Annotated in this window: 57 protein-coding genes and 5 tRNA genes (1 of these 62 cut by a window edge); 44 read left to right on the top strand and 18 right to left on the bottom strand. The window is 53.1% G+C overall.

Annotated elements, in window-relative coordinates:
• Window positions 1-910, bottom strand: partial view of an alkaline phosphatase isozyme conversion aminopeptidase gene (gene iap, locus D9734_RS11900; RefSeq protein ID WP_130207664.1) — the 5' portion only. The gene continues 128 nt to the left of window position 1, outside the view; only the first 910 of its 1,038 coding nucleotides appear in the window; the start codon lies at window positions 908-910; its stop codon lies beyond the left edge, outside the window.
• 250 nt (window positions 911-1,160) lie between these two features.
• On the opposite strand from iap, the gene cysD reads away from it, so the two are divergent.
• From cysD to rpoS, 12 genes are all read left to right on the top strand, one after another.
• A complete protein-coding gene (gene cysD / locus D9734_RS11895) occupies window positions 1,161-2,069 on the top strand; it encodes a sulfate adenylyltransferase subunit CysD (protein ID WP_000372392.1) in 909 nt (302 codons plus the stop codon).
• Window position 2,070: 1 nt separating this feature from the next.
• On the top strand, window positions 2,071-3,498 hold the full coding sequence (gene cysN / locus D9734_RS11890) for a sulfate adenylyltransferase subunit CysN (RefSeq protein ID WP_130207663.1): 1,428 nt from the start codon (window positions 2,071-2,073) through the stop codon (window positions 3,496-3,498).
• On the top strand, window positions 3,498-4,103 hold the full coding sequence (gene cysC, locus D9734_RS11885; RefSeq protein WP_130208047.1) for an adenylyl-sulfate kinase: 606 nt from the start codon (window positions 3,498-3,500) through the stop codon (window positions 4,101-4,103). Before cysN ends, cysC begins: the two co-directional genes overlap by 1 nt.
• Before the next feature lie 49 nt (window positions 4,104-4,152).
• On the top strand, window positions 4,153-4,476 hold the full coding sequence (locus tag D9734_RS11880; RefSeq protein ID WP_130207662.1) for a DUF3561 family protein: 324 nt from the start codon (window positions 4,153-4,155) through the stop codon (window positions 4,474-4,476).
• Window positions 4,477-4,669: 193 nt separating this feature from the next.
• Window positions 4,670-4,981, top strand: coding sequence for a cell division protein FtsB (ftsB, locus tag D9734_RS11875; protein WP_000517476.1), 312 nt, complete (start codon window positions 4,670-4,672; stop codon window positions 4,979-4,981).
• Window positions 4,982-4,999: 18 nt separating this feature from the next.
• The gene (ispD, locus tag D9734_RS11870; RefSeq protein WP_130207661.1) at window positions 5,000-5,710 is read left to right on the top strand and encodes a 2-C-methyl-D-erythritol 4-phosphate cytidylyltransferase; all 711 of its coding nucleotides are present in this window, start codon (window positions 5,000-5,002) and stop codon (window positions 5,708-5,710) included.
• Window positions 5,710-6,189: a 2-C-methyl-D-erythritol 2,4-cyclodiphosphate synthase gene (ispF, locus tag D9734_RS11865; protein ID WP_001219242.1), complete on the top strand. Its 480-nt coding sequence runs from the start codon at window positions 5,710-5,712 to the stop codon at window positions 6,187-6,189. Before ispD ends, ispF begins: the two co-directional genes overlap by 1 nt.
• Complete coding sequence (truD, locus tag D9734_RS11860) at window positions 6,186-7,235, top strand: tRNA pseudouridine(13) synthase TruD (protein ID WP_130207660.1); 1,050 nt, start codon at window positions 6,186-6,188, stop codon at window positions 7,233-7,235. Before ispF ends, truD begins: the two co-directional genes overlap by 4 nt.
• On the top strand, window positions 7,216-7,977 hold the full coding sequence (gene surE, locus D9734_RS11855; RefSeq protein WP_001516955.1) for a 5'/3'-nucleotidase SurE: 762 nt from the start codon (window positions 7,216-7,218) through the stop codon (window positions 7,975-7,977). Before truD ends, surE begins: the two co-directional genes overlap by 20 nt.
• A complete protein-coding gene (gene pcm, locus D9734_RS11850; protein ID WP_000254703.1) occupies window positions 7,971-8,597 on the top strand; it encodes a protein-L-isoaspartate O-methyltransferase in 627 nt (208 codons plus the stop codon). The genes surE and pcm overlap by 7 nt, the downstream gene beginning before the upstream one ends.
• A 193-nt stretch (window positions 8,598-8,790) precedes the next feature.
• A complete protein-coding gene (gene nlpD / locus D9734_RS11845) occupies window positions 8,791-9,879 on the top strand; it encodes a murein hydrolase activator NlpD (RefSeq protein WP_240780284.1) in 1,089 nt (362 codons plus the stop codon).
• A gap of 62 nt (window positions 9,880-9,941) precedes the next feature.
• Window positions 9,942-10,934 (top strand): RNA polymerase sigma factor RpoS, encoded by a 993-nt coding sequence (gene rpoS, locus D9734_RS11840; RefSeq protein WP_000081550.1) that lies wholly within the window; start codon window positions 9,942-9,944, stop codon window positions 10,932-10,934.
• A gap of 99 nt (window positions 10,935-11,033) precedes the next feature.
• Here the strand turns inward: rpoS and D9734_RS11835 are convergent, their stop codons facing one another.
• On the bottom strand, window positions 11,034-11,441 hold the full coding sequence (locus D9734_RS11835) for a MarR family transcriptional regulator (protein ID WP_130207658.1): 408 nt from the start codon (window positions 11,439-11,441) through the stop codon (window positions 11,034-11,036).
• A gap of 146 nt (window positions 11,442-11,587) precedes the next feature.
• On the opposite strand from D9734_RS11835, the gene D9734_RS11830 reads away from it, so the two are divergent.
• Genes D9734_RS11830 through D9734_RS11820 form a run of 3 tightly spaced genes read left to right on the top strand, consistent with a single transcriptional unit; the run spans window position 11,588 to window position 13,855 of the window.
• A complete protein-coding gene (locus D9734_RS11830) occupies window positions 11,588-12,181 on the top strand; it encodes a non-oxidative hydroxyarylic acid decarboxylases subunit B (protein WP_130207656.1) in 594 nt (197 codons plus the stop codon).
• Window positions 12,181-13,608 (top strand): non-oxidative hydroxyarylic acid decarboxylases subunit C, encoded by a 1,428-nt coding sequence (locus D9734_RS11825; protein WP_130207654.1) that lies wholly within the window; start codon window positions 12,181-12,183, stop codon window positions 13,606-13,608. The genes D9734_RS11830 and D9734_RS11825 overlap by 1 nt, the downstream gene beginning before the upstream one ends.
• Before the next feature lie 10 nt (window positions 13,609-13,618).
• On the top strand, window positions 13,619-13,855 hold the full coding sequence (locus tag D9734_RS11820) for a non-oxidative hydroxyarylic acid decarboxylases subunit D (protein ID WP_130207652.1): 237 nt from the start codon (window positions 13,619-13,621) through the stop codon (window positions 13,853-13,855).
• A 40-nt stretch (window positions 13,856-13,895) separates the two neighbouring features.
• Here D9734_RS11820 and pphB read toward each other — a convergent pair whose 3' ends face one another.
• On the bottom strand, window positions 13,896-14,552 hold the full coding sequence (gene pphB / locus D9734_RS11815) for a protein-serine/threonine phosphatase (protein ID WP_130207650.1): 657 nt from the start codon (window positions 14,550-14,552) through the stop codon (window positions 13,896-13,898).
• Between the two features lie 105 nt (window positions 14,553-14,657).
• A complete protein-coding gene (mutS, locus tag D9734_RS11810; RefSeq protein WP_130207648.1) occupies window positions 14,658-17,219 on the bottom strand; it encodes a DNA mismatch repair protein MutS in 2,562 nt (853 codons plus the stop codon).
• Between the two features lie 286 nt (window positions 17,220-17,505).
• On the opposite strand from mutS, the gene D9734_RS11800 reads away from it, so the two are divergent.
• Window positions 17,506-17,850, top strand: a complete 345-nt coding sequence (locus D9734_RS11800; RefSeq protein ID WP_130207644.1) for a nitrous oxide-stimulated promoter family protein — start codon at window positions 17,506-17,508, stop codon at window positions 17,848-17,850.
• A 40-nt stretch (window positions 17,851-17,890) separates the two neighbouring features.
• Here the strand turns inward: D9734_RS11800 and D9734_RS11795 are convergent, their stop codons facing one another.
• The 7 genes from D9734_RS11795 to hypA form a co-directional block, all read right to left on the bottom strand.
• Window positions 17,891-18,319: a TOBE domain-containing protein gene (locus D9734_RS11795; RefSeq protein ID WP_130207642.1), complete on the bottom strand. Its 429-nt coding sequence runs from the start codon at window positions 18,317-18,319 to the stop codon at window positions 17,891-17,893.
• A 44-nt stretch (window positions 18,320-18,363) separates the two neighbouring features.
• Window positions 18,364-20,442, bottom strand: coding sequence for a formate hydrogenlyase transcriptional activator FlhA (gene flhA / locus D9734_RS11790; RefSeq protein WP_130207640.1), 2,079 nt, complete (start codon window positions 20,440-20,442; stop codon window positions 18,364-18,366).
• 71 nt (window positions 20,443-20,513) lie between these two features.
• On the bottom strand, window positions 20,514-21,524 hold the full coding sequence (gene hypE, locus D9734_RS11785; RefSeq protein WP_130207638.1) for a hydrogenase maturation carbamoyl dehydratase HypE: 1,011 nt from the start codon (window positions 21,522-21,524) through the stop codon (window positions 20,514-20,516).
• Entirely contained in the window at window positions 21,521-22,642 is a 1,122-nt protein-coding gene (hypD, locus tag D9734_RS11780; RefSeq protein ID WP_130207636.1) for a hydrogenase formation protein HypD, read from the bottom strand. Before hypD ends, hypE begins: the two co-directional genes overlap by 4 nt.
• Entirely contained in the window at window positions 22,642-22,914 is a 273-nt protein-coding gene (gene hypC / locus D9734_RS11775) for a hydrogenase 3 maturation protein HypC (RefSeq protein WP_000334874.1), read from the bottom strand. Before hypC ends, hypD begins: the two co-directional genes overlap by 1 nt.
• Entirely contained in the window at window positions 22,905-23,777 is an 873-nt protein-coding gene (hypB, locus tag D9734_RS11770) for a hydrogenase nickel incorporation protein HypB (protein ID WP_064528082.1), read from the bottom strand. The genes hypC and hypB overlap by 10 nt, the downstream gene beginning before the upstream one ends.
• Window positions 23,778-23,780: 3 nt before the next feature.
• The gene (gene hypA, locus D9734_RS11765; protein WP_130207634.1) at window positions 23,781-24,131 is read right to left on the bottom strand and encodes a hydrogenase maturation nickel metallochaperone HypA; all 351 of its coding nucleotides are present in this window, start codon (window positions 24,129-24,131) and stop codon (window positions 23,781-23,783) included.
• Window positions 24,132-24,342: 211 nt separating this feature from the next.
• Here hypA and hycA point away from each other — a divergent pair, with 211 nt between their 5' ends.
• The 9 genes from hycA to hycI all read left to right on the top strand — a co-directional run bounded on the left by hycA (window position 24,343) and on the right by hycI (window position 32,205).
• Entirely contained in the window at window positions 24,343-24,804 is a 462-nt protein-coding gene (gene hycA, locus D9734_RS11760) for a formate hydrogenlyase regulator HycA (protein ID WP_130207632.1), read from the top strand.
• A 124-nt stretch (window positions 24,805-24,928) separates the two neighbouring features.
• Entirely contained in the window at window positions 24,929-25,540 is a 612-nt protein-coding gene (gene hycB, locus D9734_RS11755; protein ID WP_001079186.1) for a formate hydrogenlyase subunit HycB, read from the top strand.
• A complete protein-coding gene (gene hycC / locus D9734_RS11750; protein WP_130207630.1) occupies window positions 25,537-27,363 on the top strand; it encodes a formate hydrogenlyase subunit 3 in 1,827 nt (608 codons plus the stop codon). The genes hycB and hycC overlap by 4 nt, the downstream gene beginning before the upstream one ends.
• Before the next feature lie 2 nt (window positions 27,364-27,365).
• Window positions 27,366-28,289, top strand: a complete 924-nt coding sequence (gene hycD, locus D9734_RS11745) for a formate hydrogenlyase subunit HycD (RefSeq protein ID WP_130207628.1) — start codon at window positions 27,366-27,368, stop codon at window positions 28,287-28,289.
• Between the two features lie 17 nt (window positions 28,290-28,306).
• Window positions 28,307-30,016, top strand: coding sequence for a formate hydrogenlyase subunit HycE (hycE, locus tag D9734_RS11740; protein WP_001288134.1), 1,710 nt, complete (start codon window positions 28,307-28,309; stop codon window positions 30,014-30,016).
• Window positions 30,017-30,025: 9 nt separating this feature from the next.
• Window positions 30,026-30,568, top strand: a complete 543-nt coding sequence (gene hycF / locus D9734_RS11735) for a formate hydrogenlyase subunit HycF (protein WP_000493785.1) — start codon at window positions 30,026-30,028, stop codon at window positions 30,566-30,568.
• Complete coding sequence (gene hycG, locus D9734_RS11730) at window positions 30,568-31,335, top strand: formate hydrogenlyase subunit HycG (RefSeq protein WP_000067390.1); 768 nt, start codon at window positions 30,568-30,570, stop codon at window positions 31,333-31,335. Before hycF ends, hycG begins: the two co-directional genes overlap by 1 nt.
• Window positions 31,332-31,742: a formate hydrogenlyase assembly protein HycH gene (gene hycH / locus D9734_RS11725; protein WP_001291918.1), complete on the top strand. Its 411-nt coding sequence runs from the start codon at window positions 31,332-31,334 to the stop codon at window positions 31,740-31,742. Before hycG ends, hycH begins: the two co-directional genes overlap by 4 nt.
• Entirely contained in the window at window positions 31,735-32,205 is a 471-nt protein-coding gene (hycI, locus tag D9734_RS11720; protein WP_130207626.1) for a hydrogenase maturation peptidase HycI, read from the top strand. Before hycH ends, hycI begins: the two co-directional genes overlap by 8 nt.
• A 157-nt stretch (window positions 32,206-32,362) precedes the next feature.
• Here the strand turns inward: hycI and ascB are convergent, their stop codons facing one another.
• Window positions 32,363-33,787, bottom strand: a complete 1,425-nt coding sequence (gene ascB, locus D9734_RS11715) for a 6-phospho-beta-glucosidase AscB (RefSeq protein WP_130207624.1) — start codon at window positions 33,785-33,787, stop codon at window positions 32,363-32,365.
• 8 nt (window positions 33,788-33,795) lie between these two features.
• On the bottom strand, window positions 33,796-35,253 hold the full coding sequence (gene ascF / locus D9734_RS11710; protein WP_057688061.1) for a PTS cellobiose/arbutin/salicin transporter subunit IIBC: 1,458 nt from the start codon (window positions 35,251-35,253) through the stop codon (window positions 33,796-33,798).
• 259 nt (window positions 35,254-35,512) lie between these two features.
• Here ascF and ascG point away from each other — a divergent pair, with 259 nt between their 5' ends.
• The 3 genes from ascG to hypF all read left to right on the top strand — a co-directional run bounded on the left by ascG (window position 35,513) and on the right by hypF (window position 39,604).
• Entirely contained in the window at window positions 35,513-36,523 is a 1,011-nt protein-coding gene (gene ascG / locus D9734_RS11705) for a DNA-binding transcriptional regulator AscG (protein WP_165383281.1), read from the top strand.
• A 148-nt stretch (window positions 36,524-36,671) separates the two neighbouring features.
• On the top strand, window positions 36,672-37,199 hold the full coding sequence (hydN, locus tag D9734_RS11700) for an electron transport protein HydN (RefSeq protein ID WP_001078777.1): 528 nt from the start codon (window positions 36,672-36,674) through the stop codon (window positions 37,197-37,199).
• Window positions 37,200-37,351: 152 nt separating this feature from the next.
• Window positions 37,352-39,604 carry a carbamoyltransferase HypF gene (gene hypF, locus D9734_RS11695; RefSeq protein WP_130207620.1) on the top strand — a complete coding sequence of 751 codons (2,253 nt, stop codon included), beginning with the start codon at window positions 37,352-37,354 and terminating at the stop codon, window positions 39,602-39,604.
• A gap of 97 nt (window positions 39,605-39,701) precedes the next feature.
• Here hypF and norW read toward each other — a convergent pair whose 3' ends face one another.
• Together norW and norV are read right to left on the bottom strand one after the other, a co-directional pair.
• Window positions 39,702-40,835 (bottom strand): NADH:flavorubredoxin reductase NorW, encoded by a 1,134-nt coding sequence (gene norW / locus D9734_RS11690; protein ID WP_130207618.1) that lies wholly within the window; start codon window positions 40,833-40,835, stop codon window positions 39,702-39,704.
• Window positions 40,832-42,271 (bottom strand): anaerobic nitric oxide reductase flavorubredoxin, encoded by a 1,440-nt coding sequence (gene norV / locus D9734_RS11685; RefSeq protein ID WP_000029630.1) that lies wholly within the window; start codon window positions 42,269-42,271, stop codon window positions 40,832-40,834. Before norV ends, norW begins: the two co-directional genes overlap by 4 nt.
• A 186-nt stretch (window positions 42,272-42,457) precedes the next feature.
• Between norV and norR the strand changes: the two genes are divergently transcribed.
• A complete protein-coding gene (gene norR, locus D9734_RS11680; protein WP_130207616.1) occupies window positions 42,458-43,972 on the top strand; it encodes a nitric oxide reductase transcriptional regulator NorR in 1,515 nt (504 codons plus the stop codon).
• Here the strand turns inward: norR and gutQ are convergent.
• Window positions 43,969-44,934: an arabinose-5-phosphate isomerase GutQ gene (gene gutQ / locus D9734_RS11675; protein ID WP_001287417.1), complete on the bottom strand. Its 966-nt coding sequence runs from the start codon at window positions 44,932-44,934 to the stop codon at window positions 43,969-43,971. The genes norR and gutQ overlap by 4 nt on opposite strands.
• A gap of 253 nt (window positions 44,935-45,187) precedes the next feature.
• Between gutQ and mltB the strand changes: the two genes are divergently transcribed.
• Window positions 45,188-46,273, top strand: coding sequence for a lytic murein transglycosylase B (gene mltB / locus D9734_RS11670; protein WP_130207614.1), 1,086 nt, complete (start codon window positions 45,188-45,190; stop codon window positions 46,271-46,273).
• A 38-nt stretch (window positions 46,274-46,311) separates the two neighbouring features.
• Here mltB and D9734_RS11665 read toward each other — a convergent pair whose 3' ends face one another.
• A complete protein-coding gene (locus tag D9734_RS11665) occupies window positions 46,312-46,551 on the bottom strand; it encodes a hypothetical protein (protein WP_130207612.1) in 240 nt (79 codons plus the stop codon).
• Window positions 46,552-46,731: 180 nt separating this feature from the next.
• Between D9734_RS11665 and pncC the strand changes: the two genes are divergently transcribed.
• From pncC to luxS, 14 genes are all read left to right on the top strand, one after another.
• Entirely contained in the window at window positions 46,732-47,229 is a 498-nt protein-coding gene (gene pncC / locus D9734_RS11660) for a nicotinamide-nucleotide amidase (RefSeq protein ID WP_130207610.1), read from the top strand.
• Between the two features lie 79 nt (window positions 47,230-47,308).
• On the top strand, window positions 47,309-48,370 hold the full coding sequence (gene recA, locus D9734_RS11655; protein WP_000963153.1) for a recombinase RecA: 1,062 nt from the start codon (window positions 47,309-47,311) through the stop codon (window positions 48,368-48,370).
• A gap of 238 nt (window positions 48,371-48,608) precedes the next feature.
• Complete coding sequence (gene recX / locus D9734_RS11650) at window positions 48,609-49,109, top strand: recombination regulator RecX (protein ID WP_130207608.1); 501 nt, start codon at window positions 48,609-48,611, stop codon at window positions 49,107-49,109.
• 127 nt (window positions 49,110-49,236) lie between these two features.
• Window positions 49,237-51,867, top strand: a complete 2,631-nt coding sequence (gene alaS / locus D9734_RS11645) for an alanine--tRNA ligase (RefSeq protein WP_000047170.1) — start codon at window positions 49,237-49,239, stop codon at window positions 51,865-51,867.
• Window positions 51,868-52,101: 234 nt separating this feature from the next.
• Window positions 52,102-52,287, top strand: coding sequence for a carbon storage regulator CsrA (gene csrA / locus D9734_RS11640; protein WP_000906486.1), 186 nt, complete (start codon window positions 52,102-52,104; stop codon window positions 52,285-52,287).
• Between the two features lie 314 nt (window positions 52,288-52,601).
• A tRNA-Ser gene (locus tag D9734_RS11635) sits at window positions 52,602-52,694 on the top strand.
• 3 nt (window positions 52,695-52,697) lie between these two features.
• A tRNA-Arg gene (locus D9734_RS11630) sits at window positions 52,698-52,774 on the top strand.
• A 64-nt stretch (window positions 52,775-52,838) separates the two neighbouring features.
• Window positions 52,839-52,915 (top strand) — tRNA-Arg (locus D9734_RS11625).
• Window positions 52,916-52,977: 62 nt separating this feature from the next.
• A tRNA-Arg gene (locus D9734_RS11620) sits at window positions 52,978-53,054 on the top strand.
• A 197-nt stretch (window positions 53,055-53,251) separates the two neighbouring features.
• A tRNA-Arg gene (locus D9734_RS11615) sits at window positions 53,252-53,328 on the top strand.
• Window positions 53,329-53,475: 147 nt separating this feature from the next.
• Window positions 53,476-54,042, top strand: coding sequence for a fructose-1-phosphate/6-phosphogluconate phosphatase (yqaB, locus tag D9734_RS11610; protein ID WP_000273309.1), 567 nt, complete (start codon window positions 53,476-53,478; stop codon window positions 54,040-54,042).
• On the top strand, window positions 54,039-54,467 hold the full coding sequence (locus tag D9734_RS11605; protein ID WP_064529936.1) for a YqaA family protein: 429 nt from the start codon (window positions 54,039-54,041) through the stop codon (window positions 54,465-54,467). The genes yqaB and D9734_RS11605 overlap by 4 nt, the downstream gene beginning before the upstream one ends.
• A 72-nt stretch (window positions 54,468-54,539) precedes the next feature.
• A complete protein-coding gene (gene gshA / locus D9734_RS11600) occupies window positions 54,540-56,096 on the top strand; it encodes a glutamate--cysteine ligase (RefSeq protein ID WP_130207606.1) in 1,557 nt (518 codons plus the stop codon).
• A 149-nt stretch (window positions 56,097-56,245) separates the two neighbouring features.
• Complete coding sequence (gene luxS / locus D9734_RS11595; RefSeq protein ID WP_001130211.1) at window positions 56,246-56,761, top strand: S-ribosylhomocysteine lyase; 516 nt, start codon at window positions 56,246-56,248, stop codon at window positions 56,759-56,761.
• 121 nt (window positions 56,762-56,882) lie between these two features.
• Here luxS and D9734_RS11590 read toward each other — a convergent pair.
• Window positions 56,883-57,070: autotransporter outer membrane beta-barrel domain-containing protein (locus D9734_RS11590; RefSeq protein ID WP_130207604.1), on the bottom strand; the 188-nt coding region annotated here is incomplete at its 5' end.

Raw genomic sequence — 57,070 nt, 5'->3', positions numbered from 1 at the left:
AGCTATTTCCCGCAGGGAATGCGGCTGTTTTTGCTCGTTGCTGATAACCATCCTTATTCCCAAGATTCCAGTTTGTCGCTTCCACCGAAAGTACAGCAATGCCCGCTTTGTCGAATATTTCTGCGTCATTACAACACCCAGTGCCTTTCGGATAGTTTTTATTCAAACCTGGATTTGTGGTGGCGGCAATTCCATGACTGCGGGCAATTGCCAGCGCCCGGTCGCGCGTTAATTTCCTTACTGCTTCAGGTGTTTTTACGCCACTGTTGAAATACAGCTTATCGCCAACAATCAGATTATCGAGGTTAATCACCAATAAAGTATTTTTCTTTTCGGTATCACTCATGCGCTTGAGTAAATTCTCAGCACCTAATTTCCCTTCCTCTTCACCACTGGTGGCAATAAAACGAATCCCATACTCAGTCGGAATATCTTTCAGGCGTTCAGCCAGCTCCAGCATGACACCTAAACCTGCGGCATTATCATCCATTCCTTGTAACGTCAGCCCGCCGAGATTGGCATCTGCATCTGCGTCGCTCTGCGGGGCATAGGTATCCAGATGCGCCATAATGATGATCTGCTGCGGCGCTTTGCCTTCATGAGCGGCAATCACCGTACTTCCCGTCACGTTGTGCCAGTTTTTGCGGTTATCGCGTGCGGTATAAATATATCGGCTATTAAATGTTCGAATATCACTGCGGTAACCCATTTGCTGAAACTGTTGCCGAATATAATCGGCAGATAACATTTCTGCGGGTGTTCCGGTCATTCGTCCCGGAAAGAAAGTGGCAATATGTCGCGCCTGTGTATTGGCAAAATCACCAAGTTTAGGTGATGAGGCGTAAACGGGGAGAATAAAGCATACGCCGAGCGCCAGGGCAGCGGTACGGTGGCGCAATGCGGAAAACATAGTGAGTCCTTAAATACCATGCAAAATTTTTACCGCCATAGTATGAAACTGCCGCTGCGCTAAAACAATTTCAAATCTTCCTAAACGCCCGAAATTCGGTAGCTTAAGCACTTTTTGATATTTGCTTTGCCAAAGCGTTATTCCGTTAAGGAACTACTCATTCCAATTGGTAATTTCATTCGTTCTCCTGCGCTCCCTATAGTCGAAACATCTGATGGCAAGAAAATAGCGGTATTGCAAAGGAACGGTTATGGATCAAAAACGACTTACCCACCTACGACAGCTGGAGGCGGAAAGCATCCACATTATTCGCGAGGTGGCGGCAGAATTCTCAAATCCGGTGATGCTCTACTCCATCGGCAAAGATTCCAGCGTCATGCTGCATCTGGCGCGCAAGGCGTTTTATCCTGGTACGCTGCCGTTCCCACTGCTGCATGTCGATACCGGCTGGAAATTCCGCGAGATGTATGAGTTCCGCGATCGTACGGCGAAAGCTTACGGCTGCGAGTTGCTGGTACATAAAAACCCGGAAGGCGTGGCGATGGGGATTAACCCGTTCGTGCACGGCAGCGCCAAACATACCGACATTATGAAAACCGAAGGTTTGAAACAGGCGTTGAATAAATACGGTTTTGATGCCGCCTTCGGTGGTGCGCGCCGCGATGAAGAGAAGTCCCGCGCCAAAGAACGAATCTACTCTTTCCGTGACCGATTTCATCGCTGGGATCCGAAAAACCAGCGTCCGGAGTTGTGGCACAACTATAACGGGCAGATCAACAAAGGCGAAAGCATCCGCGTCTTCCCGCTCTCTAACTGGACCGAGCAGGATATCTGGCAATACATCTGGCTGGAAAATATCGACATTGTTCCACTGTATCTCGCCGCTGAACGTCCGGTTCTGGAACGCGACGGTATGTTGATGATGATTGATGACAACCGTATCGACCTGCAACCGGGCGAAGTGATTAAAAAACGGATGGTGCGCTTCCGCACGCTGGGCTGCTGGCCGCTGACCGGTGCGGTTGAGTCGAATGCACAAACGCTGCCGGAGATCATCGAAGAGATGCTGGTTTCCACCACCAGTGAACGTCAGGGGCGCGTGATTGACCGCGACCAGGCAGGCTCTATGGAGCTGAAAAAACGTCAGGGGTATTTTTAAGATGAACACCGCACTTGCACAACAAATCGCCAATGAAGGCGGCGTCGAAGCCTGGATGATTGCGCAACAACATAAAAGCCTGCTGCGTTTTCTGACCTGTGGTAGCGTCGATGACGGCAAAAGTACCCTGATTGGTCGCCTGCTGCACGATACCCGCCAAATCTACGAAGATCAGCTCTCATCGCTGCATAACGACAGTAAACGTCACGGCACCCAGGGCGAAAAACTGGATCTGGCGCTGCTGGTGGACGGCCTGCAAGCGGAACGCGAACAGGGCATCACAATCGATGTGGCTTATCGCTATTTCTCCACCGAGAAGCGTAAATTTATTATCGCCGATACCCCTGGGCACGAGCAGTACACCCGCAATATGGCGACTGGCGCGTCAACGTGTGAGCTGGCGATCTTATTGATCGACGCCCGTAAAGGCGTGCTCAATCAAACCCGTCGTCACAGTTTTATCTCCACGCTGTTGGGGATCAAACATCTGGTCGTAGCGATCAACAAAATGGATCTGGTGGATTACAGTGAAGAGACATTCACCCGCATTCGTGAAGACTACCTGACTTTTGCCGAACAATTGCCGGGCAATCTGGATATTCGCTTTGTGCCGCTCTCTGCGCTGGAAGGCGACAATGTAGCTTCGCAAAGTGAAAGAATGCCGTGGTACAGCGGCCCAACATTACTTGAAGTGCTGGAAACCGTGGAGATTCAGCGAGTGGTTGATGCCCAGCCGATGCGCTTCCCGGTTCAGTACGTTAACCGCCCTAATCTCGATTTTCGTGGCTACGCCGGAACGCTGGCTTCCGGCAGCGTGCAAGTCGGGCAACGTGTCAAAGTGCTGCCCTCTGGTGTGGAGTCAAGCATCGCGCGGATCGTCACTTTTGATGGCGATCGCGGAGAAGCTTTTGCTGGAGAAGCGATCACCCTGGTGCTGACGGACGAGATCGATATCAGCCGTGGCGATCTGCTGCTGACAGCAGATGAAGCGTTACCGGCAGTGCAGAGCGCGTCAGTTGATGTGGTATGGATGGCGGAGCAACCGCTTTCCCCTGGGCAGAGTTACGACATCAAAATCGCCGGTAAGAAGACGCGCGCCCGCGTTGATGGTATTCACTATCAGGTTGATATTAATAACCTTACCCAGCGTGAAGTTGAAAACCTGCCACTGAATGGGATCGGCCTCGTGGATCTCACCTTTGACGAGCCGTTGGTGTTAGATCGTTATCAACAAAATCCGGTGACGGGTGGGCTGATTTTTATCGATCGCCTGAGCAACGTGACTGTTGGTGCCGGTATGGTGCATGAGCCGAAAAACGAGGCCGCCGTTGCGCCGTCGGAATTTAGCGCATTCGAGCTGGAGCTGAATGCGTTAGTACGCCGCCACTTCCCGCACTGGGGAGCGCGCGATTTACTGGGAGGTAAATGATGGCGCTGCATGACGAAAACGTCGTCTGGCATAGCCATCCGGTTACTGCACAACAACGCGAGCACCACCACGGTCATCGAGGTGTTGTGCTGTGGTTTACCGGCCTCTCTGGTTCCGGTAAATCAACGGTCGCGGGGGCGCTGGAGGAGGCGTTACATAAACTTGGCGTCAGTACATATTTACTGGATGGCGACAATGTCCGCCACGGTTTATGCAGCGATCTCGGTTTTAGCGATGCCGATCGCAAAGAAAATATCCGTCGGGTCGGTGAGGTGGCGAATTTAATGGTCGAAGCCGGACTGGTGGTGCTGACGGCGTTTATCTCACCACACCGCGCCGAACGGCAGATGGTTCGCGAACGTGTAGGAGAAGGGCGGTTTATCGAAGTGTTTGTCGATACGCCGCTGGCGATTTGTGAGTCTCGCGATCCAAAAGGCTTATATAAAAAAGCACGCGCTGGTGAACTGCGTAACTTTACCGGAATAGATTCCGTTTACGAAGCGCCTGAATCGGCAGAAATTCATCTCAATGGTGAACAATTAGTAACAAATTTGGTTCAGCAATTATTAGATCTACTGAGACAGAACGATATTATCAGATCCTGAGACACCACCGGGTTTTCATGCCCGGTTCGTCAAAGTAACAGGATCTGATATGCGTAATAGCCATAACATTACACTAACAAATAGTGATAGCCTTACCGAGGATGAAGAAACCACATGGTCGCTACCAGGGGCCGTGGTCGGTTTTGTGTCCTGGCTGTGTGCACTGGCGATTCCGATGTTGATTTATGGCTCTAACACGCTGTTTTTATTTATCTACACCTGGCCTTTCTTTCTGGCGCTGATGCCTGTTGCGGTGGTGGTAGGTATTGCGCTGCATTCCTTGATGGACGGGAAATTACGCTACAGTATTGTTTTCACTTTTATCACCGTTGGCATTATGTTTGGTGCACTGTTTATGTGGTTGTTGGGCTAATCTGTTCTTTCCTGTTCATTCTGTCCATAATTCAAACCGTAACCAATAATGAGATTATGTTCTGCGCGCCCTGGGTATACGTAACAGTGGACAAATGTGGTACATTTGCCCGCGTTGTCGCGGTATCCCCAACAGAGGATGTAGAGTCGTCTTCGGATGCATGGGATGAGGATGCCGTTTTTCAGGGGGCAGGATGGGTAAACTAACGCTGCTGTTGCTGGCTATTCTGGTCTGGCTACAGTATTCGCTGTGGTTCGGTAAGAACGGTATACATGACTATACCCGCGTCAATGATGATGTGGCGGCACAGCAAGCTACAAACGCGAAACTTAAAGCGCGAAACGATCAGCTTTTTGCCGAAATTGACGATCTCAATGGCGGCCAGGAGGCGCTCGAAGAGCGTGCGCGTAATGAACTCAGCATGACCAGGCCGGGCGAAACTTTTTATCGTCTGGTGCCTGACGCGTCGAAGCGCGCGCAGTCTGCGGGGCAAAACAATCGATAAAACAGCCCAGGAATTAACATGGCAACCACTCATTTGGATGTTTGCGCCGTGGTTCCGGCGGCCGGATTTGGCCGCCGAATGCAAACGGAATGTCCTAAGCAATATCTCTCAATCGGTAATAAAACCATTCTTGAACACTCGGTGCATGCGCTGCTGGCGCATCCCCGGGTGACGCGTGTCGTCATTGCAATAAGCCCTGGCGATAACCGCTTTGCTCAACTTCCTCTGGCGAATCATCCGCAAATCACCGTTGTTGCTGGTGGTGAAGAGCGTGCTAATTCCGTGCTGGCAGGTCTGAATGCCGCTGGCGATGCGCAGTGGGTGTTAGTGCATGACGCCGCTCGCCCTTGTCTGCATCAGGATGACCTCGCGCGCCTGTTGGCGTTGAGTGAAACCAGCCGCACGGGAGGGATCCTCGCCGCGCCGGTGCGCGATACGATGAAACGCGCCGAGCCAGGCAAAAATGCCATTGCTCACACCGTTGATCGCAACGGCTTATGGCACGCGCTTACGCCACAATTTTTCCCTCGTGAGCTGTTACATGACTGCCTGACACGCGCTTTAAATGAAGGCGCTACCATTACTGACGAAGCCTCAGCGCTGGAATACTGCGGTTTTCATCCGCAGCTTGTCGAGGGCCGAGCGGATAACATTAAAGTCACGCGCCCGGAAGATTTGGCGCTTGCCGAGTTTTACCTCACCCGAACCATCCATCAGGAGAATACATAATGCGAATTGGACACGGTTTTGATGTTCACGCCTTTGGCGGCGAAGGCCCAATTATCATTGGTGGCGTGCGCATCCCTTATGAAAAAGGGCTGCTGGCACATTCTGATGGCGACGTGGCGCTGCACGCGCTGACCGATGCATTACTTGGTGCAGCGGCGCTGGGGGATATCGGCAAGCTATTCCCGGATACCGATCCGGCATTTAAAGGCGCTGACAGCCGCGAGCTGCTACGCGAAGCCTGGCGACGCATTCAGGCGAAGGGCTATACCCTCGGCAACGTCGATGTCACTATCATCGCTCAGGCACCGAAGATGCTGCCGCACATTCCACAAATGCGCGTGTTTATTGCCGAAGATCTCGGCTGCCATATGGATGATGTTAACGTGAAAGCCACTACTACGGAAAAACTCGGATTTACCGGACGTGGGGAAGGGATTGCCTGTGAAGCGGTGGCGCTACTCATTAAGGCAACAAAATGATTGAATTTGATAATCTCACTTACCTCCACGGCAAACCGCAAGGAACCGGGCTGCTGAAAGCTAACCCGGAAGATTTTGTAGTGGTGGAAGATTTAGGCTTTGAGCCTGATGGTGAAGGTGAGCATATCCTGGTGCGGATCCTCAAAAACGGCTGCAATACCCGTTTTGTGGCCGACGCACTGGCGAAATTCCTGAAAATTCATGCTCGCGAAGTCAGTTTCGCCGGGCAGAAAGACAAACACGCCGTTACGGAACAGTGGTTATGCGCTCGGGTACCGGGCAAAGAGATGCCTGATCTAAGTGCGTTTCAACTGGAAGGCTGCCAGGTGCTGGAGTATGCACGCCACAAGCGCAAACTGCGTTTAGGGGCGCTGAAAGGCAACGCTTTTACCCTGGTGCTGCGAGAAGTGAGCAATCGTGATGACGTTGAACAGCGACTGATCGATATTTGCGTGAAAGGTGTACCGAATTACTTTGGCGCGCAACGTTTTGGTATTGGCGGTAGTAACTTGCAGGGTGCGTTGCGCTGGGCGCAAACCAATACTCCGGTGCGCGATCGCAATAAGCGTAGTTTTTGGTTGTCGGCAGCTCGTAGTGCGTTGTTTAATCAGATTGTTGCTGAGCGTCTCAAAAAAGCAGAAGTTAATCAGGTTGTTGACGGTGATGCGCTACAATTAGCCGGGCGCGGCAGCTGGTTTGTTGCCACGAATGAAGAACTGGCGGAATTACAGCGTCGCGTGAACGATAAAGAGCTGTTAATTACCGCTGCAATGCCGGGTAGCGGCGAATGGGGAACCCAGCGTGAGGCGCTGGCATTCGAACAAGCAGCTGTCGCCGGAGAAACGGAATTACAAGCCTTACTGCTGCGCGAAAAAGTTGAGGCGGCGCGCAGAGCGATGCTGTTATATCCGCAACAATTAAGCTGGAACTGGTGGGATGACGTCACCGTCGAAATCCGTTTCTGGCTTCCGGCAGGAAGCTTTGCAACCAGCGTTGTCAGGGAACTTATCAACACAACAGGTGATTATGCGCATATTGCTGAGTAATGATGACGGGGTACATGCACCCGGTATACAAACGCTGGCGAAAGCTCTGCGTGAGTTTGCTGACGTTCAGGTGGTCGCCCCCGATCGTAATCGCAGCGGCGCTTCAAATTCTCTAACGCTGGAATCCTCCCTGCGCACGTTTACCTTTGAAAATGGTGATATCGCCGTGCAAATGGGAACCCCGACCGATTGTGTCTATCTTGGCGTGAATGCTCTGATGCGTCCGCGCCCGGATATTGTGGTTTCGGGTATTAACGCCGGGCCGAATCTGGGTGATGATGTTATTTATTCCGGCACGGTAGCCGCCGCGATGGAAGGCCGTCATTTAGGCTTTCCGGCACTGGCCGTTTCACTTGACGGGCATAAACATTACGACACTGCTGCAGCGGTCACCTGTTCCATTTTGCGTGCACTGTGTAAAGAGCCGCTGCGTACCGGACGTATTCTCAATATCAACGTACCTGATTTACCGCTGGATCAGATTAAAGGTATCCGCGTGACTCGCTGCGGTACACGACATCCGGCAGATCAAGTGATTCCGCAGCAGGATCCGCGCGGTAATACGCTGTACTGGATTGGCCCGCCGGGCGGTAAGTGTGATGCCGGTCCGGGGACCGATTTTGCTGCGGTAGATGAAGGCTACGTCTCCATCACGCCGCTGCATGTGGATTTAACCGCGCACAACGCGCAAGATGTGGTTTCAGACTGGTTAAACAGCGTGGGAGTTGGCACGCAATGGTAAGCAGACGCGTACAAGCACTTCTGGATCAATTACGTGCGCAAGGTATTCAGGATGAGCAGGTGCTTAATGCACTTGCTGCCGTGCCGCGTGAAAAATTCATCGATGAAGCGTTTGAACAAAAAGCCTGGGACAATATCGCATTGCCGATAGGTCAGGGGCAGACAATTTCGCAGCCGTATATGGTGGCGCGAATGACTGAATTACTTGAACTGACGCCGCAGTCGCGAGTGCTGGAGATCGGCACTGGTTCAGGATATCAAACAGCAATTCTGGCACATCTTGTCCAGCATGTATGCTCGGTCGAGCGGATTAAAGGGTTGCAGTGGCAGGCGCGCAGGCGTCTGAAAAATCTTGATTTACACAATGTTTCAACCCGTCACGGCGATGGATGGCAAGGTTGGCAAGCACGTGCGCCGTTTGACGCTATCATTGTAACGGCTGCACCGCCCGAAATTCCGACAGCGTTAATGACGCAACTGGACGAAGGCGGCATTCTCGTCTTACCCGTAGGGGAAGAGCACCAGTATTTAAAGCGGGTGCGTCGTCGGGGAGGCGAATTTATTATCGACACCGTGGAGGCTGTGCGCTTTGTTCCCTTAGTAAAGGGGGAGCTGGCTTAGCGCGTGAGGAAAATACCTGGAATTTTCCTGGTTATTTTGCAGCAGGTCAGCGTATCGTGAACATCTTTTCCAGTGTTCAGTAGAGTGCCTTGCACGGTAATTATGTCACTGGTTATTAACCAATTTTTTTCCTGGGGGATAAATGAGCGCGGGAAGCCCAAAATTCACCGTTCGCCGTATTGCGGCTTTGTCACTGGTTTCGCTATGGTTGGCTGGCTGTTCTGACACTTCAAATCCACCGGCACCTGTCAGCTCCGTCAATGGCAATGCACCTGCAAATACCAATTCTGGTATGTTGATTACGCCGCCACCGAAGATGGGGACGACGTCTACAACGCAGCAACCGCAAATTCAGCCGGTACAACAGCCACAAATTCAATCGGCTCAACAGCCGCAAATCCAACCGGTACAGCCTGTTGCCCAGCAACCGGTGCAAATGGAAAACGGACGCATCGTCTATAACCGTCAGTACGGAAATATTCCGAAAGGCAGTTATAGCGGCAGTACTTACACCGTGAAAAAAGGCGACACGCTTTTCTATATCGCCTGGATTACCGGTAACGACTTCCGTGACCTTGCCCAACGCAACAATATTCAGGCGCCTTACGCTCTGAACGTAGGTCAGACCTTACAGGTGGGGAATGCTTCCGGTACGCCAATCACTGGCGGAAATGCCATTACCCAGGCCGACGCAGCAGAGCAAGGAGTTGTGATCAAGTCTGCACAAAATTCCACCGTTGCTGTTGCGTCGCAACCGACAATTACGTATTCTGAATCTTCGGGTGAACAGAGTGCTAACAAAATGTTGCCGAACAACAAGCCAACTGCGACCACGGTCACAGCGCCTGTAACGGTACCAACAGCAAGCACAACCGAGCCAACTGTCAGCAGTACAACAACCAGTACGCCGATCTCCACCTGGCGCTGGCCGACTGAGGGCAAAGTGATTGAAACCTTTGGTGCTTCTGAGGGAGGCAACAAGGGGATTGATATCGCAGGTAGCAAAGGACAGGCAATTATCGCGACCGCAGATGGCCGCGTTGTTTATGCCGGTAATGCGCTGCGCGGCTACGGTAATCTGATTATCATCAAACATAATGATGATTACCTGAGTGCCTACGCCCATAACGACACAATGCTGGTCCGGGAACAACAAGAAGTTAAGGCGGGGCAAAAAATAGCGACCATGGGTAGCACCGGAACCAGTTCAACACGCTTGCATTTTGAAATTCGTTACAAGGGGAAATCCGTAAACCCGCTGCGTTATTTGCCGCAGCGATAAATCGGCGGAACTAGGCTTTTGCTTGAATGTTCCGTCAAGGGATCACGGGTAGGAGCCACCTTATGAGTCAGAATACGCTGAAAGTTCATGATTTAAATGAAGACGCGGAATTTGATGAGAATGGAGTTGAGGTTTTTGACGAAAAGGCCTTAGTTGAAGAGGAACCCAGTGATAACGATTTGGCCGAAGAGGAGCTGTTATCGCAGGGCGCAACACAGCGTGTGCTGGACGCGACTCAGCTTTATCTTGGTGAGATTGGTTATTCGCCACTGTTAACGGCCGAAGAAGAAGTTTATTTTGCGCGTCGCGCACTGCGTGGTGATGTCGCCTCTCGCCGCCGGATGATCGAGAGTAACTTGCGTCTGGTGGTAAAAATTGCCCGCCGTTATGGCAATCGTGGTCTGGCGCTGCTGGACCTTATCGAAGAGGGTAACCTGGGGCTGATCCGCGCGGTTGAGAAGTTTGACCCGGAACGTGGTTTCCGCTTCTCAACTTACGCAACCTGGTGGATTCGCCAGACGATCGAACGGGCCATCATGAACCAAACCCGTACTATTCGTTTGCCGATTCACATAGTAAAGGAGCTGAACGTTTACCTGCGAACCGCACGTGAGTTGTCCCATAAGCTGGACCACGAACCGAGTGCGGAAGAGATCGCAGAGCAACTGGATAAGCCAGTTGATGACGTCAGCCGTATGCTTCGTCTTAACGAGCGCATTACCTCGGTAGACACCCCATTGGGTGGTGATTCCGAAAAAGCGTTGCTGGATATCCTGGCCGATGAAAAAGAGAACGGTCCGGAAGACACCACGCAAGATGACGATATGAAACAAAGCATCGTCAAATGGCTGTTCGAACTGAACGCCAAGCAGCGTGAAGTGCTGGCACGTCGATTCGGTTTGCTGGGGTACGAAGCGGCAACACTGGAAGATGTAGGTCGTGAAATTGGCCTCACCCGTGAACGTGTTCGCCAGATTCAGGTTGAAGGCCTGCGTCGTCTGCGTGAGATTTTGCAGACTCAGGGGCTGAATATCGAAGCGCTGTTCCGCGAATAAGCAAGCATCTGTCAGAAAGGCCAGTCTCATATGAGGCTGGCCTTTTTCTTTTGTATAGGGAGTTGGTGTGTTTTGTCGCCTGGATAAGATGCGACAGCGTTATGTGTTCATCATTTTTCGCACCAGCTGCATAAACAGCTCTTGCTCATCTCTACTCAAACGCCCCAAAAATTCTTCATCCACGCCGTCACCAATGGGGATAGCTGCCGCAAGTACCTTTTCTCCTTCGGCAGTCAGCCAGACAAAGCGACGCCGCTTATCGATGGTGTCATGCTCTCGTCTGACCAGGCCACGATTTTCCATTCTTGCCAACATTTCCGCCAGCGTTGCCTTTGTGCTGACAGCTGCTTCTATCAGCGCAACCTGCTCTATACCGGGGTGTTCAGCAATAGCGCGCATCACCGCATACTGCGGTTTGGTCAGATCAGGTAACTCATGCTGCCAGCGAGACGTGTGCTGCTGAAAAAGCTGTCGTAACTGATGGAACGCTTTATTTCGTAACGCCATGTAAACTCCGGGCTAATTCTCTGCCGTTATCATAGCGGTTTTTTAGTGACGAAGAAGATGTTGTTACTTTTCCGCACTTGCCGCTACGTGAATAGAAGGGTATGTTAATAATAACGTTCGTGTACGAACAATTAAGGGAATAAAAAATGAGACTGATCGTCGGGATGACTGGGGCTACAGGTGCGCCTCTTGGTGTGGCATTACTGCAAGCACTAAAGAAGATGTCCGGTGTTGAAACACATCTTGTGATGTCGAAGTGGGCGAAAACCACCATTGAACTGGAAACGCCCTACAGCGTCCACGATGTCGCGGCCCTGGCAGACTATTGCCATAACCCGGCGGATCAGGCGGCGACTATCTCCTCAGGTTCCTTTCGTACCGATGGCATGATCGTTATTCCGTGCAGCATGAAGACGCTGGCTGGTATTCGTGCTGGCTATGCCGATGGGCTGGTGGGGCGCGCAGCTGATGTTGTTCTCAAAGAAGGGCGCAAGCTGGTGCTGGTGCCGCGTGAAATGCCGCTCAGTACTATCCACCTTGAAAATATGCTCGCGCTTTCCCGTATGGGCGTGGCGATGATACCGCCCATGCCTGCCTTCTATAACCATCCCGAAACGGTAGATGACATTGTCCACCACGTGGTTGCCCGCGTGATGGATCAGTTTGGCCTCGAACATCCTCAAGCCAGGCGCTGGCAAGGATTGCCGCAGTCCGGGAGTTTTTCTCTGGAGAATGAATAATGGCTTTTGATGATTTACGCAGCTTTTTACAGGTACTTGACGACCAGGGGCAATTGCTGAAAATCAGTGAAGAGGTTAACGCCGAGCCAGATCTGGCCGCTGCTGCCAACGCCACCGGGCGTATCGGCGACGGCGCACCCGCGCTGTGGTTTGATAATATTCGCGGCTTTACCGATGCTCGCGTGGCGATGAACACCATTGGGTCCTGGCAGAACCACGCGATTTCCCTCGGCCTGCCGCCGAACACGCCGGTTAAAAAACAGATTGATGAGTTTATCCGCCGCTGGGATAACTTCCCGATTGCCCCGGAGCGCCGCGCCAATCCAGCCTGGGCGCAGAATACCGTTGATGGCGACGAGATCAACCTGTTCGATATCCTGCCGCTGTTTCGTTTAAACGATGGCGATGGCGGTTTCTATCTCGACAAAGCGTGCGTGGTTTCCCGCGATCCGCTCGACCCGGATAACTTCGGCAAGCAGAACGTCGGCATCTACCGCATGGAAGTGAAGGGCAAGCGAAAGCTCGGCCTGCAACCGGTGCCGATGCACGATATCGCCCTGCATCTACATAAAGCAGAAGAGCGCGGTGAAGATCTGCCGATAGCCATCACGCTCGGTAACGATCCGATCATCACGCTGATGGGGGCCACGCCGCTGAAATACGATCAGTCTGAGTATGAAATGGCAGGCGCGCTGCGTGAAAGCCCGTACCCGATCGCCACCGCCCCGCTGACCGGTTTTGATGTGCCGTGGGGTTCAGAAGTGATCCTCGAAGGGGTCATCGAAAGCCGTAAACGCGAAATCGAAGGGCCGTTCGGTGAGTTTACCGGACACTACTCCGGCGGGCGTAACATGACCGTGGTGCGCATCGATAAAGTCTCTTACCGCACCAGGCCGATTTTCGAATCGCTGTACCTCGGCATGCCGTGGACCGAAATCGACTACCTGATGGGGCCAGCCACCTGCGTACCGCTGTATCAACAACTGAAAGCCGAGTTCCCGGAAGTGCAGGCGGTGAACGCCATGTACACCCACGGCCTGCTGGCGATAATCTCCACCAAAAAACGCTACGGCGGCTTTGCCCGCGCGGTGGGCCTGCGTGCGATGACCACGCCGCACGGTCTGGGCTATGTGAAGATGGTGATTATGGTCGATGAAGACGTTGATCCGTTCAACCTGCCGCAGGTGATGTGGGCGCTCTCGTCGAAAGTGAACCCGGCGGGCGACCTGGTGCAGTTGCCGAATATGTCCGTGCTGGAACTTGACCCAGGCTCAAGTCCGGCGGGGATCACCGACAAGTTGATTATCGACGCCACCACGCCTGTCGCCCCGGACAACCGTGGTCACTACAGCCAGCCGGTGGTGGATTTACCGGAAACTAAAGCCTGGGCTGAAAAACTGACCGCTATGCTGGCCGCACGTAAATAAGGAGAACAAGATGATTTGTCCACGTTGTGCCGATGAACAGATTGAAGTGATGGCGAAATCGCCGGTGAAAGATGTCTGGACGGTCTACCAGTGCCAGCATTGCCTTTATACCTGGCGCGATACCGAACCGCTTCGCCGCACCAGCCGTGAACATTATCCGGAGGCGTTCCGTATGACGCAAAAAGATATTGATGACGCGCCGATGGTGCCGAGCATTCCGCCGCTGCTGGCGACAGATAAGCGTTAATAAAAAATGCCGGGTAGAGGATTTACTTTACCCGGCTACGTTATTTAATTTTATAAAACGACAGGCGTCCGCTTTTCGGCGATCCGGTATCAATGTAAATCTGGTTAGCGAACGTCTGAATGTTATCAAACATCATATGTCCAAATATAAAATAGTCAGCGCCGTTTATTTCTTCTAACTCGCCATTAAGCGATTTCTGCACACGATCAACAGGCCAGAGTAATTCGCTTTCCGCTATTTCTTTGCCAAAGAGATATTCATTTCCCGGATAATCTGCATGTGCGATGACATATTTTATTATGTCGTTAGTGATTTCAATAATATGCGGGAGCTGATGGAATTTCAGTAACAGATTTATTGCCTCTTGTTGTTCCGTATCATTTAAATCGAAAAACCAGTCACCGCCGCTGGCTAACCACATATTACCATCACCTGTAGCGAACGCATCAAGCGCCATCGCTTCGTGGTTGCCTTTTACGGTGTTAAACCAGGGCTGGTTTAACAGGCGCAACACATTAAGACTCTCCGGCCCACGATCAATGTTATCGCCGACGGAAATAAGTAAGTCTGTTTCAGTGCAAAATGATAATTGATGTAAACGGGATTGTAATAATTGATAATCCCCATGAATATCACCAACGGCCCATATATGGCGATAGTGATGGGCATTGATTTTTTGATAGCGTGTAGATGGCATGGTTTTACCCTGTAAAATAATATCTACTATTATACAGGGTATTTTTATTTGATTTGTCAGTTGTCGTTAATATTCCCGATAGCAAAAGACTATCGGGAATTATTTTTACACCAAACTTTTCAACCGATAAATCCACTCTAACGCCTGACGCGGGGTGAGTGAATCTGGATCAAGATTTTCCAGAGCTTCGACCGCAGGCGAAGTTTCTTCTGGTACTGATAGCAAAGACATTTGCGTACCATCCACCTGCGTAGCGGCGGCATTTGGTGAAATGCTTTCCAGCTCGCGCAGTTTTTGCCGCGCGCGTTTGATCACCTCTTTCGGCACGCCTGCTAGCGCAGCAACCGCCAGGCCGTAGCTTTTGCTCGCCGCGCCGTCCTGCACGCTGTGCATAAAGGCGATGGTGTCGCCGTGCTCCAGCGCATCGAGGTGCACGTTGGCGACGCCTTCCATTTTCTCCGGTAGTTGAGTCAGCTCGAAGTAGTGGGTGGCAAACAGCGTCAATGCCTTAATCTTATTCGCCAGATTTTCCGCGCACGCCCATGCTAGTGACAGACCATCGTAAGTGGACGTCCCGCGTCCAATCTCATCCATCAACACCAGACTGTACTCGGTGGCGTTATGCAGAATATTAGCGGTTTCGGTCATCTCCACCATAAAGGTTGAACGCCCGGATGCCAGATCGTCCGCCGCGCCCACACGGGTAAAGATACGGTCAATCGGGCCAATCTCGACTTTTTGTGCCGGTACATAGCTGCCGATATAGGCCATCAGCGCAATCAGTGCGGTCTGGCGCATATAGGTACTTTTACCGCCCATATTCGGGCCAGTAATGATTAACATGCGACGCTGTGGCGACAGATTCAGCGGGTTAGCGATAAACGGCTCATTCAGTACCTGTTCAACCACCGGATGGCGGCCTTCGGTAATGCGAATGCCAGGTTTATCAATAAAGGTCGGGCAGGTGTAGTTCAGGGTATAGGCCCGTTCTGCCAGGTTCACCAGCACGTCGAGTTCTGCCAGCGCGCTCGCGCTCTGTTGCAGCGCTTCCAGATGCGGCAACAGCAGGTCGAACAACTCTTCATAAAGCTGTTTTTCCAGTGCTAGTGCTTTGCCTTTTGAAGTGAGGACTTTGTCTTCGTACTCTTTCAGCTCTGGAATAATGTAACGTTCAGCGTTTTTCAGCGTCTGGCGGCGCATATAGTTGATTGGCGCCAGATGGCTTTGCCCACGGCTGATCTGAATGTAATAACCATGAACCGCGTTAAAGCCGACTTTCAGCGTGTCCAGGCCGGTACGTTCACGCTCGCGGATTTCCAGACGCTCCAGATAATCGGTCGCGCCGTCAGCCAGCGCCCGCCACTCATCCAGTTCTTCGTTATAGCCTGGTGCGATAACACCACCGTCGCGTACCAAGACCGGCGGCGTGTCGATGATTGCGCGCTCCAGCAGATCGCGCAGCTCGGCAAACTCGCCCATCTTCTCACGTAGCGCCTGCACCGGTGCACTATCGACAGTTTCTAACTGCGCGCGCAGTTCCGGCAGTTGCTGGAAGGCGTGGCGCATACGAGCCAGATCGCGCGGGCGAGCAGTACGCAACGCCAGGCGTGCCAGAATACGTTCCAGGTCGCCCACCTGACGCAGCACAGGCTGTAACTCAGCGGTAAAATCCTGCAATGCGCCAATAGTTTGCTGGCGCTCTAGTAACACGCGGGTATCGCGCACTGGCATATGCAGCCAGCGTTTCAGCATACGGCTACCCATCGGCGTGACGGTGCAATCAAGCACAGAAGCCAGAGTATTTTCCGCACCGCCTGCCAGGTTCTGGGTAATTTCCAGATTACGGCGCGTCGCGGCATCCATAATGATGCTGTCCTGCTCACGTTCCATGGTGATAGAACGAATATGCGGCAGAGTCGTACGTTGGGTATCTTTCGCATACTGCAACAGGCAACCGGCAGCACAAAGCCCGCGTGGCGCGTTCTCGACGCCGAAACCAATCAGATCACGAGTGCCAAATTGCAGGTTCAACTGCTGGCGCGCGGTGTCGATTTCAAACTCCCACAGCGGGCGACGACGCAGGCCGCGACGACCTTCAATCAGCGACATCTCGGCGAAATCTTCTGCATACAGCAGCTCTGCCGGATTGGTGCGTTGCAGCTCTGCCGCCATCGTTTCGCGGTCAGCCGGTTCGCTCAGACGAAAACGCCCGGAGCTGATATCCAGCGTCGCATAGCCAAAACCTTTGCTGTCCTGCCAGATAGCCGCCAGCAGGTTATCCTGGCGCTCTTGCAACAGGGCTTCATCACTGATAGTCCCCGGCGTGACGATACGGACAACCTTGCGCTCAACCGGCCCTTTGCTGGTTGCAGGATCGCCAATCTGTTCGCATATAGCGACGGACTCGCCCTGATTCACCAGTTTGGCGAGATAGTTTTCCACTGCATGGTAGGGAATACCCGCCATCGGGATCGGCTCGCCCGCAGACGCGCCGCGTTTGGTCAGCGAAATATCCAGCAGCTGCGACGCCCGTTTTGCGTCGTCATAAAACAGCTCGTAAAAGTCACCCATCCGGTAGAACAGCAGGATCTCCGGATGCTGGGCTTTCAGCTTGAGATACTGCTGCATCATTGGTGTATGGGCGTCGAAATTTTCTATTACACTCATGGAATTAGATCCGGTTCCCTGATGTTAAATGTAGTGTGATGGTTTTTATTTTCGTTGTAATCACATAAGGCGCACATGATACCGGAGTTAATCATTTCAGGGGAAGACGCGAAAGGTCAGTTCTTGATGCCGGTTCCGCGAAAAATGCTGCTTTGCAGCTTTTGCGTGATGACTATGAAACAAGATCGCAAAATTACATCGGTTGAAGAAACCTCCTCCTTCAGAGCCATAGTCCCCTTTAGAATTAAGTTGTAATATAAATGCACCTTAAGAGTATGGAGGCAGCATGTCCGGCAAGCGTATCTCTCGTGAAAAACTGACGATTAAAAAAATGATCGATCTTTATCAAGCGAAATGCCCGCAGGCGTCAGCGGAGCCGGAGCATTACGATGCGCTGTTTGCTTACGCGCAAAAGCGGCTGGATAAATGTGTGTTTGGCGAAGAGAAACCGGCCTGTAAACAGTGTCCGGTGCACTGTTACCAGCCTGCGAAGCGTGAAGAGATGAAGCAGATTATGCGGTGGGCGGGGCCGAGAATGCTGTGGCGTCATCCGATCTTAACCGTGCGTCATCTGATTGATGATAAACGTCCAGTGCCAGAACTGCCGGAAAAATATCGCCGGAAGAAATAAATTTGCCGGAGGAATTTATTCTCTCCGGCAAATACGGCGCTTACGCTTTGGTCGCAATCAGGATTGCTGATGCCTTGATCAATGCAATAACGCGCGATCCTGTGGTGAGTTTCATTTCATCCTGGCTTTCATTGGTTACCACTGCCACAACTTCAAAACCCGCATCTGTTTTGATATGGACAGTGGCATTCACTGCGCCTTCGGTGATTTTCGAAACGCTGCCAGCAAACTGGTTGCGAGCAGAGAATTTCAGTCCACAGTCTTCCGTTGCCAGCGTTACCCACGGGGCTTTAATCAGGGCAATCGCTTCTTTCCCTTTTGCCAGCCCCAGAGCCTGCTGGCTGCTGTGTGTAACAATTGCCACCAGTTTTGCACCACCTGCCAGCGTCAGTTCTACTTCATCATTCACCGCGCCCATTGCGACTGCGCTAACTGTTCCGGTTAATTGATTTCTTGCTGAAACTGCCATACTGCCTCCTTTCATTGAATGTTGATCGAGTATAACCACATCTGTTAAACCAATGCCGCTTTATCTATCCCCAGCCGCTTCATCCGTGACAGCAGAGTGGTGCGTTTTAACCCCAGACGTTGTGCAGCGCCTTTTGGCCCGGCAACCACGCCATTAGTCTCTTTTAATACGCGGACAATCAGTTGATATTCATCTTCGCCTTCCTGGGCGACGACCGTCGCGGCCGGTGGTGTTTCAGGTTCTGACAGAGGGATATCGGGTAAAGAGAGTTGTAGAACGTTACCGCGAGTCAGCAACACCGCGCGCTCAATGACGTTTTCCAGTTCGCGCACGTTACCTGGCCATTCCATATTGCTCAATGCGCGCAGAGTCTCGGCAGGAATGCTGTCAATATTACGACCCAGGCGGCGGGCAATTTTAAATGTAAAGGCTTTAGCCAGCAGCGGAATATCTTCCGGGCGCTCGCGCAGCGGCGGCAGATGAATCGGGAAGACGTTCAGGCGGTAGTAGAGATCGCTACGGAACTCGCGGTCGGCGACCATTTTTTTCAGATCGCGGTTAGTCGCGGCGATTAAACGCACGTCCGTCTGAATGATTTTATTGCTCCCGAGGCGTTCAAACTCCTGTTCCTGCAATACGCGCAGCAACTTCGGCTGTAACTCCAGTGGCATATCGCCCACTTCATCGAGGAACAGCGAGCTTTTATCCGCTAGTTCAAAACGACCAATGCGCTGAGCGCTGGCACCAGTAAAGGCACCACGCTCATGACCAAACAGGTCACTTTCCAGTAATCCGGCAGGCATGGCGGCGCAGTTCATCTTCACCATTCGCCGACCATTGCGGTTGCTAAGATTGTGGATCGCGCGGGCAATCAGTTCCTTACCCGTCCCCGTTTCACCGAGAATGAGTACGGTACTGTCGCTTTGCGCTACCATCTCAACCTGCTTGAGCACGCTATACATGGCTTCGCTGCGACCAATAATCTCGCCAAATTCACTATCCACATTATTGAGCTGTTCGGTCAGAGCAAGGTTTTCGTCAACCAGGCGCTCTTTCAGACGGTGGATTTCCTGATAGGCGAGGGCGTTATCTACGGCAATCGCCACACGTTCAGCAATCTGGCGCAGCAAACTCAGGTTAGTGGTGGTAAAGGTTTTCTCTTCGCACTGCGCCAGTTTCAGCACGCCCAGCATGGTGTTGCCAGACATCAACGGTAGCAAGCACAGCGTCTGGATCTGGTTGCCCCAGGTGTCGAACAACATGCGTTCGTAGGGGGCTAAATTGTCTCGCTCGTGGAGATTAAGCAGCAGCATCTCTTTGCTCTTAAATACGCGCTCGGTGAGGGTTCCGGCCTCATCAACTTCACTCTGTTCGTGAGTGGGATGCTGTTTATCGAGATAGTGAGTAGAGTAAACGTTGAGTTTGTTTTTGCGGTGGCTACGTAAGACGATGCTGATATCGTCGATATCGAAGTAGTAGTGGATTTCTTTAGCCACTTCGCTGACCAGCTCGTCCATGTCCAGGCGAGAAAGTACCGCGTTGGTGATGGCAACCAGGATGCGGAAGTTATCCCGTTCCCGGCATAGCAGTTCGTAGTCGACATTGTTGATGACGCGGCTCTGAATTTGCTCGCTGACAACAGAAACAATCTGCGTAAATGTTTGCAGTCGATTGAACTCTTTTTCGCTCCACGGGCGATCGTCATAACGAATAAATTCACAACCGCCAAAAATATGTCCTTCCGCGGCCTGCGGCATCAGGCAATAGTGACCAAATTTGGGGTATAGCCCACTCGTAGCCAGTTGCGGCCAGGTGTCACAAAATTCTTCGTAGCTGCAGTGCAGTGTGTCAGGGCGCGATAAAATGCTGCGCACCGGACCATGTGCCAGAATGGTTTCGTCTTCGTATTTAATGGGATTGTCTTTGTCACGCGACGCGTAATAAGTCGCACGTTGAGTCTGCGCTTGCCACAACACAATAGCTGCGTTGTCGGCGAGCGCAGAACGCTTTACCAGTTGCGAAAGAGCCTCACACAGCGAGGCCAGATCGGGCTGCTGCAATAGTGTCCGAGTGATGTCGAACAACCCTTGTTGCCCGAGATCACTCATCGGTGTATACGACATGTTGTTCTTCCAGGAAAGCACCGCTAAGCGGTGCAAAAGGTAAATGACAAATTCCAGGGGCTAGATTTTTATTAGCATATACGAGGTAGCGGTTCGGCGTGTGGTAGGTCGAGAGTTCGTTTCACGCCATAAAGTCCAGCGAGACGAACACCTTTACGCTCAACCACTTCGCCAATTAATGCTGCATCTTGTCCCAGTGGGTGGGAACGCAGCGCCGCCAGCACTTGCTCTGCCGCGTTACGCTCTACAGCAATCACCAGCTTACCTTCGTTGGCAAAGTTAAGGGCATCAAGACCCAGCAGCTCGCAAACGCCACGCACGGCAGGTTTAACCGGCAGCGCTGCTTCTGAAAGTTCAATACCGCAACCGCAGGCTGCCGCGAACTCATGAACTACCGCGTTCACTCCACCACGGGTAGCATCGCGCAGCGCTTTCACGCCGGGAATGTCGCGCAGCGTCTGAATCAGTGGCGTCAGTACCGCGCAGTCGCTGACCAGTTCGCCGTCCAGCCCCAGCTGCTCGCGCAGGTTAAGGATAGTTGCTCCGTGGTCGCCGAGCGTACCGCTAACCAGCAGAACATCGCCTGCGGTGAGAGTTTGTGCTCCCCAGTGAATATTCGCCGGAATTGCGCCCATGCCAGCGGTGTTGATAAACAGTTTATCAGCCGCGCCGCGCTGTACTACTTTGGTGTCGCCAGTAACGATGGCAATGCCTGCCGCGCGGGCGGTTTCTGCCATGCTGGTAACCACGGCTTTCAGCGTCTCCATCGGCAATCCTTCTTCGAGGATAAAGCCACAGGAGAGATAGCGCGGAATAGCGCCGCTGACCGCAACGTCATTGGCCGTGCCGCAAATCGCCAGCTTGCCGATATTACCGCCAGGGAAGAACAGCGGGTCGATGACGTAGCTGTCAGTGGAGAAGGCCAGACGATCGCCTTCTGCCATTAATTGCGCCAGGTCAAGACGTGCCTGATCTTCCTGTTCTGCCAGCCACGGATTGGCAAAGGCTTCCATAAACAGGCTGTTGATTAATTGCTGCATCGCCTGGCCGCCGCTGCCGTGGGCGAGTTGGATATTGTTCACACTTCACTCTCCTGCTGACGATACTGATACCATGCGGCACATGCTCCTTCGGAGGAAACCATAAGTGCGCCGAACGCGGTTTGAGGATTACAGGTGTTACCAAACAGCGGGCATTGATGCGGCTTACATTTGCCGGTCAATACTTCACCACAACGTGCGCGAGGGTCATCGCAAACCTGCTGCGGTGCTGGGCGGAAATGTGCTTCGGCATCGAATCGTTGATAATCCGGCGTCAGGTGCACACCAGAAGATTCAATTACGCCTAAGCCGCGCCATTCGCTGTCGCCATTGACGCAGAAGACGTCAGCAATCGCCTGTTGTGCCAGCAAATTACCCGCATCTGGCACCACTCGCCGGTACTGATTCTCTACCTTGCTGTGGGCCGCTATTTTCTGCTCTACCAGCATCACCACGCCTTGCAGTAGATCAAGAGGTTCGAAACCAGCGACCACCAGAGGACGATGAAAATCGCTGGCGATAAAATTATAGGCGTCGGTGCCAATTACCATACTGACGTGGCCCGGCGCGAGGAACGCGTCGATGCCATTGTCCGGCTGTTCCAGCAAACTGCGCAGCGTGGGGATCAGCGTAATGTGCTGGCAGAAGAAGTAAAAATTCTGCACATCGCGGGCTTTTGCCTGTTGCAGAGTGATGGCAGTGGTCGGCATGGTGGTTTCAAACCCTAAGCCGAAGAACACCACTTTACGAGTTGGGTTCTCCTGCGCCAGTTTCAACGCATCCATTGGCGAGTAGACGATGCGCACATCAGCACCGCGTGCTTTTGCCTGCAACAACGACCCCTGTTTCCCCGGTACGCGCATGGCGTCGCCAAAAGTACAGAAGATGACTTCCGGATGGCTGGCAATCTCCACGCAGGTGTCGATTCTGCCCATCGGCAGAACGCACACCGGACAACCAGGTCCGTGGATAAACTCAACGTTTTCCGGCAGTAACTGGTCGAGGCCGAATTTAAAGATGGCGTGGGTATGACCGCCGCACACTTCCATAATCCGCAGAGGGCGTTCGGCGGTGTATGAAAGATGTGAAGCACGTTCGCGCAGATGCTCAATTAACTGCATCACCTGTTCCGGCGCGCGATATTCATCAACAAAACGCATTATTTTTCCTCGCCATACAACAGCGCACCGACATCCGGCTCAACATCAAACATATTTTGTAAGGCGTCGAGAGTGTCACGCGCTTCGGCTTCATTAATTACGCTCATGGCAAAGCCAACGTGAACCAGTACCCACTGGCCCACGCGTGGCTGACCGTTTTCATCGCAGCTGCCGACTAGCGTTAAATCAACATCGCGCTGAATGCCGCAGACGTCGACTTTCGCCAGGTTGCCGTCAATGGTGCGAATCTGGCCAGGAACGCCTATGCACATCGCTGTGCCTCCAGCCAGTTCAGCCACTGGTCCATCCCTTCGCCGCTGGTGGCGGAAATAAGGATGATTTCAATTTCTGGATTGACTTCGCGGGCGCAGGCGATGCACTTCTCAACGTCAAAGTTGAGATACGGCAGCAAGTCAACTTTGTTGAGCAGCATCAGTGAGGCGGCGGCAAACATATGTGGATATTTCAGCGGTTTGTCTTCGCCTTCAGTGACGGAAAGTACCGCGACTTTGTGTTTTTCTCCGAGATCGAAGCTCGCCGGGCATACGAGGTTACCGACGTTTTCGATAAACAGAATACCGTTATCGTCCAGTGGCAGGCGCGGTGCGGCATCAGCGATCATCTGTGCATCGAGATGGCAGCCTTTACCGGTATTCACCTGAATAGCTGGTGTGCCGGTAGCGCGAATGCGGGCTGCATCGTTCACGGTTTGCTGGTCGCCTTCAATCACCGCACACGGAACGCTATCTTTCAGGCGCATTAAAGTTTCCGTCAGCAGGGTGGTTTTACCGGAACCAGGGCTGGAAACCAGGTTGAGTACCAACTGATTGCGGGCAGCAAAGCGCGCGCGGTTGCGTTCAGCCAGACGGTTGTTTTTGTCCAGCACATCAATTTCGACTTCCAGCATCCGACGCTGGCTCATACCCGGTGCATGAGTGCCAGCTTCGCCGTGACCATAATGCAGGTCGCCTTCTTCGGTCTGGCTCGGGGTAAATTCAGGCGCTTTAATGCCGGTGATTTTCATCTTCGGCCGTGCCGCCGGGGCAAATGGCGCGCTACGAAACGCGGAATGAGGGTTATGTTCATCACCCTCGATATACAGGTTGCCTTCACCGCAACCGCATGTTGTACACATCGCTCACTCCTGGTCTATTTCTATCCGCCGAATCTGTAAACCGTCGTCTGCCACAATGCGCAGCATGTCGCCATGACACTGTGGACAGCGGCGGACGCGCTGGGTCAGTAGCGTTACATACTGCTGGCATGTTTCACACCAGCACTCGGCCTCTTGTTCTTCGAGGTGCAGTTTACAACCTTCTGCCACGCTGCCGCGGCAAACCAGATCAAAACAAAAGGCAAGAGAGCTGGTTTCGACACAAGAAAATGCGCCAATTTTGAGCCAGACCGCAGTTACGCGTTTTGCGCCGTGCTGTATGGCCTGCTGTTCGATCAATTCCAGTGCCCGCTGGCAGAGGGTTATTTCGTGCATATCGCCTCCCATTAACTGTTGCCCGTGACAAGCAATAATTATGCCAGTGTTGATTATCCCTGATGTGAACAATGTCGATGATGTCGAAATGACACGTCGTCATGGCGTCGAAAGTCGGCTGTATTATGAAAAGTATATAAATAACAATGAATTAAAAATTGGCACAAAAAATGCTTAAGGCTGGCATCTCTGTTAAACGGGTAACCTGACAATGACTATTTGGGAAATAAGCGAGAAAGCCGATTACATCGCACAGCGGCATCGTCGCCTACAGGACCAGTGGCATATCTACTGCAATTCGCTGGTTCAGGGGATCACGTTATCAAAAGCGCGTCTGCACCACGCCATGAGTTGCGCGCCAGATAAAGAACTCTGTTTCGTACTTTTTGAACATTTTCGCATTTACGTCACCCTGGCGGATGGTTTTAACAGCCACACCATCGAGTACTACGTCGAAACGAAAGACGGCGAAGACAAGCAGCTGATTGCACAGGCTCAGTTAAGCATTGACGGCATGATTGATGGCAAGGTCAACATCCGCAATCGCGAACAGGTTCTGGAACACTATCTCGAAAAAATCGCTGGTGTTTACGACAACTTATACACCGCCATTGAGAACAATACGCCGGTGAATTTAAGCCAACTGGTAAAGGGACAAAGCTCAGCAGCATGAGCTGAGGCTTTGTCCGGTTTGCAGGCATCATGCCTGTTTGGGGATGGGCGTGTCGATGAGTGTCGAAAATGACATTTCATCGGCATGTTTTCGTCAAAAATGACAATCACCTGAGGAATGCCCGGTGAATCGTTTTGTAATTGCTGACTCCACGCTCTGTATCGGCTGCCACACCTGTGAGGCCGCCTGTTCAGAGACGCATCGCCAGCACGGCCTGCAATCAATGCCGCGCCTGAGAGTGATGCTAAATGAAAAAGAATCTGCGCCGCAGCTCTGTCACCACTGTGAAGATGCGCCCTGTGCGGTGGTCTGCCCGGTTAATGCTATCACTCGTGTTGATGGGGCCGTGCAGCTGAATGAAAGCCTGTGCGTAAGCTGCAAACTGTGCGGCATTGCCTGTCCGTTCGGCGCAATCGAATTTTCCGGCAGCCGTCCGCTGGATATTCCTGCAAATGCCAATACCCCGAAAGCGCCACCGGCACCGCCTGCTCCGGCGCGTGTCAGCACGCTGCTTGACTGGGTGCCAGGTATTCGCGCGATCGCCGTCAAATGTGACCTTTGTAGCTTTGATGAACAAGGTCCGGCCTGCGTGCGGATGTGCCCGACCAAAGCCCTGCACCTGGTGGATAACACCGATATCGCCCGCGTTAGCAAACGTAAGCGTGAGCTGACCTTTAACACGGACTTTGGCGATCTCACCTTGTTTCAGCAGGCTCAAAGTGGAGAGGCTAAATGAGCGCAATTTCCCTGATCAATAGCGGCGTGGCGTGGTTTGCCGCCGCCGCTGTTCTGGCATTTCTCTTTTCTTTTCATAAGGCACTAAGCGGCTGGATTGCCGGAATTGGCGGCGCGGTTGGTAGCCTGTACACCGCAGCGGCAGGTTTCACCGTGCTGACTGGCGCGGTTGGCGTGAGCGGTGCGCTGTCACTGATAAGCTACGATGTGCAAATCTCTCCGCTTAACGCGATTTGGCTGATTACGCTCGGCCTGTGCGGTCTGTTTGTCAGCCTCTACAACATTGACTGGCATCGCCACGCGCAGGTGAAGTGCAACGGCTTGCAGATCAATATGTTGATGGCTGCGGCCGTCTGTGCCGTCATCGCCAGCAACCTGGGCATGTTAGTTGTGATGGCAGAAATCATGGCCCTGTGCGCGGTGTTCCTCACCAGCAACAGTAAAGAGGGCAAACTGTGGTTTGCGCTGGGGCGTCTTGGTACTTTGCTGCTGGCGATTGCCTGCTGGCTGCTCTGGCAGCGTTACGGCACGCTGGATCTGCGCCTGCTGGATCTGCGTGTGCAGCAACTGCCGCTCGGTTCCGATATCTGGCTGCTCGGTGTGATTGGCTTTGGCCTGTTGGCCGGGATTATTCCTCTGCACGGCTGGGTGCCGCAGGCACATGCTAACGCCTCTGCGCCAGCTGCCGCGCTGTTTTCTACGGTGGTGATGAAAATTGGCCTGCTGGGCATTTTAACCCTGTCGCTGCTGGGTGGTAACGCGCCGCTGTGGTGGGGGATCGCGCTGCTGGTGCTCGGCATGATCACCGCGTTCGTCGGCGGTCTGTATGCGTTGATGGAGCACAACATCCAGCGTCTGCTGGCTTACCACACCCTGGAAAATATCGGCATTATCCTGCTGGGGCTGGGCGCTGGCGTAACGGGTATCGCGCTTGAACAACCGGCGCTGATTGCTCTTGGCCTGGTCGGTGGTCTGTACCATCTGCTTAACCACAGCCTGTTCAAAAGCGTACTGTTCCTCGGGGCGGGGAGCGTCTGGTTCCGTACCGGTCATCGCGATATCGAAAAACTCGGTGGTATTGGCAAGAAAATGCCGGTTATCTCCATCGCTATGTTAGTCGGGCTGATGGCAATGGCTGCGCTGCCGCCGCTGAACGGTTTTACCGGGGAATGGGTTATCTATCAATCCTTCTTCAAATTGAGCAATAGCGGCGCGTTTGTTGCCCGTCTGCTGGGGCCGCTGCTCGCTGTGGGGCTGGCAATTACCGGTGCGCTGGCGGTGATGTGTATGGCGAAAGTCTATGGCGTCACGTTCCTCGGTGCGCCGCGTACCAAAGAAGCCGAAAACGCCACTTGTGCGCCGCTCCTGATGAGCGTCAGCGTGGTGGCACTGGCGATTTGCTGCGTAATTGGCGGTGTTGCTGCGCCGTGGCTGCTGCCGATGCTGTCGGCTGCTGTACCTCTGCCGCTGGAACCCGCCAACACCACCGTTTCTCAACCGATGATCACACTGCTGCTGATTGCCTGCCCGCTGCTGCCATTCATCATCATGGCGATTTGCAAAGGCGACCGTCTGCCGTCACGTTCCCGTGGCGCGGCCTGGGTGTGCGGCTACGACCACGAAAAATCAATGGTGATTACCGCTCATGGTTTTGCCATGCCGGTTAAACAGGCGTTTGCGCCAGTGCTGAAACTGCGCAAATGGCTGAATCCGGTGTCGCTGGTGCCGGGCTGGCAGTGCGAAGGTAGTGCGTTGCTGTTCCGCCGGATGGCGCTGGTTGAACTGGCGGTACTGGTGGTGATTATTGTTTCACGAGGAGCCTGAGAATGAGTGTTTTATATCCGTTAATTCAGGCGCTGGTGTTATTTGCCGTTGCGCCGCTGCTCTCCGGTATAACCCGCGTGGCGCGCGCCCGTCTGCATAATCGTCGCGGGCCGGGCGTGTTGCAGGAGTATCGCGACATTATCAAACTGCTGGGCCGCCAGAGCGTTGGCCCGGATGCCTCCGGCTGGGTGTTCCGCCTGACGCCTTATGTGATGGTGGGTGTCATGCTGACTATCGCTACTGCGCTGCCGGTAGTAACCGTTGGTTCTCCGCTGCCGCAACTGGCTGATTTGATCACCTTACTGTATCTCTTCGCCATCGCGCGTTTCTTCTTTGCCATTTCTGGTCTGGATACCGGCAGCCCGTTTACCGCCATCGGCGCGAGCCGTGAAGCGATGCTTGGCGTGCTGGTCGAACCGATGTTGTTGCTTGGTCTGTGGGTCGCCGCGCAGGTTGCTGGTTCCACCAATATCAGCAACATCACCGACACCGTTTATCACTGGCCGCTGAGCCAGAGCATCCCGCTGGTGCTGGCGCTTTGTGCCTGTGCATTCGCCACCTTTATCGAAATGGGCAAACTGCCGTTCGACCTGGCGGAAGCCGAGCAGGAGTTGCAGGAAGGCCCGCTCTCTGAATACAGCGGTAGCGGTTTTGGCGTAATGAAATGGGGTATCAGCCTGAAACAGCTGGTGGTGTTGCAGATGTTCGTCGGGGTGTTTATTCCGTGGGGACAAATGGAAACCTTCACCGCTGGTGGGCTGCTGCTGGCGCTGGTGATTGCCATCGTCAAACTGGTGGTCGGCGTACTGGTTATCGCGCTATTCGAAAACAGCATGGCCCGTCTGCGTCTTGATATTACTCCGCGCATTACCTGGGCTGGTTTTGGTTTTGCATTTTTAGCGTTCGTCTCCTTGCTGGCGGCGTGATTAAAGAGAGTTTGAGCATGTCTGAAGAAAAATTAGGTCAACATTATCTCGCCGCGCTGAATGAGGCATTTCCGGGCGTCGTGCTGGACCACGCCTGGCAGACCAAAGATCAGCTGACTGTCACCGTGAAGGTGAACTATCTGCCGGAAGTGGTGGAGTTCCTCTACTACAAACAGGGCGGCTGGCTGTCGGTGCTGTTTGGTAACGACGAACGCAAACTGAACGGTCATTACGCCGTTTACTACGTGCTGTCGATGGAGAAGGGCACCAAATGTTGGGTAACCGTGCGTGTTGAAGTTGACGCCAACAAACCGGAGTATCCGTCCGTGACGCCACGCGTTCCGGCGGCGGTGTGGGGCGAGCGCGAAGTGCGCGATATGTACGGTTTGATTCCGGTTGGTTTGCCGGATGAACGTCGTCTGGTGCTGCCGGATGACTGGCCGGATGAACTTTATCCGCTGCGTAAAGACAGCATGGATTATCGTCAACGTCCGGCACCGACCACCGATGCTGAAACCTACGAGTTCATCAACGAACTGGGCGACAAGAAAAACAACGTCGTGCCGATTGGTCCGCTGCACGTCACTTCCGACGAACCGGGCCACTTCCGTCTGTTCGTTGATGGCGAAAACATTATCGACGCCGACTACCGTCTGTTCTATGTCCATCGCGGCATGGAAAAACTGGCGGAAACCCGCATGGGTTACAACGAAGTGACCTTCCTCTCTGACCGTGTGTGCGGGATCTGCGGCTTCGCCCACAGCACCGCCTACACCACGTCAGTGGAAAACGCGATGGGTATTCAGGTGCCAGAACGTGCGCAGATGATCCGCGCCATTCTGCTGGAGGTGGAACGCCTGCACTCGCACCTGCTGAACCTCGGCCTGGCCTGCCACTTCACTGGCTTTGACTCCGGTTTTATGCAGTTCTTCCGCGTGCGTGAAACCTCAATGAAAATGGCAGAGATCCTTACCGGTGCGCGTAAAACTTACGGCCTGAACCTGATCGGCGGGATTCGTCGCGATCTGCTGAAAGATGACATGATCCAGACCCGCCAGCTGGCGCAACAGATGCGTCGTGAAGTGCAGGAGCTGGTGGATGTGCTGCTGAGTACGCCGAACATGGAACAGCGCACTGTCGGCATTGGTCGTCTGGACCCGGAAATCGCTCGCGACTTCAGTAACGTTGGCCCGATGGTCCGCGCCAGCGGTCACGCCCGCGATACCCGCGCCGATCACCCATTTGTCGGCTATGGCCTGCTGCCAATGGAAGTCCACAGCGAGCAGGGCTGCGACGTTATTTCCCGTCTGAAAGTGCGTATCAACGAAGTCTATACCGCGCTGAACATGATCGACTACGGTCTGGATAACCTGCCGGGTGGCCCACTGATGGTGGAAGGCTTTACCTACATTCCGCACCGCTTTGCGCTGGGCTTTGCCGAAGCGCCGCGCGGCGATGATATCCACTGGAGCATGACCGGTGACAACCAGAAGCTGTACCGCTGGCGCTGCCGTGCCGCGACCTACGCGAACTGGCCGACCCTGCGTTACATGCTGCGCGGCAACACCGTTTCCGATGCGCCGCTGATTATCGGTAGCCTGGACCCTTGCTACTCCTGTACCGACCGCATGACCGTGGTCGATGTGCGTAAGAAGAAGAGCAAAGTGGTGCCGTATAAAGAACTCGAGCGCTACAGCATTGAGCGTAAAAACTCGCCGCTGAAATAAGGAATCGCCATGTTTACCTTTATCAAAAAAGTTATCAAAACCGGCACGGCGACCTCGTCTTATCCGCTGGAGCCGATTGCGGTTGATAAAAACTTCCGTGGTAAGCCAGAGCAGAACCCGCAGCAGTGCATCGGCTGCGCGGCCTGCGTCAATGCCTGCCCGTCAAACGCCTTAACGGTTGAAACTGACCTCGCCACCGGTGAGCTGGCCTGGGAGTTCAATCTTGGCCGCTGCATCTTCTGTGGACGCTGCGAAGAAGTCTGCCCGACGGCGGCGATCAAACTGTCGCAAGAGTACGAACTGGCGGTGTGGAAGAAAGAAGATTTCCTGCAACAGTCCCGCTTTGCGCTGTGCAACTGCCGCGTCTGCAATCGTCCTTTCGCCGTTCAGAAAGAGATCGACTACGCCATTGCGCTGCTTAAGCACAACGGCGACAGCCGCGCGGAAAACCACCGCGAAAGCTTTGAGACTTGCCCGGAATGTAAGCGCCAGAAATGCCTGGTGCCGTCCGACCGTATTGAACTGACTCGCCATATGAAAGAGGCCATCTGATGAGCAATTTATTAGGCCCCCGTGACGCCAACGGCATTCCGGTCCCGATGACGGTGGATGAGTCCATCGCCAGCATGAAGGCGTCGTTACTGAAAAAAATCAAACGTTCTGCCTACGTTTACCGCGTGGACTGCGGCGGCTGCAACGGCTGCGAAATCGAAATTTTCGCCACGCTTTCGCCACTTTTCGATGCAGAACGCTTCGGCATTAAAGTCGTTCCGTCACCGCGTCATGCGGATATTTTACTGTTTACCGGCGCGGTCACCCGTGCAATGCGATCCCCTGCGCTACGTGCGTGGCAGTCCGCGCCGGACCCGAAAATCTGTATCTCCTACGGTGCCTGCGGTAACAGCGGCGGGATCTTCCACGATCTTTACTGCGTGTGGGGCGGTACGGATAAAATCGTCCCGGTGGATGTTTATATCCCTGGCTGCCCGCCAACACCAGCCGCCACGCTGTACGGCTTTGCAATGGCACTCGGCCTGCTGGAGCAGAAAATTCACGCTCGTGGGCCGGGTGAACTGGATGAACAGCCGGCGGAGATCCTGCATGGCGATATGGTGCAGCCGCTGCGCGTGAAAGTGGATCGCGAAGCACGCCGCCTGGCAGGTTACCGTTACGGTCGCCAGATTGCCGATGATTTCCTGACACAGTTAGGGCAGGGCGAAGAGCAGGTTGCACGCTGGCTGGAAGCGGAAAACGATCCGCGTCTGAACGAGATTGTCAGCCATCTGAATCATGTTGTTGAAGAGGCGCGTATCCGATGAGTGAAAAGGTGGTGTTCAGTCAACTGAGCCGTAAATTTATTGATGAGAACGATGCCACGCCCGCCGAGGCGCAGCAGGTGGTCTATTACAGCCTGGCGATTGGTCACCACCTTGGGGTTATCGATTGCCTGGAAGCGGCGCTCACCTGCCCGTGGGATGAATATCTGGCATGGATTGCTACTCTGGAAGCGGGCAGCGAAGCCCGCCGCAAAATGGAAGGCGTGCCGAAATATGGTGAGATCGTCATCGACATTAACCATGTGCCGATGCTGGCCAACGCATTCGATAAAGCCCGGGCAGCGCAAACTTCGCAGCAGAAGGAATGGAGTACAATGCTGTTAAGTATGCTGCACGATATTCATCAGGAAAACGCCATCTATTTGATGGTGAGGAGATTGCGTGACTGACGTTTTACTCTGTGTTGGCAATAGCATGATGGGCGATGATGGCGCAGGTCCGCTGCTGGCGGAAAAGTGCGCCGCCGCGCCGAAAGGTAACTGGGTGGTGATTGATGGCGGTAGCGCACCGGAAAACGACATTGTCGCCATCCGCGAACTGCGCCCGACACGACTGCTGATTGTCGACGCCACTGATATGGGACTAAACCCCGGCGAGATCCGCATCATCGACCCGGATGACATCGCCGAGATGTTTATGATGACGACCCATAATATGCCGCTGAACTATCTTATCGACCAGTTGAAAGAAGACATTGGCGAAGTGATTTTCCTCGGCATCCAGCCGGATATCGTCGGCTTTTACTACCCGATGACCCAACCGATTAAAGATGCGGTTGAAACCGTTTATCAACGACTGGAAGGCTGGGAAGGGAACGGCGGATTTACGCAGTTAGCGGTGGAAGAAGAGTAGTTTTTCAGTAAGGAATCAGGACAGGGATGTTTTTGATGAGGGAATCAGAACTGATAGCAAACGCCAGATTGCCCGATGCGCTGTGCTTATCGGGCCTTCCTGGTTCGTGCGACACGTAGGCCGGATAAGGCGTTCACGCCGCATCCGGCACTGTTACTTACTCTAAATCTTCACCATTACTGGCAATCACTTTTTTATACCACCAGAACGATTTCTTACGTGTGCGCGCCAGCGTGCCGTTGCCTGCGTCGTCACGGTCTACGTAGACAAAACCGTAGCGCTTGCTCATTTCACCCGTTGAGGCGGAAACCAAATCAATACAGCCCCAGGTGGTGTAGCCCATCAGCGGAATGCCATCTGCAATCGCTTCGCCCATTGCGCGGATATGTTCGCGTAAATAGCTGATGCGATAGTCATCGTTAATCTCGCCATTGGCAGCAAGTTCATCTTTTGCGCCGAGGCCGTTTTCCACCAGAAACAGCGGCTTCTGATAGCGGTCGTACATCATGTTCATGGTGATACGCAGACCGAGTGGATCAATTCCCCAGCCCCAGTCGCTCACTTGCAGATACGGGTTACGCAGCGATTTCACCACGTTCGCCGCACTGCTGTTGTTGGCGTTCATCTCCGCCGAGGCGCAGCGCGAGGCGTAATAGCTGAAAGAGACAAAATCGACGGTGTTTTTCAGGATCTCATCATCGCCCAGCGCTTTATCTATGGTTACCCCTTTTTCGCGAAATACGCGGGCAGAGTAAGCCGGATACGCGCCCCGCGCCTGCACATCGATAAAAAACAGGTTTTCCCGATCTTTCTCCAGCGCCGCCCAGACATCTTCCGGCTTGCAACTGTAAGGGTAGAAGTTGCCGCCCGCCAGCATACAGCCCACCTGATTTTGCGGGTTAACCTCATGGGCGATTTTGGTGGCTAGCGCACTGGCAACCAGCTGGTGATGCGCGGCCTGATATTTCACCTGATCCTGATTTTCACCTTCTTCAAACACCAGACCCGCGCCGGAGAACGGGCTATGCAACATAATGTTGATTTCATTGAAGGTGAGCCAGTATTTCACCAGGCCATCAAAGGCTTCAAAGCAGGTTCTGGCGTAGCGGCTGAAAAACTCCACCAGCTTGCGGTTACGCCAGGAGCCGTATTCGGTGACCAGATGCATCGGCACATCGAAGTGGCACAACGTGACCAGCGGTTCGATACCGTACTTTTTACACTCTTCAAAGACAGAACGATAAAAAGCAATGCCCTGCTGATTGGGCGTGATTTCATCGCCCTGCGGAAAGAGACGGCTCCAGGCAATTGAGGTACGGAAAACCTTGAATCCCATCTCTGCCATCAGGGCGATATCTTCTTTATAACGATGATAAAAATCCGTCGCCTCATGGCTGGGATAAAACTCGTCATCGCGCAACTGAAAACGTTTTTCCAGCCCCAGTTTCACCGCCATTCGATGCTCGCCGTGTGGGATCATATCGACCGTGGTCAGTCCTTTGCCACCTTCACGGAACGCACCTTCAGACTGGTTGGCGGCAAGCGCGCCGCCCCATAAAAAACCTTCTGGAAATACTGACATTTTCATCCTCAATTAAGACTTACTTCTTTGGCGACGGTCGGTTGTACGCTCTGATGCTTTCGCGCCTCGGCAGCCGCTTCCTCAACAGGAATATCCTCAAAGCCGAGCAACAGTGTGAGGATAAACGACAGCACAACCGCCAGCGCCATGACGGCGAACACCCAGACGATGCTCATTGGATTCGCCGGATCGAAGAACTGCACGCTGGTAAATAACCCCGGCGCTGCCATTGAGTGGCTGGCAAGCCCCGCCATACCGGCAACCGCCCCGCAAATAAAACCGCTGATAAGACTGGCGATAAGCGGACGTTTCAGGCGGATCGCCACGCCGTATAACGCCGGTTCGGAAATCCCCGCCATAATGGCTGATGCCGCCGCAGCCAGCGCCGTCTGGCGCAGTTCCGGGTTTTTCGTTTTCCACGCCACCGCCAGCGATGAACCGCCCAGCGACAGGTTAGCGCCGATCTCGGACGGCATGACCATCCCTTCTTTGCCGGTTTCGGCAATGGTCTGAATGATGGTTGGCGTAAAGACGCGGTGCATCCCGGTCATTACCAGCAGAGGCCACAGCGCGCCCATAATGGCGACTGAAAGCCAGCCCAGATAACCATGAATGGTGTAAACCAGCGCCGAAATGGCGCTACCGATCCAGATACCAATCGGGCCAATTAGCAGGATTGCCAGTGGTGCGGCAATCAACACAATCAGCATCGGCTTGAGGAAGTTTTTGGTTACCGCCGGTGTAATGCTGTCCACCCATCGTTCGATATATGACAGGCACCAGGTCATCACCAGCGCCGGGATCACCGTGTAGGTATATTTCACCGCGGTGACCGGAATCAGGGCAAATTCGACATGTTCACCCTGGGCCGCTTTCGCCATCAGTTCAATAAAACTCGGATGTACCAGCACACCCGCGATGGCAATCGCCAGCGACATATTGGTTTTAAATTTGATGGCGGCAGATGCCGCGACCATTAGCGGCAGGAAGAAGAAAGCACCGTCACCAATCACATTCAGAATGGTTAAGGTCGGCGATCCTTTTGTCAACACGCCGCTCATCTCGAGGATCATCGCCAGTAGTTTGACCATCGATCCGCCGATAATCGCCGGGATCAGCGGTGACATGGTGCCGATCAGCGCATCAAGGATCCCCGCACCAATGCGACGTAGCGTGAGTTTAGGTTTACCCACGGGCTGTGCGGGCTGCATATCTCCCGGCAGCAGACTGACGACTTCCTGAAAGGCTTGCGAAACGGTATTGCCGATAATTACCTGACACTGGTTGTCACTACGTACCACGCCGAGCACGCCGGGGATGGTTTTTAACGTCGGGCTGTCGATAAGCTGGTCATCTTTGATAACAAAGCGCAAACGCGTCATACAGTGCGTGACTGCCGAGATGTTATCAACGCCGCCCAGTGCCGCTATCACCGAGCGTGCCAGCGCCGCATAATTTTTGGCCATCGGATTTTATCCTGTTATCAGTAGGGTAGATGTAGTTGTTATCAGTCGACGGGACGGAAAAATGCCGATGCTGAAACGGAATTAAGAAACCGGTTTCACAAAATCATGAATAGTTGTCAAAAAATAAGCAAGAGAGTTAATTGTTCATTTTTTATATTTGTGAAACCGGTCACCTGAATATTTTTCCCGCCGATTGCGCAAGGACAATCGGCAAACGGTGCAGTACACTGCGTTGATTGCGTGTAAAGGGATGAAAATGATGACGACGATGCTGGAAGTGGCGAAGCGCGCCGGGGTTTCAAAAGCGACCGTTTCCCGCGTGCTTTCAGGTAATGGCTACGTCAGCCAGGAGACTAAAGATCGCGTGTTTCAGGCGGTAGAAGAGAGCGGTTACCGTCCAAACTTGCTGGCGCGCAATCTGTCGGCGAAGAGTACTCAGACGCTGGGGCTGGTAGTGACCAACACGCTTTACCACGGCATTTATTTTAGTGAATTACTGTTTCATGCCGCGCGAATGGCGGAAGAGAAAGGGCGACAGTTGCTATTGGCAGATGGCAAACATAGCGCCGAAGAAGAGCGCCAGGCGATTCAGTATCTGCTGGATCTGCGCTGCGATGCCATCATGATTTACCCGCGTTTTTTAAGCGTGGATGAGATCGATGACATCATTGACGCGCACAGTCAGCCGATAATGGTGCTTAATCGCCGCCTGCGCAAAAACAGCAGCCATAGCGTCTGGTGCGATCATAAACAGACCAGCTTTAATGCCGTGGCAGAGTTGATAAACGCCGGACATCAGGAGATTGCTTTCCTTACCGGCTCGATGGATTCCCCCACCAGCATTGAACGTCTTGCCGGGTATAAAGACGCGCTGTCGCAGCATGGTATTGCTCTCAATGAAAAACTTATCGCTAACGGTAAATGGACGCCCGCCAGCGGGGCCGAAGGGGTAGAAACGTTGCTCGAACGTGGGGCTAAATTTAGCGCGTTAGTTGCCAGTAACGACGATATGGCGATAGGTGCGATGAAAGCGTTACACGAGCGCGGCGTAGCGGTGCCAGAGCAGGTATCGGTGATTGGATTTGATGACATCGCAATTGACCCCTACACCGTTCCGGCGCTCTCCAGCGTAAAAATTCCGGTGACTGAGATGATTCAGGAAATTATTGGACGGCTGATTTTTATGCTCGATGGCGGGGATTTCTCACCGCCGAAAACCTTCAGCGGAAAACTGATCCGCCGCGACTCACTCATTGCTCTTTCGCAATAAACACTGTCATCACATGTCATCGTCACTAGTGTCGATGACATCGTTTTTCCTGCATCACAGAAATTAATTTCCTTAAATAACAGCAAATTAAAAACTGGCATGATTTGTGAATGTATCGGCGCATTAACTGTCATTGCTGGAGAATTTGATGAACCGTTTCATCATTGCTGACGCGAGTAAATGTATTGGTTGCCGTACCTGTGAAGTGGCGTGCGTGGTTTCTCATCAGGAAAATCAGGACTGTGCATCGCTGACCCCGGAAACTTTTTTACCGCGAATCCATGTCATTAAAGGTGTGAACATTTCCACGGCAACAGTCTGCCGTCAGTGTGAAGATGCACCGTGCGCTAACGTCTGCCCGAATGGTGCTATCAGCCGTGATAAAGGGTTTGTTCATGTGATGCAGGAACGTTGCATTGGTTGCAAAACCTGCGTTGTGGCTTGCCCGTATGGCGCGATGGAAGTGGTGGTACGTCCGGTGATTCGCAACAGCGGCGCGGGGCTGAATGTACGTGCTGACAAAGCTGAAGCCAATAAATGCGACCTGTGCAACCATCGTGAAGACGGCCCGGCGTGTATGGCGGCTTGCCCGACCCATGCGCTGATTTGTGTCGATCGTAATAAACTTGAACAACTGAGCGCAGAAAAACGCCGCCGCACGGCGCTGATGTTCTAAAAATCTTACAGAACTGTTCTGGCATCAAAGGAATTCCCGGAAATATTCGTAGAATACGGTGCGGGCGGTATCGCCGACCTGTGGCTGCCGGATGCGACGCTGTCGTGTCCGGCTGGGCGGGTTACGCAATTCATGATGGCGGGAATAACTCAATGGCAAAAAACACATCTTGCGGTGTCCAACTGCGTATTCGTGGCAAAGTGCAGGGCGTCGGTTTTCGTCCGTTTGTCTGGCAGCTGGCACAGCAATTAAATCTTCACGGCGATGTCTGTAATGACGGCGATGGCGTAGAAGTCCGGCTGCTGGAAGACCCGGAAACGTTTCTTGTTCAATTACATCAGCACTGTCCGCCGCTGGCGCGTATTGATAGCGTCGAGCGTGAGCCGTTTATCTGGTCACAACTGCCCACTGAGTTCACTATCCGCCAGAGCGCGGGCGGCGTCATGAATACGCAAATTGTTCCCGATGCCGCTACTTGCCCTGCCTGTCTTGCCGAAATGAATACCCCAGGCGAACGGCGTTATCGTTATCCGTTTATCAACTGTACCCACTGCGGCCCGCGTTTCACCATTATTCGCGCGATGCCTTACGACCGCCCGTTTACCGTGATGGCGGCGTTTCCGCTGTGTTCGGCTTGTGACAAAGAATACCGTGACCCGCTCGATCGTCGCTTCCACGCCCAGCCGGTGGCCTGCCCGGAGTGTGGCCCGCATCTTGAATGGGTAAGTCATGGTGAACATGAGGAACAAGATGCGGCATTACAGGCAGCTATCGCACAGTTAAAAATGGGCAACATTGTCGCCATCAAAGGGATTGGCGGATTTCATCTCGCCTGCGATGCACGTAACAGTAACGCGGTGGCGACACTTCGGGCGCGCAAAAATCGCCCGGCGAAACCGCTGGCGGTCATGTTGCCAGTGGCAGACGGTTTACCAGACGCTGCCCGCCAGTTGCTCACCACGCCCGCCGCGCCGATTGTGCTGGTGGATAAAAAATACGTTCCTGAGCTTTGTGATGATATCGCCCCTGGCCTTAACGAAGTCGGGGTGATGTTGCCTGCGAATCCGCTCCAGCATTTGCTGTTACAGGAACTGCAATGCCCGCTGGTGATGACCTCCGGCAACCTGAGCGGTAAACCACCGGCTATCAGCAACGCACAGGCGCTGGCGGATTTGCAGGGCATTGCCGACGGATTCTTGATACATAACCGCGACATCGTGCAGCGGATGGATGATTCAGTGGTGCGCGAAAGCGGCGAAATGCTGCGCCGTTCGCGGGGGTATGTGCCGGATGCGCTGGCTTTGCCTCCGGGCTTTAAAAATGTTCCGCCTGTGCTGTGTCTCGGCGCGGATCTGAAAAATACCTTCTGCCTGGTGCGCGGTGAACAAGCGGTGTTGAGTCAGCATCTGGGCGATTTAAGTGACGATGGCATCCAGATGCAGTGGCGCGAAGCGTTACGCCTGATGCAAAACATCTACGATTTTACCCCGCAATACGTTGTGCATGACGTGCATCCGGGCTATGTCTCCAGCCAGTGGGCGAGCGAAATGAATCTGCCGACGCAAACGGTGCTGCATCATCATGCTCACGCGGCGGCGTGTCTGGCAGAACATCACTGGCCGCTGGATGGCGGTGATGTCATTGCTTTGACGCTCGACGGTATCGGTATGGGGGAGAACGGCGCTTTGTGGGGCGGCGAGTGCCTGCGGGTGAACTATCGCGAATGTGAGCACTTGGGCGGCTTGCCTGCAGTGGCGCTTCCGGGTGGCGATTTGGCGGCGAAGCAGCCGTGGCGAAACCTGCTGGCGCAGTGCCTGCGCTTTGTGCCGGAGTGGCAGAATTACCCTGAAACAGCAAGTGTGCAACAGCAAAACTGGAGCGTGCTGGCGCGGGCCATTGAGCGTGGAATTAACGCGCCGCTGGCGTCATCGTGTGGGCGTTTGTTCGATGCCGTAGCGGCGGCACTGGGCTGTGCGCCAGCCACGTTAAGTTATGAAGGTGAAGCGGCTTGTGCCCTGGAGGCACTCGCAGCTTCGTGCCACGGAGTGACGCATCCGGTGACGATGCCGCTGGTGGACAATCAACTGGATCTCGCCACTTTCTGGCAGCAGTGGCTGAACTGGCAGGCACCGGTTAATCAACGCGCGTGGGCGTTTCATGATGCGCTGGCGCAGGGTTTTGCCGCGTTGATGCGTGAGCAGGCCACGATGCGCGGTATCACTACGCTGGTATTTAGCGGTGGGGTTATTCATAACCGTTTGCTGCGTGCGCGTCTGGCGCATTATCTCGCTGATTTCACGTTGCTCTTTCCGCAGAGTTTACCGGCGGGTGATGGCGGCTTGTCTCTGGGGCAGGGGGTTATTGCTGCGGCTCGTTGGTTAGCGGGTGAAGTCCAGAACGGATAAAACGTGTTGCATTTGGACACCATTGCCGGATGCGCTCCCCGTAGGTCGGATAAGACGCGCGAGCGTCGCATCCGACATTTTGGGTACAGTAGCCCGCCTACATCGGCAACGTTTTCAACAATCCAAATGCCTCTTTCATCCGATCCTCACTGACCACAAAGGCGCGAAGCTGGTCTGCATCGTCAACGCCGCGCGCCACCATTCCCTGGCGTTCGGTATTAATCTGCCAGCGTAAATCCTGACGCTGGGTTTCGCCTGCCAGATGCAGCGGTAATTCCGGCGTTTTGATTTTCACCAGCATCGCCGGTAGTTTCAGCGGCGTGTTATTGCCGAGAAGATTTTTTGCCAGCACCATCGCGCTAAGTTGAATCGGCTGGAGGAACGGCAATACCTGACCGTTAATTTCCGCGCAATCGCCCAGCGCATAAATATCGGCATTACTGGTTTGCAGATAACTGTCGACGCAAACGCCGCGATTAATCGTCAGCCCGGCGCGTCGTGCCAGGGCGGTTTCCGGGCGCAGTCCGGTGGCGGCAATTACCGCATCCACTTCGATGCTACGCTGGCGGTCCAGCGTTGCCAGAATGCCAGAATCCGTTTTTTCCAGCCCCTGCAACTGAGATTTTAACAGCAGATGAACGCCCATCTCCGTCAACCGATGCTGCAAGCGGCTGCTTACTTCCGGCGGCATTAACGACGCCAGAATGCTGGCGGCGTTATCAATCAGCGTGACCGCTTTGCTTGCCCGACAAAAATCCATCGCCAGTTCGCTACCAATCAAACCACCGCCGACAATCAACACGCGTTGGGCATCCTGCAGTTGTGTTTCACAGGCGCGATACTCTTGCTGACTATTTAACGTCAGCATTAACTCACGACCGGGCACTGGCGGGACAAAGGCGCTGGCACCGGTTGCCAGCACTAACTTGTCGTATTGCCACTGATTATTCTGACTTTTCACCACATGGGCTTCGGCATCGATATCCGTCACCCAGGTGTGCGGAAACAGGCGCAGATTAAACTGCTCGGCAAATTCACCTGCCGTCTGGCGGGTAAGGTCGTCGGCACGTTGCCCCTGGCTGATAACATGGCTGAGGTCAGGTTTGTTGTACTCATCCATGCTGTCGGCGGCAATCAGGGTTAATGGAATAGTAGCGTCCTGTTTGCGGATATTTTTCACCAGTTGGCGGGCGGCGAAGCCCGAACCAATGATCACAATGCCGTAACTCATTTTGCCTCCGATGCCAGTTCGTCGAAGACATCTTTGCCGAGGGAACATTCCGGGCAGAGGAAGTTATCCGGAACTTCACTCCACGGCGTTCCCGGTGCAACGTCCTGCATTGGCTCGCCTTTTGCCGGATCGTAAATCCACTGGCAGACGCTGCACTGCATCCGCGGACCGAGATCAGCCGTCGTGGTGGCACAGGTTTCTTCTTTAACCACCGTATTCACCGTGTTCTGCGGCAGCGGCGAAAGCGCCCATTGACGGGCAATTTCACGACCGTGTTCACGGCATAACTCCAGAGCGTCCTGATCCGGTCGCCATTTGGCTTTCAGGCTAAGCGACATTTCGAAACCTGCATCCTGCAGGCGAGTGGAAAGACGATCCACCGCACCGCCGCTCCAGCCGTGAGAGCCGAAAGCACTGGCGCGTTTATTACGAAAGCGCAATCCGGTCATCTCCTCCACCAGCCCGGCGATTTTCGGCATCATCACGTTATTCATCGTCGAAGTGCCGACCAGCACGCCTTTTGAGCGAAAGACATTGGTCAGGATTTCGTTTTTATCGCTTCGGGCGACGTTGAAAATTTTCACCGCTACGCGCGGGTCGGTTTCCGCGATCCCCTGGGCGATAGCGTCAGCCATCATGCGGGTATTATTCGACATGGTGTCGTAGAAAATGGTGATTCTGTCTTCCTGATAATCCGCCGCCCATTTCAGGTACAGCTCGACAATTTGCGTCGGGTTATCGCGCCATACCACGCCGTGAGAGGTCGCTATCATATCGACTGGCAAGTTAAAGCCCAGGATCTCGGTAATTTTCGGCGTTACCAGGCGGCTGAACGGCGTCAGGATATTGGCGTAGTAACGCTGGCACTGCTCGAAAAGCTCGGTCTGATCCACTTCATCGTTGAACAGATGCTCGTCGCAGTAGTGCTGACCGAAAGCATCGTTACTGAACAGCACCGCGTCGCCTGTCAGGTAAGTCATCATGCTGTCCGGCCAGTGCAGCATTGGCGTTTCGACAAAAATGAGCTGTTTGCCGTTGCCGATATCCAGCGTGTCGCCAGTTTTCACCACATTAAAATTCCACTCCGGATGATGGTGATGACCATTTATCGAGTCGATAGCGTTGGCAGTACAGTAAATCGGCGTATCGGGAATTTGCGCCATCAGTTCGGTCAGCGCCCCGGCGTGGTCCTCTTCTGCATGGTTAATAACGATGTAGTCGATATCCGCCAGATCGATTTCATTACGCAGGTTCTGCACAAATTCGCGGCTGAATTTATGGTCGACGGTGTCGATCAGCACGTTTTTTTCTTCGCGGATGAGGTAGCTGTTGTAGCTGCTGCCGCGCAGCGTTTTATATTCTGTACCGTGAAAATCACGCACTTCCCAGTCACGTTGACCAACCCAATGAATGTTATTTTTCACCACAATAGACATAGCAACCTCAATTTATTCAGCGTGTTCTAAAAAGATGTCTTGCTAATTGCAGATTGCGTGCCAGTTTTTTATCTAATTGTTTTTAAAATATAAATAAAATCATGCTCATTAATGAGTAGTCAAAATGACTATTAATAAAATGGTCGATATGACAATATCTATAGTCAAATTGACAGTGAGGCAAAGATGAGTTTTTCCGTTGATGTGCTGGCGAATATCGCCATCGAATTGCAGCGTGGGATTGGACATCAGGATCGTTTTCAGCGCCTGATCACCACGCTGCGTCAGGTGCTGGAGTGCGATGCGTCTGCGTTGCTACGTTACGACTCGCGGCAGTTTATTCCGCTTGCCATCGACGGGCTGGCGAAGGATGTACTCGGTAGACGCTTTGCGCTGGAAGGTCATCCGCGGCTGGAAGCGATTGCCCGCGCCGGGGACGTGGTGCGTTTTCCCGCAGACAGCGAATTGCCCGATCCCTATGACGGTTTGATTCCCGGGCAGGAGAGTCTGAAGGTTCACGCCTGCGTTGGCCTGCCGTTGTTTGCCGGACAAAACTTGATCGGCGCACTGACGCTCGACGGGATGCAGCCCGATCAGTTCGATGTTTTCAGCGACGAAGAGTTACGGCTGATTGCTGCGCTGGCGGCGGGAGCGTTAAGTAATGCGTTGCTGATTGAACAACTGGAAAGCCAGAATATGCTGCCAAGCGATGCCGCGCCGTTTGAAGCGGTGAAACAGACGCAGATGATCGGTCTGTCGCCAGGTATGACGCAATTGAAAAAAGAGATTGAGATTGTGGCGGCGTCCGATCTCAACGTCCTGATCAGCGGTGAGACGGGAACCGGTAAGGAGCTGGTGGCGAAAGCGATTCATGAAGCCTCGCCAAGGGCGGTGAATCCGCTGGTCTATCTCAACTGTGCCGCACTGCCGGAAAGTGTGGCGGAAAGTGAGTTGTTCGGGCATGTGAAAGGAGCGTTTACTGGCGCTATCAGTAACCGCAGCGGGAAGTTTGAAATGGCGGATAACGGCACGCTGTTTCTGGATGAGATCGGCGAGTTGTCGTTGGCATTGCAGGCCAAGCTGCTGAGGGTGTTGCAGTATGGCGATATTCAGCGCGTTGGCGATGACCGCAGTTTGCGGGTCGATGTGCGCGTGCTGGCTGCGACTAACCGCGACTTACGCGAAGAGGTGCTGGCAGGGCGATTTCGCGCCGACTTGTTTCATCGCCTGAGCGTGTTTCCACTTTCGGTGCCGCCGCTGCGTGAGCGGGGCGATGACGTCATTCTGCTGGCAGGGTATTTCTGTGAGCAGTGTCGTTTGCGGCTGGGGCTCTCCCGCGTGGTATTAAGTGCCGGGGCGCGAAAATTACTGCAACACTACAGTTTTCCGGGGAACGTGCGCGAACTGGAACATGCTATTCATCGGGCGGTAGTGCTGGCGAGAGCCACTCGCAGCGGCGATGAAGTGATTCTTGAGGCGCAACATTTTGCTTTTCCTGAGGAGGCGTTGCCGCTGCCAGAAGTGATGACAACGCCCGTCGTTAAGCAAAATCTGCGTGAAGCGACAGAAGCGTTCCAGCGTGAAACCATTCGCCAGGCACTGGCACAAAATCATCACAACTGGGCTGCCTGCGCGCGGATGCTGGAAACCGACGTCGCCAACCTGCATCGGCTGGCGAAACGTCTGGGATTGAAGGATTAAATAATCCCGGCCTGATAGAAATCCTGCAGGTTAATTGCGCCGGTGAGTTTGCCGTTTTCATCCACCACCGGTGCGGCAGTGATTTTGCGCTTCATCAGAACTTCTTTGGCGTCGATGGCGCGACTTTGTGCCTGTAATGTCGTGCCGCCTGTCGTCATCGCTTCATTAACTGGCGTGGTGAGTGCGCCGCCGCCAACCAGCCAGCGACGTAAATCACCGTCGGTAAAGACGCCTTGTACCTGTTGTTGAGCGTCACATACCGCCACCAGCCCCAGACCGGTGCGGCTGAGTTCCAGCATCGCATCCATCACGCTTGCGGTTAACGCTACCTGTGGGATAGCGTCATCACGGCGCATCAGATGATGCACTTTATTCAGCAAGCGAGCGCCCAGTGCCCCAGCTGGGTGGGAGCGGGCAAAATCTTCTTCATTAAATCCGCGTGCCTGCATGACCGCCATCGCCAGCGCATCACCCATCATCAGGGTATTGACGGTGCTGGAGGTCGGAGCAAGGTGCATCGGACAGGCTTCGCGTTCTACGGAGATATCCAGCACCGCTTTCGCCGCGAGTCCCAGCGGTGACGTCGGTTTGCCGGTCATCGCCAGCAGCGCGATAGATTTGTCTTCCAGACGCGGAATAATCAGATCCAGTTCCTTCGCTCCACCGGAGTAAGAGATAAACAGCATCACATCGCGGCTTTCAATCATCCCCAGATCGCCGTGCAGTGCTTCTGCCGGATGGACAAAAAAAGCCGGTGTGCCGGTGCTGGCAAGTGTTGCGGCGATTTTCTTACCAATGTGGCCCGATTTGCCAATTCCCGAAACTACCACTTTGCCTTCGCAGTGCAGGATGATATTGGCGGCGCGAACAAAATCATCGCCCAGACGTTCCGGTAAACGGCTTGCTTCCTGCAACTCCAGCATTAACGTCTGACGTCCCGCGTTCAGTAGTGCTTCACTCATTGCTCTCTCCGGTTAAGGTCCATTTATTTATTCCAGCCAGGGATTGATGGCCGGAATGAGCGCTCATTATCCAGCGCTATGGGAAGGGAAACAACATATGTGAATTTAGTTACAACATACTTTAAGAAAAAATATGAACTGAAAGAAGAGACTAAAGAGAAATGGAGTGCCGAAAACAGACTACCGCTTCCTTGTGCTGGGCGGGATGCTTTACCATACTTGCCCCTGGTTGAATTTGTTAAATGGACCCCTCATGTTCAAGCATCGTTATGTAACATTGCTTCCCCTTTTTGTGTTACTTGCCGCCTGTAGCAGCAAGCCAAAACCGACTGAGACTGAAACAACCACCGGAACGCCGTCCGGCGGCTTCCTGCTTGAGCCGCAGCACAATGTGATGCAGATGGGCGGAGATTTTGCCAATAACCCCAATGCCCAGCAGTTCATCGAAAAAATGGTGAACAAACATGGTTTCGATCGTCAGCAATTGCAGGAAATTCTCTCTCAGGCGAAACGTCTGGATTCGGTACTGCGGCTGATGGATAACCAGGCACCAACCACATCGGTGAAACCGCCATCTGGTCCGAACGGCGCATGGCTGCGTTATCGCAAAAAATTTATTACGCCGGATAACGTGCAGAACGGCGTGGTTTTCTGGAATCAGTATGAAGATGCGCTGAATCGCGCGTGGCAGGTGTATGGCGTACCGCCGGAAATTATCGTCGGGATTATCGGCGTCGAAACCCGCTGGGGGCGCGTGATGGGGAAAACCCGCATCCTCGATGCGCTGGCAACGCTGTCATTTAACTACCCACGCCGCGCGGAGTATTTCTCTGGCGAGCTGGAAACCTTCCTGCTGATGGCGCGCGATGAGCAGGACGATCCGCTCAATCTGAAAGGTTCCTTTGCTGGGGCGATGGGCTACGGACAGTTTATGCCGTCGTCTTACAAACAATATGCGGTAGATTTCAGCGGCGACGGGCATATCAACCTGTGGGATCCGGTTGATGCGATCGGTAGCGTGGCGAACTATTTCAAAGCGCACGGCTGGGTAAAAGGCGATCAGGTCGCGGTAATGGCAAACGGTCAGGCTCCAGGCTTGCCAAATGGCTTCAAAACCAAGTACAGCATTTCGCAGCTTGCCGCGGCAGGTTTAACGCCACAGCAGTCGCTGGGCAACCATCAACAGGCCAGCCTGCTGCGTTTGGATGTTGGAACAGGTTATCAGTACTGGTACGGTCTGCCGAACTTCTACACCATTACCCGTTATAACCACAGCACCCATTACGCAATGGCGGTCTGGCAGTTAGGACAAGCCGTGGCGCTGGCGCGCGTACAGTAACTATCTGCAAGAGGGAGGTTAAACTTCCCTCTGCTTTCTTACTGTTTATTCGAATGACGTAATTGCTTGATTTTTTTCGACAGCGATATCGCATATCCCAGGCCGACAACGCCTAACGCAGCCTGACCGAAGTCGAAAGGTTCAAGATAGCCAGAAGATAAAATCTTACATATCACTGAAACCAGTGCGCTGATGCCACCAATGATGACCCACATACGCATTTGCGTGGTCTGTTTAAGCACGTTTTGGGGGGGGTTATCCGTTTTCTTTGTTGTCATTATTTTTCTCTCCTTGTGAATACCTGGCAATATGAACGCTGCATGGTAGCGTTTTTCTTTACCGGTTGGCCGCAACAGTCTTATTTCGGAATGCGACTCGTAAAATGAATCGCTGGTCCCCATCTTCTGCGGGAAAGTGCTATCTTGTCCGGCATAAATTTTTGACTGACAGAGGTTGTGATGACTGACAGTGAACTGATGCAGTTAAGCGAGCAGGTAGGGCTGGCGCTGAAATCCCGTGGCGCAACCGTAACAACCGCTGAATCCTGTACTGGCGGTTGGGTAGCGAAAGTGATTACCGATATTGCCGGCAGTTCCGCCTGGTTTGAACGCGGATTTGTCACCTACAGTAACGAAGCCAAAGCGCAGATGATCGGCGTACGCGAAGAGACGCTGGCGCAGCATGGCGCGGTGAGTGAACCTGTTGTGGTGGAAATGGCGATAGGCGCACTGAAAGCGGCTCGTGCTGATTATGCGGTTGCTATCAGTGGCATCGCCGGACCGGATGGCGGCAGCGAAGAGAAGCCTGTCGGCACCGTCTGGTTTGCTTTTGCCACAGCCCGCGGCGAAGGCATTACCTGCCGGGAATGCTTTAGCGGCGACCGCGATGCCGTGCGTCGTAAGGCGACGGCTTATGCCTTAAATACGCTGCGGCAACAATTTCTACAAAACACTTGATACTGTATGACTATACAGTATAATTGCTTCAACAGAACATATTGACTATCCGGTATTACCCGGCATGACAGGAGTAAAAATGGCTATCGACGAAAACAAACAGAAAGCGTTGGCGGCAGCACTGGGCCAGATTGAGAAACAATTTGGTAAAGGCTCCATCATGCGCCTGGGTGAAGACCGTTCCATGGATGTGGAAACCATCTCTACTGGTTCGCTTTCACTGGATATCGCGCTCGGAGCAGGTGGTCTGCCGATGGGCCGTATCGTCGAAATCTACGGACCGGAATCTTCCGGTAAAACCACGCTGACGCTGCAGGTGATTGCCGCTGCCCAGCGCGAAGGTAAAACCTGTGCGTTTATCGATGCTGAACACGCGCTGGACCCAGTCTATGCACGTAAATTGGGTGTCGATATCGACAACCTGCTATGCTCCCAGCCGGACACCGGCGAGCAGGCACTGGAAATCTGTGACGCTCTGGCGCGTTCTGGCGCAGTAGACGTTATCGTCGTTGACTCCGTGGCGGCACTGACGCCGAAAGCGGAAATCGAAGGCGAAATCGGCGACTCTCACATGGGCCTTGCAGCACGTATGATGAGTCAGGCGATGCGTAAGCTGGCGGGTAACCTGAAGCAGTCCAACACGCTGCTGATCTTCATCAACCAGATCCGTATGAAAATTGGTGTGATGTTCGGTAACCCGGAAACCACTACCGGTGGTAACGCGCTGAAATTCTACGCCTCTGTTCGTCTCGACATCCGTCGTATCGGCGCGGTGAAAGAGGGCGAAAACGTAGTGGGTAGCGAAACCCGCGTGAAAGTGGTTAAGAACAAAATTGCAGCGCCGTTTAAACAGGCTGAATTCCAGATCCTCTACGGTGAAGGCATCAACTTCTACGGCGAGTTGGTTGACCTAGGCGTGAAAGAGAAGCTGATCGAGAAAGCTGGCGCGTGGTACAGCTACAAAGGTGAGAAGATCGGTCAGGGTAAAGCGAATGCGACTGCCTGGCTGAAAGATAACCCGGAAACCGCGAAAGAGATCGAGAAGAAAGTACGTGAGTTGCTGCTGAGCAACCCGAACTCAACGCCGGATTTCTCTGTAGATGACAGCGAAGGCGTAGCAGAAACTAACGAAGATTTTTAATCGTCTTGTTTGATACACAAGGGGCGCATCTGCGACTCTGAGACAGATGACAAACGCAAAATTGCCTGATGCGCTACGCTTATCAGGCCTACATGTTCCCTGCAATGTATTGAAGTTGCACGGTTTGTAGGACGGATAAGGCGCTCACGCCGCATCCGGCATGAACAACGCGCACTTTGTCAGCAAAATCTGGGTCGCATCTGCGGCCCTTTTGCTTTTTAAGTTTTAAGGATATGCCATGACAGACTCAACATCCCGTCGCCCGGCATATGCTCGTCTGTTGGATCGAGCAGTACGCATTCTGGCGGTACGCGATCACAGTGAGCAAGAATTGCGACGTAAACTCGCGGCACCGATTATGGGCAAAAATGGCCCGGAAGAGATTGATGCTACGGCAGAAGATTACGCGCGCGTTATTGCCTGGTGCCATGAACATGGCTATCTCGATGACAGCCGATTTGTTGCGCGCTTTATTGCCAGCCGTAGCCGCAAAGGCTATGGTCCGGCGCGTATTCGTCAGGAACTGAATCAGAAAGGTATTTCCCGCGAAGCGACAGAAAAAGCGATGCGTGAATGTGACATTGACTGGTGCGCGCTGGCGCGTGATCAGGCGACGCGAAAATATGGCGAACCTTTGCCAACTGTCTTTTCAGAAAAAGTTAAGATCCAGCGTTTTCTGCTCTATCGTGGCTATCTGATGGAAGATATCCAGGAGATTTGGCGAAATTTTGCCGACTGAACGCATACGGTATTTTACTTCCCAGTCAAGAAAACTTATCTTATTCCCACTTTTCAGTTACCAGCCCGGCGGTTAAGACACGCTGTAGCTGGTGGCGATATTTCGTTAGCTTGATTTCAGGATAATTATGAGCAAGAGCACCGCTGAGATCCGTCAGGCGTTTCTCGACTTTTTCCATAGTAAGGGACATCAGGTAGTTGCCAGCAGCTCCCTGGTACCCCATAACGACCCAACTTTGTTGTTTACCAACGCCGGGATGAACCAGTTCAAGGATGTCTTCCTTGGGCTCGACAAGCGTAATTATTCCCGCGCTACCACTTCCCAACGCTGCGTGCGTGCGGGTGGTAAACACAACGACCTGGAAAACGTCGGTTACACCGCGCGTCACCATACCTTCTTCGAAATGCTGGGCAACTTCAGCTTCGGCGACTATTTCAAACACGATGCCATTCAGTTTGCATGGGAACTGCTGACCAGCGAAAAATGGTTTGCCCTGCCGAAAGAGCGTCTGTGGGTTACCGTCTATGAAAGCGACGACGAAGCCTACGAAATCTGGGAAAAAGAAGTAGGGATCCCGCGCGAACGTATTATTCGCATCGGCGATAACAAAGGTGCGCCATACGCATCTGACAACTTCTGGCAGATGGGTGACACTGGTCCGTGCGGCCCGTGCACCGAAATCTTCTACGATCACGGCGACCACATTTGGGGTGGCCCTCCGGGAAGCCCGGAAGAAGACGGTGACCGCTACATTGAGATCTGGAACATCGTCTTCATGCAGTTCAACCGCCAGGCAGATGGCACGATGGAACCGCTGCCGAAGCCGTCTGTAGATACCGGTATGGGGCTGGAGCGTATTGCCGCCGTGCTGCAACACGTAAACTCCAACTATGATATCGACCTGTTCCGTACGCTGATTCAGGCGGTGGCTAAGGTGACTGGCGCGACCGATCTGAGCAATAAATCGCTGCGCGTTATCGCTGACCACATTCGTTCTTGTGCGTTCCTGATCGCGGATGGCGTAATGCCGTCCAACGAAAACCGTGGTTATGTGCTGCGTCGTATCATTCGTCGCGCAGTGCGTCACGGCAATATGCTGGGCGCGAAAGAAACCTTCTTCTACAAACTGGTTGGTCCGCTGATCGACGTTATGGGCTCTGCGGGTGAAGACCTGAAACGCCAGCAGGCGCAGGTTGAGCAGGTGCTGAAGACTGAAGAAGAGCAGTTTGCCCGTACTCTGGAGCGCGGTCTGGCACTGCTGGATGAAGAGCTGGCAAAACTTTCTGGTGATACGCTGGATGGTGAAACAGCTTTCCGCCTGTACGACACCTACGGCTTCCCGGTTGACCTGACGGCTGACGTTTGCCGTGAGCGCAACATCAAAGTTGACGAAGCTGGTTTTGAAGCAGCAATGGAAGAGCAGCGTCGTCGTGCGCGCGAAGCCAGCGGCTTTGGTGCCGATTACAACGCAATGATCCGTGTTGATAGTGCATCTGAATTTAAAGGCTATGACCATCTGGAACTGAACGGCAAAGTGACCGCGCTGTTTGTTGATGGTAAAGCGGTTGATGCCATCAATGCAGGCCAGGAAGCTGTGGTCGTGCTGGATCAAACGCCATTCTATGCAGAATCCGGCGGTCAGGTTGGCGATAAAGGCGAACTGAAAGGCGCTAACTTCTCCTTTGCGGTGGAAGATACGCAGAAATATGGCCAGGCGATTGGTCACATCGGTAAACTTGCTGCGGGTTCTCTGAAAGTGGGCGACGCGGTACAGGCAGATGTAGATGAAGCTCGTCGCGCTCGTATTCGTCTGAATCACTCCGCAACGCACCTGATGCACGCTGCGCTGCGTCAGGTTCTGGGTACTCATGTCTCCCAGAAAGGTTCGCTGGTTAATGACAAGGTGCTGCGTTTTGACTTCTCGCATAACGAAGCGATGAAACCAGAAGAGATTCGTGCTGTCGAAGATCTGGTGAACGCGCAGATTCGTCGTAACTTGCCTATCGAAACCAACATCATGGATCTCGAAGCGGCGAAAGCGAAAGGTGCGATGGCGCTGTTCGGCGAGAAGTATGATGAACGTGTACGTGTGCTGAGCATGGGCGATTTCTCCACCGAGCTGTGTGGTGGTACTCACGCCAGCCGCACCGGTGATATTGGTCTGTTCCGTATCATTTCTGAATCGGGTACTGCTGCAGGCGTTCGTCGTATCGAAGCGGTAACCGGAGAAGGTGCTATCGCCACCGTTCATGCAGACAGCGATCGCTTAAGCGAAGTCGCGCATCTGCTGAAAGGCGATAGCAATAATCTGGCTGATAAAGTGCGCTCAGTACTGGAACGTACGCGTCAGCTGGAAAAAGAGTTACAACAGCTTAAAGAACAGGCTGCCGCACAGGAGAGCGCAAATCTTTCCAGTAAGGCAATTGATGTTAATGGTGTTAAGCTGTTGGTTAGTGAGCTTAGCGGTGTTGAGCCGAAAATGTTGCGCACCATGGTTGACGATTTAAAAAATCAGCTGGGGTCGACAATTATCGTGCTGGCAACGGTAGCCGAAGGTAAGGTTTCTCTGATTGCAGGCGTATCTAAGGACGTCACAGATCGCGTGAAAGCAGGGGAACTGATTGGTATGGTCGCTCAGCAGGTGGGCGGCAAGGGTGGTGGACGTCCTGACATGGCGCAAGCCGGTGGTACGGATGCTGCGGCCTTACCTGCAGCGTTAGCCAGTGTGAAAGGCTGGGTCAGCGCGAAATTGCAATAATATAAGTGTCAGGCAATGCCGTGGACTTGCTTCACGGCATTCGCATCGACGCTATCGACAATGATAAAGTCAGGTTGAAGTTGTGTATATCGGCTAAACTTAGGTTTAACAGAATGTAATGCCATGACTGCTTAGATGTAATGTGTTTGTCATTGCTTACTTTTTGGCGTTATATGATGGATAATGCCGGGATACAGAGAGACCCGACTCTTTTAATCTTTCAAGGAGCAAAGAATGCTGATTCTGACTCGTCGAGTTGGTGAGACCCTCATGATTGGGGATGAGGTCACCGTGACAGTTTTAGGGGTAAAGGGCAACCAAGTACGTATTGGCGTAAACGCCCCGAAGGAAGTTTCTGTTCACCGTGAAGAGATCTACCAGCGTATCCAGGCTGAAAAATCCCAGCAGTCCAGTTACTAATCTTTCCGCGTCTCATCTTTAACGGTGAGACGCACCCTCAAAATTTCTCTTTCACTTCATTTTTTTTCGCGTTACTCCCGTTCATTTAACTTTTGCCTTCATTTTTCTCTATCACTGCTACCTGTCAGAGGCCTGTTTTTCTGTTGATAAAACACTCTTTTTGACGTTTTTACAGACTAATTGAGCGCGAAGTGTGCAAACGATAAAAGTGTGGGAAAAATTGTTTGACTTATAAGTCTCAGAAAGTAATATGTGCGCCACGCAGCGACGATGAGCGATAAACAAGTTCTTCGAAGCACTCGTAAGAGGCGTGTGGTGAGGTGGCCGAGAGGCTGAAGGCGCTCCCCTGCTAAGGGAGTATGCGGTCAAAAGCTGCATCCGGGGTTCGAATCCCCGCCTCACCGCCATTTGCATCCGTAGCTCAGCTGGATAGAGTACTCGGCTACGAACCGAGCGGTCGGAGGTTCGAATCCTCCCGGATGCACCATCTCTTACTTGATACGGCTTTAGTAGCGGTATCAAAAAATCTGCAGTAAAGTAAGTTTCCCGATGCATCCGTAGCTCAGCTGGATAGAGTACTCGGCTACGAACCGAGCGGTCGGAGGTTCGAATCCTCCCGGATGCACCATCTCTTACTTGATATGGCTTTAGTAGCGATATCAATATCAGCAGTAAAATAAATTCCCTGATGCATCCGTAGCTCAGCTGGATAGAGTACTCGGCTACGAACCGAGCGGTCGGAGGTTCGAATCCTCCCGGATGCACCATATTCTCCGTAACTTTCAGCTATGAAGGTATGGAAAAAGTAGCGGTACTAACCGCAGGCACCAGGAAGGATAACGTTGCTTTAGCAACGGCCCGAAGGGCGAGCCGCAAGGCGAGTAATCCTCCCGGATGCACCATCTCTTACTTGATATGGCTTTCGTAGCGGTATCAATATCAGCAGTAAAATAAATTTCCCGATGCATCCGTAGCTCAGCTGGATAGAGTACTCGGCTACGAACCGAGCGGTCGGAGGTTCGAATCCTCCCGGATGCACCATCTTCTCCAAAAAATTTCCTTCAAAAATATCTCATTTCTAAATAACTACTTTATCCATTTCCTGAATTTTCTTCTCCTTCGCCATCAGCGACAAAATCAAGCAATTACGCTAAAGTAGCGTCATATTTTTCGACTTGCGAGAAGACCATGTACGAGCGTTATGCAGGTTTAATTTTTGATATGGATGGCACAATCCTGGATACGGAGCCTACGCACCGTAAAGCGTGGCGCGAAGTATTAGGGCATTACGGTCTTCAGTACGATGTTCAGGCGATGATTGCGCTTAATGGCTCGCCCACGTGGCGTATTGCTCAGGCGATTATTGAGCTGAATCAGGCCGATCTCGACCCGCATGCGTTAGCGCGTGAAAAAACAGAAGCAGTAAGAAGTATGCTGCTGGATAGCGTCGAGCCGCTTCCTCTTGTTGAAGTGGTGAAAAGCTGGCACGGACGTCGACCAATGGCTGTTGGAACGGGGAGTGAAAGCGCCATCGCTGAGGCATTGCTGGCGCACCTGGGATTACGCCGTTATTTTGATGCGGTCGTTGCCGCCGATCACGTCAAACACCATAAACCTGCGCCAGACACATTTTTGTTGTGCGCACAGCGTATGGGCGTGCAACCAACGCAGTGTGTGGTCTTTGAAGATGCTGATTTCGGTATTCAGGCTGCTCGCGCTGCAGGCATGGACGCTGTGGATGTTCGCTTGCTGTGAGTGAAGCTTTATCGCTTTTCTCGTTGTTTGCCAGTAGTTTCCTCAGCGCTACACTATTACCCGGTAATTCCGAAGTCGTCCTGGTTGCAATGTTACTTTCCGGGGTAAGTCATCCCTGGGTTTTAGTGTTAACAGCAACAATGGGTAATAGCCTTGGAGGGCTAACTAACGTTATCCTTGGGCGTTTCTTTCCACTGCGCAAAACATCGCGCTGGCAAGAGAAAGCCATCGGCTGGCTGAAACGATATGGTGCAATCACACTATTATTAAGCTGGATGCCCGTGGTTGGCGATTTACTGTGTCTGTTAGCGGGATGGATGCGCATCTCGTGGGGACCAGTAATCTTTTTTTTGTGCCTTGGTAAAGCGTTACGCTATGTTGCGATTGCAGTAGCTACCGTTCAGGGCATGATGTGGTGGCACTAATTGTAGGCCTGCACACATGGCCACCATTACAGTTATGCTAAATAAAACGATTTTGACAGGCGGGAGGTCAATTTGATCCCGGACGTATCACAGGCGCTGGCCTGGCTGGAAAAACATCCTCAGGCGTTAAAGGGGATACAGCGTGGGCTGGAGCGCGAAACTTTGCGTGTTAATGCTGATGGCACACTTGCAACAACAGGTCATCCTGAAGCATTAGGTTCCGCACTAACGCATAAATGGATAACCACCGATTTTGCGGAAGCATTGCTGGAATTTATTACACCAGTGGATGGTGATATTGAACATATGCTGACCTTTATGCGCGACCTGCATCGTTATACGGCGCGCAATATGGGCGATGAGCGGATGTGGCCGTTAAGCATGCCATGCTACATCGCAGAAGGTCAGGACATCGAACTGGCACAGTACGGCACTTCTAACACCGGACGCTTTAAAACGCTGTACCGTGAAGGGCTGAAAAATCGCTACGGCGCGCTGATGCAAACCATTTCCGGCGTGCACTACAATTTCTCTTTGCCAATGGCATTCTGGCAAGCGAAGTGCGGTGATATCTCGGGCGCTGATGCCAAAGAGAAAATTTCTGCGGGCTATTTCCGCGTTATCCGCAACTACTATCGCTTCGGTTGGGTCATCCCTTATCTGTTTGGTGCGTCTCCGGCGATTTGTTCTTCTTTCCTGCAAGGAAAACCAACGTCGCTGCCGTTTGAGAAAACCGAGTGCGGTATGTATTACCTGCCGTATGCGACCTCTCTTCGTTTGAGCGATCTTGGCTATACCAATAAATCGCAAAGCAATCTCGGTATTACCTTCAACGATCTCTACGAGTACGTCGCAGGGCTCAAGCAGGCTATCAAAACGCCGTCGGAAGAGTACGCGAAGATTGGTATTGAGAAACACGGTAAGCGGCTACAAATCAACAGCAACGTGCTGCAGATTGAAAACGAACTGTATGCGCCGATTCGTCCAAAACGCGTTACTCGCAGCGGAGAATCGCCTTCTGATGCGCTATTACGTGGCGGCATTGAATATATTGAAGTGCGTTCGCTGGACATCAACCCGTTCTCGCCGATTGGTGTAGATGAACAGCAGGTGCGTTTCCTCGACCTGTTTATGGTCTGGTGTGCGCTGGCTGATGCACCGGAAATGAGCAGTAGCGAACTTGCCTGTACACGCGTTAACTGGAACCGGGTGATCCTCGAGGGTCGTAAACCGGGCCTGACGCTGGGTATCGGTTGCGAAACTGCGCAATTCCCGTTGCCGCAGGTGGGTAAAGATCTGTTCCGCGATCTAAAACGCGTCGCGCAAACGCTGGATAGCATTAACGGCGGCGAAGCGTACCAGAAAGTGTGTGATGAACTGGTCGCCTGCTTCGATAATCCTGATCTGACTTTCTCTGCGCGTATCTTAAGGTCTATGATTGATACTGGCATTGGCGGAACAGGTAAAGCGTTTGCAGAAGCCTACCGTAATCTTCTGCGTGAAGAGCCGCTGGAAATTCTGCGCGAAGAGGATTTTGTAGCCGAGCGCGAGGCGTCTGAACGTCGCCAGCAGGAAATGGAAGCCGCTGATACCGAACCGTTTGCGGTGTGGCTGGAAAAACACGCCTGACAGAAAAGAAAAAGGCCACTCGTGAGTGGCCAAAATTTCATCTCTGAATTCAGGGATGATGATAACAAATGCGCGTCTTTCATATACTCAGACTCGCCTGGGAAGAAAGAGTTCAGAATATTTAAAAAAAATTTACCGGAGGTGGCTAAATGCCGTTGTTAGATAGCTTCACAGTCGATCATACCCGGATGGAAGCGCCTGCAGTTCGGGTGGCAAAAACAATGAACACCCCGCATGGCGACGCAATTACCGTGTTCGATCTTCGCTTCTGCGTGCCGAACAAAGAAGTGATGCCAGAAAGAGGGATCCATACCCTGGAGCACCTGTTTGCTGGTTTTATGCGTAACCATCTTAACGGTAATGGCGTTGAGATTATCGATATCTCACCAATGGGCTGCCGCACTGGTTTTTATATGAGTCTGATTGGTACGCCTGATGAGCAGCGTGTCGCTGATGCCTGGAAAGCGGCAATGGAAGACGTGCTGAAAGTGCAGGATCAGAATCAGATCCCGGAACTTAACGTCTATCAGTGCGGTACTTACCAGATGCACTCTTTGCAGGAAGCACAGGATATTGCGCGTAGCATTCTGGAACGTGACGTGCGCATCAACAGCAATGAAGAACTGGCGCTGCCGAAAGAGAAGTTGCAGGAACTGCACATTTAGTTGGTTAGTGCAGAAGCAGCCGGAGATGCAACAGCACCGTCAGGCTTGCCTGGTGCGCTACGCTTATCTGGTTGACGCAGGGAACATGCCACCTGTACGTGACAGGTGGCAAAGTGGTATATCAGAAGAGATATTTCACGCCCAGCATTCCCTGGGTATCGCTGTAACCATTGTCACCCAACTGCTGGGCGACGTTGCCCCACAGTTGCAGATGCGGAGTAATCTGACCTTCCACCCCCGCTTTTAACTCGCCAGTGTTACGTGCGCCGATGATCTCATCGCCGATGTGATCCATCTTCACGCTGTAAT

Source organism: Escherichia sp. E14S1 (assembly GCF_004211995.1).
In the GTDB taxonomy this organism is placed as follows: domain Bacteria; phylum Pseudomonadota; class Gammaproteobacteria; order Enterobacterales; family Enterobacteriaceae; genus Escherichia.
This window is presented reverse-complemented; position numbering and strand designations above follow the sequence as displayed.

Excerpts from the sequence above, each read along its gene's own strand:
- hypA (WP_130207634.1), bottom strand. The coding sequence starts at position 24,131 with ATGCACGAAATAACCCTCTGCCAGCGGGCACTGGAATTGATCGAACAG.
- yqaB (WP_000273309.1), top strand. The coding sequence starts at position 53,476 with ATGTACGAGCGTTATGCAGGTTTAATTTTTGATATGGATGGCACAATC.
- norR (WP_130207616.1), top strand. The coding sequence starts at position 42,458 with ATGAGTTTTTCCGTTGATGTGCTGGCGAATATCGCCATCGAATTGCAG.
- gutQ (WP_001287417.1), bottom strand. The coding sequence starts at position 44,934 with ATGAGTGAAGCACTACTGAACGCGGGACGTCAGACGTTAATGCTGGAG.
- recX (WP_130207608.1), top strand. The coding sequence starts at position 48,609 with ATGACAGACTCAACATCCCGTCGCCCGGCATATGCTCGTCTGTTGGAT.
- alaS (WP_000047170.1), top strand. The coding sequence starts at position 49,237 with ATGAGCAAGAGCACCGCTGAGATCCGTCAGGCGTTTCTCGACTTTTTC.
- hycA (WP_130207632.1), top strand. The coding sequence starts at position 24,343 with ATGACTATTTGGGAAATAAGCGAGAAAGCCGATTACATCGCACAGCGG.
- hycG (WP_000067390.1), top strand. The coding sequence starts at position 30,568 with ATGAGCAATTTATTAGGCCCCCGTGACGCCAACGGCATTCCGGTCCCG.
- hypD (WP_130207636.1), bottom strand. The coding sequence starts at position 22,642 with ATGCGTTTTGTTGATGAATATCGCGCGCCGGAACAGGTGATGCAGTTA.
- norW (WP_130207618.1), bottom strand. The coding sequence starts at position 40,835 with ATGAGTTACGGCATTGTGATCATTGGTTCGGGCTTCGCCGCCCGCCAA.
- ftsB (WP_000517476.1), top strand. The coding sequence starts at position 4,670 with ATGGGTAAACTAACGCTGCTGTTGCTGGCTATTCTGGTCTGGCTACAG.
- mutS (WP_130207648.1), bottom strand. The coding sequence starts at position 17,219 with ATGAGTGTAATAGAAAATTTCGACGCCCATACACCAATGATGCAGCAG.
- D9734_RS11825 (WP_130207654.1), top strand. The coding sequence starts at position 12,181 with ATGGCTTTTGATGATTTACGCAGCTTTTTACAGGTACTTGACGACCAG.
- ascB (WP_130207624.1), bottom strand. The coding sequence starts at position 33,787 with ATGTCAGTATTTCCAGAAGGTTTTTTATGGGGCGGCGCGCTTGCCGCC.
- surE (WP_001516955.1), top strand. The coding sequence starts at position 7,216 with ATGCGCATATTGCTGAGTAATGATGACGGGGTACATGCACCCGGTATA.
- hydN (WP_001078777.1), top strand. The coding sequence starts at position 36,672 with ATGAACCGTTTCATCATTGCTGACGCGAGTAAATGTATTGGTTGCCGT.
- norV (WP_000029630.1), bottom strand. The coding sequence starts at position 42,271 with ATGTCTATTGTGGTGAAAAATAACATTCATTGGGTTGGTCAACGTGAC.
- D9734_RS11665 (WP_130207612.1), bottom strand. The coding sequence starts at position 46,551 with ATGACAACAAAGAAAACGGATAACCCCCCCCAAAACGTGCTTAAACAG.
- ispD (WP_130207661.1), top strand. The coding sequence starts at position 5,000 with ATGGCAACCACTCATTTGGATGTTTGCGCCGTGGTTCCGGCGGCCGGA.
- rpoS (WP_000081550.1), top strand. The coding sequence starts at position 9,942 with ATGAGTCAGAATACGCTGAAAGTTCATGATTTAAATGAAGACGCGGAA.
- hycE (WP_001288134.1), top strand. The coding sequence starts at position 28,307 with ATGTCTGAAGAAAAATTAGGTCAACATTATCTCGCCGCGCTGAATGAG.
- csrA (WP_000906486.1), top strand. The coding sequence starts at position 52,102 with ATGCTGATTCTGACTCGTCGAGTTGGTGAGACCCTCATGATTGGGGAT.
- hycH (WP_001291918.1), top strand. The coding sequence starts at position 31,332 with ATGAGTGAAAAGGTGGTGTTCAGTCAACTGAGCCGTAAATTTATTGAT.
- ispF (WP_001219242.1), top strand. The coding sequence starts at position 5,710 with ATGCGAATTGGACACGGTTTTGATGTTCACGCCTTTGGCGGCGAAGGC.
- cysC (WP_130208047.1), top strand. The coding sequence starts at position 3,498 with ATGGCGCTGCATGACGAAAACGTCGTCTGGCATAGCCATCCGGTTACT.
- mltB (WP_130207614.1), top strand. The coding sequence starts at position 45,188 with ATGTTCAAGCATCGTTATGTAACATTGCTTCCCCTTTTTGTGTTACTT.
- ascF (WP_057688061.1), bottom strand. The coding sequence starts at position 35,253 with ATGGCCAAAAATTATGCGGCGCTGGCACGCTCGGTGATAGCGGCACTG.
- cysD (WP_000372392.1), top strand. The coding sequence starts at position 1,161 with ATGGATCAAAAACGACTTACCCACCTACGACAGCTGGAGGCGGAAAGC.
- D9734_RS11820 (WP_130207652.1), top strand. The coding sequence starts at position 13,619 with ATGATTTGTCCACGTTGTGCCGATGAACAGATTGAAGTGATGGCGAAA.
- hycF (WP_000493785.1), top strand. The coding sequence starts at position 30,026 with ATGTTTACCTTTATCAAAAAAGTTATCAAAACCGGCACGGCGACCTCG.
- recA (WP_000963153.1), top strand. The coding sequence starts at position 47,309 with ATGGCTATCGACGAAAACAAACAGAAAGCGTTGGCGGCAGCACTGGGC.
- pphB (WP_130207650.1), bottom strand. The coding sequence starts at position 14,552 with ATGCCATCTACACGCTATCAAAAAATCAATGCCCATCACTATCGCCAT.
- truD (WP_130207660.1), top strand. The coding sequence starts at position 6,186 with ATGATTGAATTTGATAATCTCACTTACCTCCACGGCAAACCGCAAGGA.
- D9734_RS11835 (WP_130207658.1), bottom strand. The coding sequence starts at position 11,441 with ATGGCGTTACGAAATAAAGCGTTCCATCAGTTACGACAGCTTTTTCAG.
- D9734_RS11830 (WP_130207656.1), top strand. The coding sequence starts at position 11,588 with ATGAGACTGATCGTCGGGATGACTGGGGCTACAGGTGCGCCTCTTGGT.
- pcm (WP_000254703.1), top strand. The coding sequence starts at position 7,971 with ATGGTAAGCAGACGCGTACAAGCACTTCTGGATCAATTACGTGCGCAA.
- hypB (WP_064528082.1), bottom strand. The coding sequence starts at position 23,777 with ATGTGTACAACATGCGGTTGCGGTGAAGGCAACCTGTATATCGAGGGT.
- hypC (WP_000334874.1), bottom strand. The coding sequence starts at position 22,914 with ATGTGCATAGGCGTTCCTGGCCAGATTCGCACCATTGACGGCAACCTG.
- flhA (WP_130207640.1), bottom strand. The coding sequence starts at position 20,442 with ATGTCGTATACACCGATGAGTGATCTCGGGCAACAAGGGTTGTTCGAC.
- luxS (WP_001130211.1), top strand. The coding sequence starts at position 56,246 with ATGCCGTTGTTAGATAGCTTCACAGTCGATCATACCCGGATGGAAGCG.
- D9734_RS11880 (WP_130207662.1), top strand. The coding sequence starts at position 4,153 with ATGCGTAATAGCCATAACATTACACTAACAAATAGTGATAGCCTTACC.
- D9734_RS11800 (WP_130207644.1), top strand. The coding sequence starts at position 17,506 with ATGTCCGGCAAGCGTATCTCTCGTGAAAAACTGACGATTAAAAAAATG.
- ascG (WP_165383281.1), top strand. The coding sequence starts at position 35,513 with ATGACGACGATGCTGGAAGTGGCGAAGCGCGCCGGGGTTTCAAAAGCG.
- hypF (WP_130207620.1), top strand. The coding sequence starts at position 37,352 with ATGGCAAAAAACACATCTTGCGGTGTCCAACTGCGTATTCGTGGCAAA.
- hycD (WP_130207628.1), top strand. The coding sequence starts at position 27,366 with ATGAGTGTTTTATATCCGTTAATTCAGGCGCTGGTGTTATTTGCCGTT.
- D9734_RS11795 (WP_130207642.1), bottom strand. The coding sequence starts at position 18,319 with ATGGCAGTTTCAGCAAGAAATCAATTAACCGGAACAGTTAGCGCAGTC.
- hycC (WP_130207630.1), top strand. The coding sequence starts at position 25,537 with ATGAGCGCAATTTCCCTGATCAATAGCGGCGTGGCGTGGTTTGCCGCC.
- pncC (WP_130207610.1), top strand. The coding sequence starts at position 46,732 with ATGACTGACAGTGAACTGATGCAGTTAAGCGAGCAGGTAGGGCTGGCG.
- cysN (WP_130207663.1), top strand. The coding sequence starts at position 2,071 with ATGAACACCGCACTTGCACAACAAATCGCCAATGAAGGCGGCGTCGAA.